Genomic DNA, 42,186 nt, shown 5'->3' on the forward strand with positions numbered 1-42,186 from the left:
ACGCCTGCCGGACCTGAAGCTGCAGATCCTGCCGGACCTGCCGGGCTGGCCCCGGGGATGGACGATCCAACTGCTGGATGCTTCGGACAAGCCGTTGTATGAATACGGCGCCGATCTGACCGAGCAACCCACGGCCTTCAAGGTCGCGGCCAGGGATGTCGAGGCGCGTGGACTGCAGGCAGTGATCGACGTGCTGGAGCCCACGCACAGGCAGGCGCTGCTTGGCAATGCGGTGAAGCCGGGCACTGAATTGTCCGGGCTCGAACGCGCGTTGCAGCAGCATGTGCGGGCGCACCGGCGTGCGCTGTTCGAGCGGGTCTGCAGGCTGCGCTGGTGGCCTGCCCCCGGAGTGTCGGCGAGTGTACGGCAACGCTTCCCCGAGCTACCCGGCGCGGTGCTGCGCGAGGTGATCGCGCAATCCGACGTCGTTGTGAAGGACCGGCTTCTGATGGATTCGCCCCTGCCTTTGCAACTGGTCGAGGACCTCACCGACATCGCCCGCGAGGTTCGTGTCAATCGGGCTCTGGAAGGTGGCTTCCTGTCGTCGGTCTCAAATCCCGACACCCTCAGGCTGCAGTTGCCCATCCTCGGGAAGATGGTGGGATGGCCGATCGACCTGCGTATCGAAATCCGCGATAACAGCGTCAGCGGCCCGTTGCTCGCGCAGTTGGGCAACGGCGACCTGCCCAGGCGGAAGGTTTTCGTCAGGACCGAAGACGGCTACCAGGCTTTCGACGCCGCTGGCGGAGCGCTGGGACCGCAGATGACTGGCGATGATGCCCTGAGTGCCGCCGTGCTGGACTCCCTGAGTGTCGGTGAGCGCATGGCGATGGGCATCAGGTTGGGGGAGGAGGCCCAACTACAGAAGCTGTTGACCGGCATGAGCCTGGTCCGTCCGCGCGAAGCGCTGGAGACCGCACTGGGCCTGCCGCCGAGAAAGCCGGGCTACGAACCGGCTTCGTGGCGTCGCATGGATCCGGCCGGCTGCACGCGTGTCAGGCGGGGTGGGGTGGAGACGACGGGGCGCGGAGTGCGTCGGCTGAGCCGGTTGTACCCTGATCTGTGCGAGGCCGAGGTCCGCTCGTTGCTGGTGCAACTGGGCGACGACTCGGTGCTGGTGCGCAACCGGATCCGCTCGCTGGAACTGGAGTTGGAGCTACTGCGTTCGATATTGAGCAGTTGGTATGGCCGCTCCTTCGAGCAACGGGGGCAGTCGATCTGGCTTGGGAGCATGCAGGAGGGGCGCATGCAGGCCTCGCAGATTCTCGAGCGTTGCTGGCGACGGCAAACCCCCAGGACCTATGACGACAGTGGCGTGGCGATCGGCCATGGTCTGAGTCTCGAGGGATTGCGGGTGGTCAGCCTGCCTCATCTGCCCGAGGCGATCGGGTTCGAGCATGTCACCGAACTGTCCCTCAAAAGCATGGACCTGACTCACATGCCCGCCGGTTTTCTCGGCCGCTTTCCCCGGCTGCGCAAACTGGATCTGGCCAACAACCGGCTGCGTGCCCTGCCGGAGGCGATTGCCGAGATGGACGAGCTGCGTGAGCTGCACCTGCAGGAAAACCGCATTGTGCTCAGCCAGGAGGCCGTCGCCCAGCTCTCCCGCCTGCACCAGTTGGAAGTGCTCAACCTCAATGGCAACTCCGATGTCGGCCTGCTGGATGTCGGGCGGATGCCGCACCTGCGCCGACTGTTTTTGCGCGGCACGGGTATCGACCATCTTCCGGAGGGGCTGTTGACCCGTACCAGTCTGTCCGCGGCGGACCTGCGTGGCAACCTGATCCAGACACTGCCCGATGAACTCTACGATGCGCCTTCGCCGATCACCCGGCGGATCGTTCTGCGTCACAACCCGCTGGGGCTCGCCAACCAGAGCCCGCTGGCGGCCTATCGCCTGCGTACCGGTATCACCTTCGGCATCCCCGAGGCGGAGTTGGCGCTGGACGAGTACAGTTCGCGTCGGCGTTGGCTGGCGGATATCGAGGGGGAGCGGCGCAACCAACTGCAATCACTCTGGCAGGGTCTGTGGCACGAGCCGGGCAGCCAGGAATTGTTCGATCTGCTGGGGCGCCTGGGGGGGAGCGCGGACTACCTGAAGACCCGCAGCGACCTGACTCGGCGGGTCTGGCAGGTGCTGGAGGCGGCGGGTGAAAACGGTGAGCTGCGTCGGGAACTGTTCGACCTGGCGGCCAACCCGCTGACCTGTGTCGACAGCGCGGCGCAGAGTTTCAGCCAATTGGAAGTCCGGGTCCTGCTGGCCAGGGCGCGGGCGCTGGCGATAGGGGGCGATGAGCCAGTGCAGTTGCTGAAATTGGCACGGGGCCTGTTTCGACTGGAGCAGATCGATGCCATCGCGCGCAATCATGTCCAGGCCCTGGCCGAAAACCCGGAAGTGCCTTCGGCCAGCGCGGTGGATGAAATCGAGGTGAACCTGGCCTACCGGGTTGGCCTGGGACGCCTGATGCATTTGCCCGGGCAGCCGAGGGAGATGTTCTTCAGGTCCATTGCCCATGTCACCGAGGAGCAGATCCAGGCGGCGCATGCCCGTATCCTGCAGGCTGAGCAGACGCCCAGATTGACCGCCTTCATTGCCGGGCGCGATTTCTGGATCGATTACCTGAAAAAGAAATACCCGCGGGACTTTTCCCGATTCAACCAGCCCTTCCACGAACAGGAGGAGCAGCTGCTCAGGGAGTCGCCCACCATGCACAGCGAGCGCTATTTCCGGCACCTGTCGACCTTGATGGACAGCCACCGGGCCGAGGAGCAGATGTTTCTGACCAGCCTGACCCGCCAGGAGATGTACGAGCATCCGGCTCCCGCGCCCGGCACCTGATTCAGTGGCCGGGCCGAGGCTTGCCGCGGGTCAGCTCGCGCCAGGCGAAGCGGTTCGGGTGACAGGCTTCGGCCACGGCCCGTGGCAGGGGCAGCGGTTCGTGCTCCAGCCAGGCGGCGAGCAGTTCGCCCGACAGCGGCGCGGTGATCAGCCCGCGTGAACCGTGGCCGCTGTTGACGTACAGGCCCTCCAGCCAGGGGCAGGTGTGGGGCGGTATCTGCCGGGCATCCCTGGCCAGTACGGCGTAGGTTTCGGCGAACAGCGCAGCGTCGGCCACGGGGCCGATGATCGGCAGGTAGTCCGGGCTGGTGCAGCGATAGGCGGCGCGGCCCTGTAGCCGTTCGGGATCCTGCGCGGTCACGTGCAGGCGGTCGGCCAGGTCGGGGGAGATCTCCCGCAGCAGCTCGAGGTTGCCCAAGTGTTCCGCCGTGGTCGGGATCAGGTCCTCGCTGTTGAAGGCGAAGCTGGCACCCAGGGTATGTTCGTCAAGGCGCGCGGGGGCGACATAGCCTTCAGCGCAAACCACGGTGCGCAGGGCGCTGCTGTCGGCGGTCCGCGCCAGGCGGGTGATCTGCCCGCGAATGCGCTTGAGCGGCAGTCTTGCCGTCTGCGCGAAACGCTGTAGCTCGGCGGCGGTGGCGAGGATCGCCACCGGGGCGCTGTCCAGCAGGGTGTCGGCGTCCCACGCCTGCCACTGGTCGCCGACCCGGCGCAGTTCCAGGGCCTCGCTGTGGGGGCGCACCTGGATGTTCGGGTGGCTGGCCTGCCAGCCGCACAGGGCCGGTGGATGCACCCAGCCACCCTCGGGGAAGAACAGGCCGCCGTGCTCAAGGGCGATACCGGCTTGTGCCTCGGCTTCCTCCCGATCGAGGATGTGCAGCAGGTCGGGGCTGAAAGCCGCGACCAGTTGTGCCTGGCGTGCGGCCTCCTTCTCGTCGAAGGCCAGTTGCAGGACACCACAGCCGTCCCAGTCGAGGCCCTTGTGCAGCCGCTCAAGCAGGCGCCGGGTATGCCCGAAGCCACTGAGGATCAGTTGCGACAAGGCGGTGCCGTGGGCCGACAGCTTGAGATACAGCACGCCCTGGGGGTTGCCCGAAGCCTCCTGTGCCAGGGTTTCGCGGCGCTCCAGCAGGGTCACCTGCCAGCCGCGGGCGGCCAGGCTGGCGGCGCTGGCGCAACCGGCCAGGCCGCCGCCGATCACCAGGGCCCGACGTTCCTCGACCCGTTGGCCGGGGTAGGCGAACCAGGGCCGTGCTGGCGCAGGCGCCGGGACCTCTTCCGGCCAGCCGAGGAACTCGCCGCGCAGGATCTCCCACTTGTGGCCGATACCCGGCGTGCGTTTCATCCTGAAGCCGGCGGCGTTCAGCGAGCGGCGGACCCAGCCGGTGCTGGTGAAGGTGCTGAGGGTCGAGCCGGGGGCCGCCAGGCGTGCCAGTTCGGCGAACAGTTCCGGCGTCCACATCTCAGGATTTTTCGACGGCGCGAAACCGTCGAGGAACCAGGCGTCGACCCGGGCGTCCAGTTGCGGCAACTGTTCCAGCGCATCACCGATCAGCAGGGTCAGGCTGACCCGGCCGTTGCCCAGCAGCAGGCGCTGGAAACCCGGGTGGATCGCCACGTATTGTTCGAGCAGGGCGTTGGCGAAGGTCGCCAGTTCCGGCCACAGCGCCAGGGCGCGTTGCAGGTCGGCGTGGCTCAGGGGATATTTTTCCACGCTGACGAAATGCAGTCGTGCGTCCGGCGGTGCGTGTTGTTCGAACAATTGCCAGGCACAGAGAAAATTCAGCCCGGTGCCGAAGCCGGTTTCGCCGATCACCAGCCGGCCGCCCGGCGCCAGGCCCTGGAAACGTTCCTTCAGGCGGTTCTGTTCGATGAAGACATAACGGGTTTCTTCCAGGCCCGAGTCGTCGGAAAAGTACACATCATCGAACACCCGGGAGCGGGGTCGTCCCTGGTCGTCCCAATCGAGCTGGGCGTGTGGCGATACGCGGTTCATGGAGCAACTCATCGGCAAACAGTTGGCCATTCTAGCCGATTGGTCCGGATCGGATTGATCCACGACAAATGCCAGGGATTTCGCCGCCCACCGCGCGGTCCGATCCGTTACTCTTGGGCAATTCTGGAGGGAGCCATCCATGTTCGAATCCGCTGAAATCGGTCACGCCATTGACAAGGAAACCTTCGAAGCCGAGGTGCCCGCCCTGCGCGAAGCCCTGCTCGAGGCCCAGTTCGAATTGCAGCAGCAGAAGCGTTTCCCGGTGATCGTGCTGATCAACGGCATCGAGGGTGCCGGCAAGGGCGAGACGGTCAAGCTGCTCAACGAATGGATGGACCCGCGCCTGATCGAGGTGCGAACCTTCGACCAGCAGAGCGACGAGGAACTGGCCCACCCACCGGCCTGGCGCTACTGGCGCATGCTGCCGGCCAAGGGGCGGATGGGGGTGTTCTTCGGCAACTGGTACAGCCAGATGCTGCAGGGCCGGGTGCACGGCCTGTTCAAGGACGCGGTGCTCGACCAGGCGATCGCCGGGGCCGAGCGCCTGGAGAAGATGCTCTGCGATGAAGGGGCGCTGATCTTCAAGTTCTGGTTCCACCTGTCCAAAAAGCAGATGAAGGCCCGGCTCAAGGCCCTCAAGGACGACCCGCTGCACAGTTGGCGGATCAGCCCGCTGGACTGGCAGCAGTCGCAGACCTACGACACCTTCGTGCATTTCGGCGAGCGGGTGCTGCGTCGCACCAGCCGCGACTACGCGCCCTGGCATGTGATCGAGGGCGCCGACCCGCATTACCGCAGCCTGACCGTGGGCAAGATCCTGCTCGAAGGCCTGCAGGCGGCGCTGAAGAGGTCCCGGGCCCCGTCCGTGCCGAACACCGCGCCACTGCCCTCGGGGGTCGACCAGATGAGCCTGCTCGACAGTCTGGACATGAGCCTGGCACTGGACAAGGCCGACTATGAGGAGCAACTGATCACCGAACAGGCGCGGCTGTCGGGCCTTATGCGCGACAAGCGCATGCGCCGGCATGCCCTGGTCGCGGTGTTCGAAGGCAACGACGCGGCAGGCAAGGGCGGGGCGATCCGCCGCCTGGCCGCGGCCCTCGATCCTCGCCAGTACAGCATCGTGCCGATCGCCGCGCCCAGCGAGGACGAGCGTGCCCAGCCGTACCTGTGGCGCTTCTGGCGGCAGATCCCGGCGCGCGGCAAGTTCACTGTGTTCGACCGTTCGTGGTACGGCCGGGTGCTGGTGGAGCGGGTCGAGGGCTTTTGCAGCACCGACGACTGGATGCGCGCCTATGGCGAGATCAACGACTTCGAAGAACAGTTGAGCGACGCCGGGATCATTGTGGTCAAGTTCTGGCTGGCCATCGACAAGCAGACCCAACTGGAGCGTTTCCAGCAGCGCGAGGATATTCCGTTCAAGCGCTTCAAGATCACCGAGGACGACTGGCGCAATCGCGACAAGTGGGACCTCTACCGCACCGCCGTGGGTGATATGGTCGACCGTACCAGCACCGAGATCTCGCCCTGGACCCTGGTGGAAGCCAACGACAAGCGCTGGGCGCGGGTCAAGGTGCTGCGCACGATCAATCAGGCCATCGAGGACGCCTTCGCCCGGCATGGCAAGAAGGGCAGGAAGGGCAGGAAAGCGAAGTAGGTCGATGACGACGCATACGCCGAATGAATGATTGTCGCGGTCCCGGATCAGCCGAGCCTATGCTCAGGCTTTCCTGGACCGACAATAACAATGAGGTGTCCCATGCGTGAAGTGGTGATCGTCGATAGCGTGCGTACCGGCCTGGCCAAGTCGTTTCGCGGCAAGTTCAACCAGACCCGGCCCGACGCCATGGCTGCCCATTGCGTCAATGCACTGCTGGCGCGCAACGGCATCGACCCGGCCAGCGTCGAGGATTGCATCGTCGGCGCCGGCTCCAACGAAGGTGCCCAGGGCTACAACATCGGCCGCAACGTGGCGGTGCTGTCGCAACTGGGCACCGGCACGGCCGGCATGACCCTCAACCGCTTCTGCTCCTCGGGTCTGCAGGCGATCGCCATCGCCGCCAACCAGATCGCCTCCGGCTGCAGCGATATCATCGTCGCCGGGGGCGTCGAGTCCATCAGCCTGACGCTGAAAAGCGTGAACACCGATAACCTGATCAATCCGTTGCTCAAGGAACAGGTGCCGGGCATCTACTTTCCCATGGGCCAGACCGCGGAAATCGTCGCCCGGCGTTACCAGGTCAGCCGCGAACAGCAGGACCTCTATGCCCTGCAGAGTCAGCAGCGTACCGCCGCGGCTCAGGCTGCCGGACTGTTCGTCGACGAGATCGTGCCGATGACGGTGACTTATGCTGTCGAGGACAAGGCCACAGGGCAGATCCAGCAAGTGCAGGGCGTGGTCGACCGGGACGACTGCAACCGGCCGGACACCACCCTGGAGAGCCTGGCCGGCCTGAAGCCGGTGTTCGCCGAGGACGGTTCGGTGACGGCGGGCAACTCGTCGCAACTGTCCGATGGCGCCTCGATGACCCTGGTCATGAGCCTGGAGCGGGCCCTGGCCCTTGGGCTCAAGCCCAAGGCGTTCTTTCGCGGCTTCACCGTGGCCGGCTGCGAGCCGGACGAGATGGGTATCGGCCCGGTGTTCTCGGTCCCCAGGTTGCTCAAGGCCAAGGGGTTGACCGTGGCGGATATCGACCTGTGGGAACTCAACGAAGCCTTTGCCTCGCAGTGCCTGTACAGCCGTGACCGGCTGGAGATCGATAATGCGAAGTACAACGTCAATGGCGGTTCGATTTCCATTGGCCACCCGTTCGGCATGACCGGTTCACGCCAGGTCGGGCACCTGGTGCGCGAGCTGCAGCGACGTAACCTGCGTTACGGCATCGTGACCATGTGCGTGGGCGGCGGGATGGGCGCGACGGGGCTGTTCGAGGCTGTACGCTGACGGTTCTGCGGGAAGTTCCAGGGTGGGAGCAAGGCTTGTCTTCCTGGCCCTGGAACCTCCCACAGGAGCCGCGAGCTCAGAGGAAGTCCTGGATATCCTGCGCCAGTTGCATGCGCTTGATGTAGAGCTGACTGCCGCGCTCTGCATCGGTCCGGCTGAAAAACGGCCCTTCCAGGGTGTTCTCCCGGGTGCTGAAAAAGTACAGGCCATTGATCGCACTGACGCGGTCGCTGCGAAAGTGCACGGCCTCGGTGCTGTCCTGGGCGCGTTTGCCGAACATGGAGAAAAACTCCGCTAGGGGTGGTGTCAGATAATCAGCATAAATCTTCTGCGGATAGGATGCTCGATCGAACGATCAACGGCGGAGGTCAACTTATTGGCGGCGTTCTGACGTTGCTCGATGTCGTTTTCAATTGGCGCGGATGGCTGTGGGAATGCGCCTGAGCCGCTTAGAATGGCGACACGAATCCATCGCACCACGGGACTGTCCATGCACATTTCATCCGGCCGTTGGGGCTACGGATTGTTTCTTGCCCTGCTCACCGCCGTGCTCTGGGGCATCCTGCCGATCAAGCTCAAGCAGGTGTTGCAGGTGATGGACCCGGTCAGTGTGACCTGGTGCCGGCTGATGGTTTCCGGCGGTTTCCTGTTCTTCTACCTGGCGGCCAGCAAACGGCTGCCGAACTGGCGCGCCCTGGGGCCACGGGGCGGCTGGCTGGTGCTGCTGGCAGTATTCGGGCTGGTGGGCAACTATGTCCTGTACCTGATGGGGCTCAGTCTGTTGAGCCCCGGCACCGCGCAACTGGTGGTGCAGATGGGGCCGATCTTCCTGCTGATCGCCAGCCTGTTCGTGTTCAAGGAGCGTTTCAGCCTGGGGCAGGGGATTGGCCTGGCGGTGCTGCTGATCGGCTTTGGGCTGTTCTTCAACCAGCGCCTGGAGGAATTGTTGACATCCCTGGGCAACTACACCGCCGGGGTGCTGCTGGTGTTGCTGGCGTCCACGGTCTGGACCTTCTATGCCCTGAGCCAGAAGCAACTGCTGACAGTGTGGAACTCCTTGCAGGTGATGATGGTGATCTACCTGTCCTGCGCCTTGCTGCTGACGCCCTGGGCGCATCCGGCGGAAATCCTGCAACTGAGCCCGCTGCAGGGCTGGCTGCTGTTGGGCTGCTGCTTGAATACGCTGATAGCCTATGGCGCCTTTGCCGAAGCGCTGGCGCATTGGGAGGCTTCACGGGTCAGCGCGACCCTGGCGATCACGCCGTTGATAACGTTCGGCTCGGTGGCCCTGGCCGCCTGGATCTGGCCGGATTACGTGCAGGCCGAAGACATCAATGGTCTGGGCTACGGCGGGGCGTTTCTGGTGGTGCTCGGTTCGGCGCTGGTGGCCCTGGGACCTTCGTTGATCGCCGGGCTCAAGGCGCGGCGGATGCGCCTGGCCTGATCGGGTCACTCTCTGTGTGGCGAGCAGGGTGTGGTGAGCGGGCTTGCCCGCGTTGGGCCGCCAGGGCGGCCCCAGAACCTGCCTGCCCGTTGTGCCAGGCATACCTTGCTTGCAGGTCTTGCGACTGCCTTGCAGTCGAACGCGGGCAAGCCCGCTCGCCACAATGCATGACTTACCACAGAGCTAGACCTTACATCAGCCGTTCCTGCCCGACTCCAGCATGTTTTCCGGGCGAACCCAGGCGTCGAACTCTTCGTCGGTGAGGTAGCCCAGCTCCAGTGCCGACTCGCGCAGGGTGAGGTTCTCGGCGTAGGCCTTCTTGGCGATTTCCGCCGCCTTGTCGTAGCCGATGTGCGGGTTCAGCGCGGTGACCAGCATCAGGCCGCGTTCAAGGTGCGCGGCCATCTGTTGCGGGTCGGGTTCCAGCCCGGCGATGCAGTGGGCCTGGAAGTTGCTGCAACCATCGGCCAGCAGTTGGATCGATTGCAGCAGGTTGTGAATGATCACCGGCTTGTACACGTTCAACTGCAAGTGGCCCTGGCTGGCGGCGAAACCGATGGTCACGTCATTGCCCAGGACCTGGCAGGCCAGCATCGACAGCGCCTCGCACTGGGTCGGGTTGACCTTGCCGGGCATGATCGAACTGCCCGGCTCGTTGGCCGGCAGCCGGACCTCGGCGAACCCGGCGCGGGGCCCGGAACCGAGCAGGCGCAGGTCGTTGGCGATTTTCATCAGGGCCACGGCCAGGGTCTTGAGGGCCCCGGACAGGCTGGTCAGCGGCTCATGCCCGGCCAGTGCGGCGAACTTGTTCGGCGCGCTGACGAACGGCAGGCCGGCGAGGGCGGCGATTTCCGCGGCGACCGCTTCGCAGAAGCCATGGGGGGCATTGAGCCCGGTGCCCACCGCCGTTCCGCCCTGGGCCAGCTCGCAGACCGCCGGCAGGGCTGCACGAATCGCCCGCTCGGCATAGTCGAGCTGGGCGATGTAGGCGGAGACCTCCTGGCCGAAGGTGATCGGCGTGGCATCCATCATGTGGGTACGCCCGGTCTTGACCAGCTTCATGTGCCGCGCCGCCAGCTCGGCCAGGCCGCCGGACAGTTCGGCGATCGCCGGCAGCAGTTGCTGGTGCACCGCCTGGACAGCGGCAATGTGCATGGCGGTGGGGAAGCAGTCGTTGGAGCTTTGCGAGCGGTTGACGTGGTCGTTCGGATGTACAGGCGACTTGCCGCCGCGGCCCTTGCCGGCCAGTTCGTTGGCGCGTCCGGCAATGACTTCGTTGACGTTCATGTTGCTCTGGGTACCGCTGCCGGTCTGCCAGACCGCCAGCGGGAACTGGTCGTCGTGCTTGCCGGCGAGCACTTCGTCGGCCGCCTGCTCGATCAGCCGGGCGATGTCGGCGGGCAGGTCGCCATTGCGGTCGTTGACCCGCGCCGCGGCCTTCTTGATCAGGGCCAGGGCGTGCATCACGGCCAGCGGCATCTTTTCGCTGCCAATGGCGAAGTTGATCAGCGAGCGCTGGGTCTGTGCGCCCCAGTAGGCTTCTTCCGGGACATTCACCTGGCCAAGACTGTCGGTTTCGATACGGCTCATCGGACACGTTCTTCCTTCAATGACTGAATTCGTAGAGTTTAGGCCGTGATCTGCCGGTCAGGTTCCCCATACAGGTTTTGCCGGAGCAGGGACATTTGAAACTGTCACAATCGGTGTCGGGGTTGAGTGACACACTTTGTTAGGCGCAGAATGGGCGTTCTTGGGGTTTTACCTCGCCAGCTAGAAAGGACACTCGATGACCCGTCTTCGTGCCATCTGTACCGCGGTTGCTCTGGTCTGTGCCAGCGGCCAGGTTTTCGCCGATACCGCCAGCCACAACGCCAGTGCCGAAGCGTTCCTGACGCTGGCCCATGCCGACAAGCTCGGAACCCCGGTCTATGCACAAGTGCAGCAGATGTTCGCCCAGCGCTTTGCCCAGACCCAGGCGCCGGACTCGAAAAAGCCGCTGCTCGACACCTACCAGGCCAAGGCCAACGCCGCCCTGGACCAGGCGATCGGCTGGGACAAGCTCAAGCCCGACATGGTCAAGCTGTACACCAGCAACTTCAGCGAATCGGAGCTCAAGGACCTGGTGGCGTTCTACCAGTCACCGCTGGGCAAGAAGGTCCTCGAGAAGATGCCGCAACTGACCCAGCAGTCGGCCCAGATGACCCAGGCCAAGCTGGAAAGCGCGGTGCCGGTGGTCAACAAGCTGCTGGAAGACATGACCAACGAGCTGGCGCCGGCCAAGCCTGCCGCACCGGCCAAGAAGAAGTAAGCGGGGCCCGTGATGAGCATGCAACAACGTATCGAGACCGCCCTTGGCGCCCTGCACCCCGAGCACCTGCAAGTGCTGGATGAAAGCCACATGCACAGCCGTGGGAGCGAAACCCACTTCAAGGCGGTGCTGGTCAGCGAGCAGTTCGTCGGGTTGAACAGCGTCAAGCGCCACCAGAAGGTCTACGCTACCCTGGGTGACCTGATGGGGCAGTTCCATGCGTTGGCCCTGCATACCTACACCCCCGAGGAGTGGGTGAAAATCGGCGTGGCACCGGCATCGCCGACCTGCGCCGGCGGAGGACACTAGGCTCGCCTTTTGTTAGAATCCGCAACGCGCCGCTCAGTCGGCGCGTTTTTTTTGCGTCCGGTTCGCCCTTTGCGAGGGCAGCCACCTGGAGAGAAACAACCATGACCCAACCTGTCGTCGTGGCGGCACTGTACAAGTTCGTCACCCTCGAAGATTACGTCGCCTTGCGCGAACCGCTGTTGCAGGCAATGCTCGCCAACGGCATCAAGGGCACCTTGCTGATCGCCGAAGAAGGTATCAACGGCACCGTTTCCGGTAGCCGCGAAGGTATCGATGGCCTGCTGGCCTGGTTGAAGAACGACCCGCGCATGATGGACCTGGATCACAAGGAGTCCTACTGCGACGAGCAGCCGTTCTATCGGACCAAGGTCAAGCTGAAGAAGGAAATCGTTACCCTCGGCGTCGAAGGCGTGGACCCGAACAAGCAGGTCGGTACCTATGTCGAGCCACAGGACTGGAACGCCCTGATCGCCGATCCGGAAGTGCTGCTGATCGATACCCGCAACGACTACGAAGTATCGATCGGCACCTTCGAAGGCGCCATCGACCCCAAGACCACCAGCTTCCGCGAGTTCCCCGACTACATCAGGGCCAACTTCGATCCGGCCAGGCACAAGAAAGTCGCGATGTTCTGCACCGGCGGCATTCGTTGCGAAAAGGCTTCGAGCTACATGTTGAGTGAGGGCTTCGAGGAGGTCTATCACCTCAAGGGCGGTATTCTCAAGTACCTTGAAGAGATACCCCAGGCAGAGAGCCGGTGGCGCGGTGACTGCTTCGTGTTCGACAACCGCGTGACCGTGCGCCATGACCTGAGCGAGGGCGATTATGACCAGTGCCATGCCTGCCGGACCCCGGTGAGCGTCGAGGATCGCGCCTCGGAGCACTACGTGCCGGGCATCAGTTGCCCGCATTGCTGGAACACTCTGAGCGAGAAGACCCGCCGCAGCGCCATCGACCGCCAGAAGCAGATAGAACTGGCCAAGGCGCGCAACCAGCCGCACCCGATCGGCTATAACTACCGTCAAGCTCCCGAGGCCTGAACCATGTCCGCGCGCCTGCTCTATGTGATGGATCCGATGTGCTCCTGGTGCTGGGGTTTCGCCCCGGTGGCCGAGGCGCTGGTCAGGCAGGCGCAGGCAGCCGGCGTCGAACTGCATCTGGTGATGGGCGGCTTGCGCACCGGCAGCGGTGCCGCGCTGGAACCCAATACCCGGCGCTATATTCTCGAGCACTGGCAGGCGGTCACCGAGAGCACCGGCCAGCCGTTCACGTTCGACGGGGCCTTGCCGGATGGCTTCGTCTACGACACCGAGCCGGCCTGTCGAGCGGTGATCACCGCTCGCAGCCTGGCACCGGATTGCGCATGGACGCTGGTGGGGCTGATTCAGCGGGCCTTTTATGTCGGCGGGCGCGATGTCACCCAGGCCTCGGTGCTGGTGGAACTGGCGGAGAAGGCCGGGCTGCCACGTATCGAGTTCGCCGGTGCCTTCGACACCGCGGAGCAGCATGCGGCGACTTCCGCCGATTTCACCTGGGTCCAGGACCTGGGCATTGCCGGTTTCCCGACGATGCTGGCCGAACGCAATGGCCAACTGGCCTTGCTGACCAATGGCTACCAGCCACTTTCCGAGTTGTCGCCGTTGCTCGGCCGCTGGTTGGAACGTGCGGCCTGTGCCTGAGGCCGCCCCCTCGCAGGACCGTCTGAGCTGGGCGGAAATTCGCCGTCTGGCACTGCAGCATCGCAAGGCCCTGTGGATCGCCAACTCGGTCGCCGTGTTGGCGACCCTGTGCAGCGTGCCCATCCCGTTGCTGTTGCCACTGCTGGTGGACGAAGTCCTGCTCAAGCACGGCGACGCGGCACTGCGGGTGATGAACCACCTGCTGCCCACTACCTGGCAGACCGCCGTCGGCTACATCGGCCTGATGTTGCTGGTGACCCTGTGCCTGCGTTGCACAGCGCTGCTGTTCAACGTCGTGCAGGCCCGTCTGTTCGCCGGGCTGGCCAAGGACATCGTTTATCGCATCCGCATCCGCCTGGTCGAGCGCCTCAAGCGCATCTCCCTCGGCGAGTATGAAAGCCTCGGCAGCGGCACGGTGACCACGCACCTGGTCACCGACCTGGATACCCTCGACAAGTTCGTCGGGGAAACCCTCAGCCGTTTCCTGGTGGCGATGCTGACGCTGCTCGGCACCTCCGCCATCCTGGTCTGGATGCACTGGAAGCTGGCGCTGCTGATACTGCTGTTCAACCCGCTGGTGATTTACTTCACGGTGCAGTTGGGCAAGCGCGTCAAGCACCTCAAGAAACTGGAGAACGACAGCACCTCGCGCTTCACCCAGGCGCTGACGGAAACCCTCGAGGCCATCCAGGAAGTCCGCGCCGGCAATCGCCAGGGCTTTTTCCTCGGCCGTCTCGGGCAGCGAGCCCGGGAAGTACGCGACTATGCCGTGGCCTCGCAGTGGAAGAGCGATGCTTCGGGCCGGGCCAGTGGCCTGCTGTTCCAGTTCGGCATCGACATCTTCCGGGCCGCGGCCATGCTCACCGTGCTGTTCTCGGACCTGTCGATCGGCCAGATGCTGGCGGTGTTCAGCTACCTGTGGTTCATGATCGGCCCGGTGGAGCAGTTGCTGAACCTGCAGTACGCCTACTACGCCGCCGGCGGTGCGCTGACACGGATCAACGAGCTGCTGGCGCGGGCCGATGAGCCGGCGTATCCGGGCGGTATCGACCCCTTCGTCGGGCGCGAAACGGTGGGTATCGAGGTGCGTGGCCTGAGTTTCGCCTATACCGAGGAGCCGGTACTCGATCAGCTCGATCTGTCCATTGCGCCGGGTGAAAAGGTCGCGATCGTTGGGGCCAGTGGTGGCGGCAAGAGCACTTTGGTGCAACTGCTCCTAGGGCTCTACTTGCCACAGTCCGGAACCATCCGTTTCGGCGGTTCGACCCAGGCCGAGATCGGCCTGGAAACCGTGCGCGAGCATGTCGCCGTGGTACTGCAGCATCCGGCCCTGTTCAATGACACGGTCCGCGCCAACCTGACCATGGGGCGCGAGCGCAGCGACGAGGCCTGCTGGCAGGCGCTGGCGATCGCTCAGCTGGAGAGCACCATTCGTGGCCTGCCCCAGGGCCTGGACAGTATCGTCGGGCGTTCCGGCGTGCGTCTGTCCGGCGGCCAGCGCCAGCGCCTGGCGATCGCGCGGATGGTCCTGGCCGAGCCCAAGGTGGTGATTCTCGACGAGGCCACCTCGGCACTGGACGCCGCGACCGAATACAACCTGCACCAGGCCTTGGGCCGCTTTCTCAACGGTCGTACGACGCTGATCATCGCTCATCGGTTGTCGGCGGTGAAGCAGGCGGACCGGGTGCTGGTCTTCGATGGCGGGCGAATCGCCGAGGATGGCGACCACCAGCAGCTGATTGCCGAGGGTGGTCTGTACGCCAAGCTCTACGGGCACCTGCAAAAAATTTGAGGCTCTTGAATTTGACTCGATGCGTTGTGCCGGGCAGTTGAATCCATTACAAGAAACGGGTTTTTCCCGGTAGGGTCGCGCATCTGGCCAAAAGCACGGCTGTCAAGCAGTTCAACAATCCATCCGAGGTTGTCGAAATTAGCCTAGGCTGTGTTTTCAGGGGCGAAAAACTCTCGGCTGTTCATCCGGCGGCACTGGTGCAAGGGTACCCATGAAGCGCAAGCAGACTTTCGGAGCGCCCCGGCTGTTGGGGATTGTCTGGCCTTTTATCGCCGTGGTCCTGTTTCAGGCACTGCTGGGCTGCCTCAGTCTCTATGTGCTTTCGGCGGTGCGCGGCTATGTGGCGGGCGAGAGCCTCTGGTCCAAGGGGCAGAAAGACGCGATATACTACCTCAATCTCTATGCCGACAGCCGCGATGAGGCGATTTTCCTCAAGTACCAGGAGGCGATTGCCGTGCCCCAGGGCGGGCATGAGTTGCGCATCGCTCTGGACGCGCCGACTCCGGACCTGGAAGCCGCACGTCAGGGCATCCTGCAGGGCGGCAACCATCCCGACGATGTCTCCAGCATCATCTGGCTGTACCTGAATTTCCGCCACTTCAGCTACCTCGAGCGGGCTATCGAGAAGTGGACCGTGGGTGACAGCTATCTGGTGCAACTGGATGAGGTCGCCCGGCAGATGCATCAGGCCATTTCCACCAACAGGGCCACGACTGCCGACATCAAGCGCTGGAAGAACCATATCTTTGCCATCAACGACGGAGTGACCCCGGCGGCGAAGGCGTTCAGCGATGCGCTGGGCGAGGGCTCGCGGGTGATTCTGCGCCTGCTGCTGGCCACCAACGTCACCACTGCCCTGGTACTGATCGTCCTGGCCCTGCTGCGCAGCCATAAGCTGCTGGCCCAGCGCCATGCCTTCGCCGATGCACTGCAGGTGGAAAAGGAGCGGGCGCAGATCACCCTGGAGTCGATCGGGGACGGGGTGATCACCACCGATGTCGACGGGGCTATCGTCTACATGAACCCGGCGGCGGAACAACTGACCCACTGGAAGGTCGGGCAGGCCTACGGCTTGCCGCTGGGGGCGCTGTTCAACCTGCTAGACGACAATGCCCAAAAGGAAGGTTTCACGCTGATCGAGCATATTCTCGGCGGTCAACTGGGCGGCGGCGGCGGGCATTCCAAGCTGATCCAGCGCCTCGATGGCAGCACGGTGTCGGTGACCCTGGTCGGCGCGCCGATACGTAATGCCGGCAGGGTCAGTGGGGCGGTGCTGGTACTGCATGACATGACTCAGGAGCGACAGTACATCGCCAACCTCTCCTGGCAGGCCACCCATGATGCCCTGACCGGTCTGGCCAATCGCCGCGAGTTCGAGTATCGGCTGGAACAGGCCCTGCACGACCTGGCGCGCCAGCCGGCGCGGCATGTGCTGATGTTTCTCGACCTGGACCAGTTCAAGCTGGTCAACGACACCTGCGGGCATGCGGCCGGTGACGAACTGTTGCGGCATATCTGCGCGCTGCTGCAGTCAGGCCTGCGCGAGGGCGATACCCTGGCGCGCCTGGGTGGGGATGAGTTCGGTATTTTGCTCGAGAATTGTCCTTCAGACATGGCTGAAAAAATTGCGGAAAACCTGCGTCAGACCGTGCAGAACCTGCACTTCGTCTGGAAGGGCAGGCCTTTCGTGACCACGGTCAGTATCGGCCTGGTGCACCTGCATCAGATGCCCGCAACCCTCGAGGCCTCGTTGCGGGCAGCGGATATGGCCTGCTACATGGCCAAGGAAAAAGGGCGCAACCGGATTCAGGTGTATCACGCCGACGATTCCGAACTGTCCCTGCGCTTCGGGGAAATGGCCTGGGTCCAGCGCCTGCACATGGCGCTGGAGGAAAATCGTTTTTGTCTGTATTCGCAGGAAATTTCTCCGCTGGGTCAGACCGATCACGCGGATGGTCATGTAGAGATCCTGCTGCGCCTGCATGATGAAGCCGGGCGCATGATCTTGCCCGACAGCTTTGTTCCGGCCGCTGAACGCTATGGCCTGATGAGCCAGCTGGATCGCTGGGTGGTGCAGAACGTGTTCAAGGTGGTTGCCGAGTGCCGCGCCCTGGGACGTGCGGAGCCGATGGCGATGTGTGCGATCAATCTGTCAGGCACGACCATCGGCGACGAGGGTTTCCTGGGCTTTCTTCATGAACAATTTACGTTGCACGGTATTTCGCCGCAGTTGATCTGTTTCGAGATCACCGAGACCAGCGCCATCTCCAATCTCGGCAGTGCGATTCGTTTTATCAATGAGCTCAAGGGCTTGGGTTGTCACTTCTCCCTGGATGACTTCTGTGCGGGTATGTCTTCATTCGCTTATCTCAAACATTTGCCTGTAGACTTCCTGAAGATCGATGGAAGTTTCGTAAAGGATATGCTGGACGACCCGATTAACCGCGCCATGGTCGAGGTGATCAACCACATCGGGCATGTGATGGGTAAGCGAACGATTGCAGAGTTTGTCGAAACGCCGCAGATCGAGCAGGCCTTGCTGGAGATCGGTGTCGATTATGCCCAGGGCTACGTGATCGAACGCCCGCAGTTGTTCACCTGCGACAGCCTGCTGCGTCGTCCGGCCCGAGTTCGCGCGCTGGTGTCCAAGGCGCCCGGCACCTTCCGCTGAAACCCTTCCCGATCCGCCTAATCACCACTCAAAAGGAAAGGAGCTCAACAGTGATCGACGCCTTCAGCAGAACCGGCCCGCTTATGGAAGCCACCAGCTATCCGGCCTGGGCACAACAGCTCATTCGGGACTGTAGCGAGAGCAAGCGCCGTGTTGTCGAACACGAACTTTACCAGCGGATGCGCGACAACAGGCTGAGCGCGAGAACCATGCGCCAGTACCTGATCGGTGGCTGGCCGGTGGTCGAGCAGTTTGCCTTGTACATGGCCCAGAACCTGACCAAGACCCGCTTTGGCCGCCATCCCGGCGAAGACATGGCGCGACGCTGGCTGATGCGCAACATCCGCGTGGAATTGAACCACGCCGACTACTGGGTGCACTGGAGCAGGGCCCATGGTGTCACCCTCGAAGACCTGCAGGCGCAGCAGGTGCCTCCCGAGCTGCATGCCCTGAGCCACTGGTGCTGGCATACCAGTTCGGCGGATTCGCTGGTGGTGGCGGTCGCCGCCACCAACTATGCGATCGAGGGTGCCACCGGCGAGTGGTCGGCGCTGGTCTGCTCGACCGGCGTCTATGCGGCGGCGTTCCCCGAGGAAGAACGCAAGCGTGCGATGAAGTGGCTGAAGATGCACGCCCAGTACGATGATGCCCATCCCTGGGAGGCGCTGGAGATCGTCTGCACCCTGGCGGGGACCCATCCGAGCCAGGCGTTGCAGACCGAGCTGCGCCAGGCGATCTGCAAGAGCTACGACTACATGTACCTGTTCCTGGAGCGGTGCATGCAGTTGGAAAAGACGCCGGTCGCCCGTGAGCGCGTGGCAGAACTCGCCGAAGGCTGAGTTGATGAAAGGGCGGGCTGTTCCGGGGTTGGGCATGCAAGCGCGACCCGCGGGCTAGCCCGCCATTGCCAGTCGGTTGCGACCTTCGCGCTTGGCCACATACAGCGCGCTGTCGGCGCGGCGAAGCAGGCTTTGCAGCGATTCCCCCGGGAGCAGGGTGGCACAACCCAGGCTCACCGTCAGGGCAATCGCCTGTTCATTGGCGGCATAGTCCCGGGACTGCGTGGCCTGGCGCAGGCGTTCGCCCACCAGGGCGGCTGCCTCCCGACCGGTATTGGACAGGACGACGAGAAACTCCTCGCCGCCGTAGCGGAAGATCATGTCGATATTGCGCAACTGCTCCTTGATCGAGGCGGCGACCGCCTTGAGCACCTGGTCGCCGGCAGCGTGGCCGTAGCTGTCGTTGATACGCTTGAAATGATCGATATCCAGCATCAGCAGCGACAGGGGCTGGCTGTGACGGCGCGCCAGGTCGATTTCCCGCTGCAGGGTCTGGTCCATGGCGATACGGTTGCCGGTTTCGGTCAGCGGGTCGCGCAGGGCGCTCTGGGTCGCGGCCCTATAGAGCAGGGCGTTGCGCATCGGGTAGAGCAGGCAGGACAGCAGCGATTCGAGGTTGCCCAGTTCCTGTTCGGTGAAACGCTGGCTGCGTCGAAACAGCAGTTCGCCCATGTGCTCGCCCTCATGGCTGAGGCTGTAGCTCGCCGAATGATGGCCGCGCTGGCCGAACTCCAGCCGCAAGTCGCTCGGCTGGTGCGTGTATACCAGGGATTGCAGTGGCACCAGGCGCTGGATCTCGCGGAAGAACAGGCCGAGGATGCGCTCCGGCTCCAGGCTGGTTTGCAACTGCAGCATCAGTTGCTGGCGCAATTGCGTCAGAGTGGTCGGGCGGTGGAACAAAGAGGGGGCTTGGCCGAAACCCAGGCGTTGCAGCTTGGCGCTATCGAAATCAATGGCGTTGGTCTGGATCGGTGTCTTCATGGTGGCGGGCCCCCTGGGCTCAGCATGCAGTCTTACAGGCTGGCGAATGCGGCTTGGGGCTGCGCATCGTACTGATCCATCAGTCCCGTAGGACCCTTGGCATCAGTCTAGTCGCTGGAGCCAGGCTTTGCGGGCCTGGCCGATGGAATGCCCCGTGGCGTTCGCATGGCGTGTCTGAGGCAAGTTAGAGCGAAAGTCGTGCCAATCCGTTCACTTGAATATAAGTCTTTGAAATTCAGTGACTTGGTTTTTTGACGCGGCAGAAAGTACGCTGCGGCGGCAAATCCTTGACTTGCCATAGTGGCTTTTTGGAATTTACGGCTTGCCGTGCCGGTATTCCGGCACGGAGCGGAAGGCGGGAATTTACTGGGCGTTGAAGGCCTGGCCGTTGATGCCGGTGCTGTCCGGGCCCATCAGGTAGAGATAGACCGGCATGATCTCTTCCGGGCTCGGATTGTCCAGCGGGTTTTCCCCGGGGTAGGCCTGGGCGCGCATGCTGGTACGGGTGGCGCCCGGATTGATGCTGTTGGCGCGAACCGGGGCGACGCCGTCCAGTTCGTCGGCGAGGGTCTGCATCAGGCCCTCGGTAGCGAACTTGGACACGCCATAGGCCCCCCAGTAGGCACGGCCCTTGCGGCCGACACTGCTGGAGGTGAAGATCACCGAAGCGTCCTGGGACAGTTTGAGCAGCGGCAGCAGGGTGCTGGTGAGCATGAACATCGCATTGACGTTGACCTGCATGACGCGCATGAAGTTGTCGCCCGAGAGCTGTTCCAGCGGCGTGCGCGGGCCGATGATCGAGGCGTTGTGCAGCAGGCCGTCGAGGTGGCCGAACTCGCTCTCGATCATCGCCGCCAGTTCGTCGTACTGATGCGGCAGCGCGGTTTCCAGGTTGAAGGGGATCACCACCGGTTGCGGGTGGCCGGCGGCCTCGATTTCGTCGTAGACCTGGGTCAGGTTGGCTTCGGTCTTGCCCAGCAGCAGCACCGTGGCGCCGTGGGCGGCGTAGCTTTTGGCGGCGGCCGCGCCGATGCCACGACCGGCACCGGTGACCAGGATCACCCGGTCCTTGAGCAGTTCGGGGCGGGCGGAATAATCAAACATGGCTAAACCTCAACGGAATATGGGAGGAACGCTGCCTGTAGGAGCCGGCTTGCTGGCGATCGATTGACGCGGCGTAGCTGCGCGATCGCGTCGCCTGGATCGCCAGCAAGCCGGCTCACACACAGTTCAGCAACTGCACAGGGCGTGGTCGAGCACTCGGCGCAGTTCCAGCGGATGATCGACGACCACATCGGCGCCCCAGTGATCGGGATTGTCGTCCGGATGGATGTAACCGTAGCGCACGGCGGCGGTGCGGGTGCCGGCATCCCGGCCCGATTCGATATCGCGCAGGTCGTCACCGACGAACAGGACGCTGGCCGGGTCGAGGTCGAGCATCTTGCAGGCAAGGATCAGTGGCTCGGGGTCCGGTTTGCTTTTGGTGACGTGATCCGGACAGATCAGCAATGCCGAGCGTTCGGCCAGGCCGAGTTGCTGCATGATCGGTTCGGCGAAACGCACCGGCTTGTTGGTGACCACGCCCCAGATCAGCCTTGCCTTCTCGATGTCCTCCAGCAGCTCGCCCATGCCGTCGAACAGCTTGCTGTGCACCGCGCAGGCCTTGAGGTAGCGCTCAAGGAACTCCTGGCGCAGTTCCTCGAAGCCCGGTGACTCGGGGTCCATCATGAAGGTCACCGCGACCATCGCCCGGGCGCCGCCGGAGATCTCGTCGCGGATCAGCTTGTCGGCAATCGGCGGCAGCCCGCGATCGGCCCGCATGGCCTGGCAGATGGCGATGAAGTCCGGCGCGGTATCGAGCAGGGTGCCATCCATGTCGAAGAGAACCGCTCTCAGGCGCATCGTTCACTCCTCGCGCAGGGTCTGGATCATGTAGTTCACGGCCACGTCCGCCGCCAGCTTGTAATGCTTGGTCAGCGGGTTGTAGGTCAGGCCGATGATGTCCTTTACCGCCAGGCCGGCTTCGCGGCTCCAGGCGCCCAGCTCGGAGGGACGGATGAACTTCTTGAAGTCGTGGGTGCCGCGCGGCAGCAGACCCATGATGTATTCCGCGCCGACGATGGCGAACAGGTAGGCCTTGGGATTGCGGTTGATGGTGGAAAAGAACACCTGGCCGCCGGGCTTGACCATGCGGAAGCAGGCACGGATTACCGACGACGGGTCGGGTACGTGTTCGAGCATCTCCAGGCAGGTGACGACGTCGAACTGTTCGGCCATTTCCTCGGCCAGGGCTTCGGCGGTGATCTGCCGGTATTCGACATCGACGCCCGATTCCAGCTGGTGCAGCCGGGCCACGGCCAGAGGCGCCTCGCCCATGTCGATCCCGGTGACGGTGGCGCCGCGCTGGGCCATGGCTTCGCTGAGAATGCCACCGCCGCAGCCGACGTCGAGGACCTTCTTGCCGGCCAGCTTGACCCGTTCGTCGATCCAGTTGACCCGCAGCGGGTTGATGTCGTGCAGCGGCTTGAACTCGCTCTCGCGGTCCCACCAGCGGTGGGCCAGGGCTTCGAACTTGGCGATTTCGGCGTGGTCGACGTTGCTCATGGGGCTATTCTCCAAAGCTTGAAAATCAGGGTGATCCCGGGTCGTGGCTGCCCGGGACGATCATTCAATGGGCGTGTCCGCCAATGCGCTGGCCCCAGTCCCGGGCCGTCGCGGTCAATTTCTGTTCATCCAGGCGGGTCAGGCGCCGGTCGTCGAGCAGTGGCTTGCCGCCGACCCACAGATGTCGCACGCAATCGCGTCCGCCGGCGTAGATCAGTGCGGACACCGGTTCGTAAATGGGTTGCTGGGCCAGGCCGCCGAGGTCAAAGGCGACGATATCCGCGGCCTTGCCGACCTCCAGGCTGCCGATTTCGCTGTCCAGGCCCAGGGCTCGGGCGCCGTTGAGGGTGGCCATGCGCAAGGCGCGATGGGCATCCAGGGCGCTGGCGGAGCCGGCGACGGCCTTGGCCAGCAGGGCGGCGGTACGGGTTTCCCCGAGCAGGTCGAGATCATTGTTGCTCGCCGCGCCATCGGTGCCGATGGCCACATTGACGCCGGCCTGCCACAGGCGTTCGACCGGGCAGAAGCCGCTGGCCAGTTTCAGGTTCGATTCCGGGCAGTGAATCACGCTGGTGTTGCTTTCTACCAGTAAAGCGAGGTCGTCATCGCTGATTTGGGTCATGTGCACGGCTTGCAGGCGCGGTCCCAGCAGGCCGAGTCGGGCCAGCCGGGCCAGGGGGCGTTCGCCGTGCTGTTCGAGCGCCTGCTGGACCTCGAAGGCGGTTTCGTGCACGTGCATCTGAATCGCCGCGTCGAGTTCCTCGGCGATCATGCGGATCTTTTCCAGGTTTTCGTCACCCACGGTATAAGGCGCATGCGGACCGAAGGCTATCCTGATGCGGGGGTGGTGCTTGAGGTCGCCGAACAGTTCGATGGCCTGACGCAGGGCCTCGTCGGCGCTGGCGGCCCCGGGAATCGGGAAGTCGAGGATCGGCATGGCGATCTGGGCGCGGATGCCGCTGTCATGCACGCATTCGCTGGCCACTTTCGGGTAGAAATACATGTCCGAAAAGCAACTGATCCCGCCCTTGATCTGTTCGGCGATGGCCAGGTCGGTACCGTCGCGGACGAAGTCCTCGCTGACCCATTTGCCCTCGGCCGGCCAGATGTGCTGCTCCAGCCAGGTCATCAGCGGCAGGTCGTCGGCGAGGCCGCGGAACAGGGTCATGGCGGCATGTCCATGGGCATTGACCAGGCCTGGAGCGAGCAGCGTGCCCGGCAGTTCGCGGACTTCCTCGGCCGCCAGCTTCAAGGCCTCGGCCCGTGGGCCGATAAACGCGATACGCCCGTCACGGATGCCCAGGCCATGCTCCTTGAGAACCACGCCAGCCGGTTCGACAGGTACCAGCCAGGTGGGCAGCAACAGCAGGTCGAGCGGGACGGCGATGTGTGGCATCGAGGGCGGCTTCCAGGCTTCATGCATATATTCGGAAAGCGAAGTATACCCGAGCGTCCAGGCGGGGTGATCGCTATAATCGATGGCTTTTGTTTCATCATTGCGGAGTGAGTCATGCGCGATCGGTTGTTGGCAGCGGAAAAGGTCAAGGCCATCGATTGGTGCCAGGGGACCTTGCGCCTGCTCGATCAGCGTATCCTGCCGTTCGAGCAGAACTGGCTGGACTGCGCCAGCGCCGTGGCGGTCGCCGAGGCGATTCGGGCGATGGCCGTGCGTGGCGCCCCGGCCATCGGTATCTGTGCGGCCTATGGCGTGGTGCTGGCGGCGCGGGCCCGGCTGGCCGAAGGTGGCGACTGGGCGGCGGCGCTGGAGGAGGATTTCGCCTTGCTGGCCGCTTCACGTCCGGCTGCGGACAGCCTGTCCTGGGCGCTCGGGCGCATGCGCGAGCGGCTGGGGCGGCTCCGTGAGGGCGCCGATCCGCTGGCGGCGCTGGAGGCCGAGGCCATCGCCATCCACGACAGTGATCGCGAAGCCAACCTGACCATGGCGCAATGGGGTGTCGAGCTGATTCGCAAGCACCAGGGCAACGCCCAGGCGATTCTCACCCATTGCAATACCGGGGCTTTGGCCACCGGTGGTTTTGGCACGGCGCTGGGGGTGATTCGCGGCGCCTTCGTCGAGGGCATGGTCGAGCGGGTCTATGTCGATGAGACCCGGCCCTGGCTCCAGGGCTCGCGCCTGACCGCCTGGGCGCTGGCCAGCGAAGGCATTCCGGTGACCGTGAGCGCCGACTCGGCCGCCGCCCATGTCATGAAGGCCAGGGGCGTCACCTGGGTCGTCATCGGTGCCGACCGCATCGCCGCCAATGGTGATGTGGCGAGCAAGATCGGCACTTATCAGTTGGCTGTCTGTGCCATGCACCATGGCGTGCGCTTCATGGTGGTGGCGGCGAGCTCGACCATCGACCTGGCGCTGGCCAGCGGAGAGGAAATCGTCCTGGAGGAGCATGAGGGTGACGAGTTGCTGGGGGCTGGCGGCAAGCGGCTCGATGTCCGGGTGGAGACCTTCAATCCGATCTTCGATGTGACTCCGGCGGATTTGATCGATGTCATCGTGACCGAAAAGGGGGTCGTCGAACGACCGGATACCGCCAGGATCGCTCAACTGATGTGCCGCAAGCGCCTGCACTGATCCGGTTTTTCCCGGCCAGCCGGCTTTTTCGGGCGAAAAATACCGGTGTTTTGCTTCTAAGCCCCTCCAGGTGCGCTCTCGAAGGATTTCATTGGTCGCCTGTCTGGTTCCTTGTGTATCCAGGGATAGGTGCGTGGCGGCGATTGTGATAACATCCGGCGGTTTCCAGGGTTGCCCGAACCGGCTGCCCTTACTGCGCAGATCCATGGCATAACTCGTTGATTTGTCGTAAGTCGCTGCCAGGCACCAGGTCGGCAGCGGCAAGCTTCGTTCGTCCCATATGGATGTGACGAAGTTTCACCAGAAAAAGGAATCAGGCTTCTCATGGGCGAACTGGCCAAAGAAATCCTCCCGGTCAATATCGAAGACGAGCTGAAACAGTCCTACCTCGACTACGCGATGAGCGTGATCGTCGGGCGGGCACTGCCCGATGCGCGTGATGGCTTGAAGCCCGTGCACCGGCGTGTCCTGTTCGCGATGAGCGAACTGGGTAACGACTGGAACAAGCCGTACAAGAAATCTGCCCGTGTGGTCGGTGACGTGATCGGTAAGTACCACCCGCACGGTGATACCGCTGTATACGACACCATCGTTCGGATGGCGCAGCCATTCTCCCTGCGCTATCTGCTGGTCGACGGTCAGGGCAACTTCGGTTCCGTCGACGGCGACAACGCCGCGGCCATGCGATACACCGAAGTGCGCATGACCAAGCTGGCGCACGAACTGCTGGCCGACCTGCACAAGGAAACCGTGGACTGGGTGCCGAACTATGACGGCACCGAGCAGATCCCGGCGGTCATGCCGACCCGTATCCCCAACCTGCTGGTCAACGGTTCCAGTGGTATCGCCGTGGGCATGGCGACCAACATCCCGCCGCACAACCTCGGCGAAGTGATCGACGGTTGCCTGGCGCTGATCGACAACCCCGACGTCACCGTCGACGAACTGATGCAGTACATCCCCGGTCCGGACTTTCCGACCGCGGGGATCATCAACGGCCGTGCCGGCATCATCGAGGCCTATCGCACCGGTCGCGGGCGCATCTACATGCGTGCCCGTTCGACCGTCGAGGATATCGACAAGGTCGGTGGCCGCCAGCAGATCGTCATCACCGAGCTGCCTTACCAGCTCAACAAGGCTCGCCTGATCGAGAAGATCGCCGAGCTGGTCAAGGAAAAGAAACTCGAAGGTATCACCGAGCTGCGCGACGAATCCGACAAGGAGGGTATGCGCGTGGTGATCGAGCTGCGTCGTGGCGAAGTGCCGGAGGTGGTGCTCAACAACCTCTACGCCCAGACCCAGCTGCAGAGCGTGTTCGGTATCAACATCGTCGCGCTGGTCGACGGTCGTCCACGGATCCTCAACCTCAAGGACCTGCTGGAAGCCTTCGTCCGCCACCGCCGCGAAGTGGTGACCCGTCGTACCGTGTTCGAACTGCGCAAGGCGCGTGAGCGTGGCCATATCCTTGAAGGCCAGGCTGTGGCGCTGTCGAACATCGACCCGGTGATCGCGTTGATCAAGGCTTCGCCGACACCGTCGGAAGCCAAGGAGGCGCTGGTCAGCACCCCGTGGGAATCCAGCGCGGTGATGACCATGGTCGAGCGCGCCGGCGCCGACTCCTGCCGTCCGGAGAACCTCGACCCGCAATATGGCCTGCGTGACGGCAAGTACTACCTGTCGCCGGAGCAGGCCCAGGCCATCCTGGAATTGCGTCTGCACCGCCTGACCGGCCTGGAGCACGAGAAGCTGCTGGCCGAGTACCAGGAGATTCTCAACCAGATCGGCGAGCTGATCCGCATCCTCAACAGTGCCGTGCGCCTGATGGAAGTGATCCGCGAAGAGCTGGAAGTGATCCGCGCCGAGTACGGCGACGCGCGCCGCACCGAAATCCTCGATGCGCGCCTCGACCTGACTCTGGGCGACATGATTCCGGAAGAAGAGCGCGTGGTGACCATTTCCCACAGCGGCTACGCCAAGACCCAGCCGCTGTCGGCCTACCAGGCCCAGCGCCGGGGCGGCAAGGGCAAGTCGGCGACCGGTGTCAAGGATGAGGACTACATCTCTCACCTGCTGGTTGCCAACAGCCATGCCACGCTCCTGCTGTTCTCCAGCAAGGGCAAGGTCTACTGGCTCAAGACCTACGAGATTCCCGAGGCGTCCCGTGCCGCACGCGGTCGTCCGCTGGTCAACCTGCTGCCGCTGGATGAAGGTGAGTACATCACCACCATGTTGCAGATCGACCTGGAAGCCCTGCAGCAGAGCGCCGGTGCCGATGACGAGCTGGACGATGCCGATGATTCGGTGATCGAGGGCGAAGTGATCGAGGCCGATGAAGCTGCCGATGCGGCTGAAGAGGTGGATGGCGATACCGCCGAGCTGGTGGCTGAGCCAACGGGTGCCTACATTTTCATGGCCACCGCTTTCGGTACGGTCAAAAAAACTCCGCTGGCCCAGTTCAGCCGTCCGCGTACCAGTGGCCTGATCGCCCTGAAGCTGAAGGAGGGCGACACCCTGATCGCCGCTGCAATCACCGACGGTGCCAAGGAAGTCATGCTGTTCTCCGATGCCGGCAAGGTGATTCGCTTCGCCGAAAGCGGCGTCCGCGAGATGGGTCGTGGTGCCCGTGGTATCCGCGGCATGCGGATTGGCAAGGGGCAGAAACTGATCTCCATGCTGATTCCGGAGTCGGGTGCGCAGATCCTCACCGCCTCCGAGCGTGGTTTCGGCAAGCGTACGCCGCTGAGCAAGTTCCCGCGTCGCGGCCGTGGCGGCCAGGGCGTGATCGCCATGGTCACCAAGGATCGCAATGGCCAGTTGATCGGCGCGATCCAGGTGCAGGAAGGCGAGGAAATCATGCTGATTTCCGACCAGGGCACCCTGGTTCGTACCCGTGTCGACGAAGTGTCCAGCCTGGGTCGTAACACCCAGGGCGTGACCCTGATCAAGCTGGCCAACGACGAAACGCTGGTCGGCCTGGAGCGCGTCCAGGAGCCGTCGGAAGTCGAGGGCGAGGAGTTGGAGATTGTGGCGGACGCCGAATTCGATAGCGAAATGCCAATCGACGGTGCGGTCGGTGATTCGTCCCCGGACGAGGCGGCCGATGAAGTTGAACAGCAGGATTAATTAAACGCCTGCGCCTGACGTTGTAGCTTGTAGGGCAACCCATCGTTGGACGGTGGGGCGTGATCGAACGCGGAGCGGTCGTTGTCGGACCGCTTTGTCGTGTCAGGAGTATCGAGATTGTTCCTGCAGGGTGCCGGGCAGGCCTGGCGGCATGTATATCTTCAAGCATAGCGAGAGTGGATGTGAGCAAACGAGCCTATAACTTCTGCGCAGGTCCTGCTGCGCTGCCTGAAGCTGTCCTGTTGCGTGCCCAGTCGGAGTTGCTGGACTGGCAAGGCAAGGGGCTGTCGGTCATGGAAATGAGCCATCGCAGCGATGAGTTCGTCTCCATCGCCGAGCGGGCCGAGCAGGATCTGCGCGATCTGCTGGATATCCCCTCGAACTACAAGGTGCTGTTCCTGCAGGGCGGCGCCAGCCAGCAGTTTGCCCAGGTCGCGTTGAACCTGCTGCCGGAAACCGGCAAGGCCGACTACATCGAGACCGGTATCTGGTCGAAGAAGGCCATCGAGGAAGCTTCGCGTTTCGGTAACGTCAACGTCGCCGCCAGCGCCAAGGCCTATGACTACTTCGCCATCCCGGGTCAGAACGAGTGGAAGCTGACGAAAGACGCGGCCTATGTTCACTACGTCTCGAACGAGACCATCGGTGGCCTGGAGTTCGACTGGATTCCAGAAACCGGCGACGTGCCACTGGTCACCGACATGTCTTCGAACATTCTCTCGCGCGCCGTGGACATTTCCCGCTTCGGCATGATCTATGCCGGTGCGCAGAAGAACATCGGCCCGAGCGGCATTGTCGTCAATATCGTTCGTGAAGACCTGCTGGGTCGTGCCCGCTCGATCTGTCCGACCATGCTCGACTACAAGGTCGCGGCCGACAACGGTTCGATGTATAACACCCCGCCGACCCTGGCCTGGTACCTGTCGGGCCTGGTGTTCCAGTGGCTCAAGGAGCAGGGGGGGGTCGAGGCCATCGGCAAGCTCAACGACCTCAAACAGCGCACGCTGTATGACTTCATCGACGCCAGCGGCCTCTACAGCAACCCGGTCAACAAGAGCAACCGCTCGTGGATGAACGTGCCGTTCCGTCTGGCTGACGATCGCCTGGATAAGCCGTTCCTGGCCGGTGCCGACGCTCGTGGTCTGCTGAACCTCAAGGGGCACCGCTCCGTGGGGGGCATGCGTGCCTCCATCTACAACGCCGTGGGTATCGATGCGGTCAACGCATTGGTCGCCTACATGGCGGAGTTCGAGAAGGAGCACGGCTGATGGCTGAACAGGAACTCAAGGCGCTGCGCCTGCGCATCGACAGTCTCGACGAGAAGATCCTCGAGCTGATCAGCGAGCGCGCCCGCTGCGCCCAGGAAGTCGCACGGGTCAAGATGGGCTCGCTGGCCGAGGGCGAAGTACCGGTGTTCTATCGCCCCGAGCGTGAGGCGCAGGTGCTCAAGCGCGTCATGGAGCGCAACCAGGGGCCGCTGGGCAACGAGGAGATGGCGCGGCTGTTCCGCGAAATCATGTCCTCCTGCCTGGCACTGGAGCAGCCACTGAAAGTGGCCTACCTGGGCCCCGAGGGGACCTTCACTCAGGCGGCGGCGATGAAGCACTTCGGCCATGCGGTGATCAGCAAGCCGATGGCGGCGATCGACGAGGTGTTCCGCGAGGTGGCCGCCGGCGCGGTGAACTTCGGCGTGGTGCCGGTGGAAAACTCCACCGAGGGTGCGGTCAACCACACCCTCGACAGTTTCCTCGAACACGACATGGTGATCTGCGGCGAAGTCGAGCTGCGCATCCACCACCACCTGCTGGTGGGCGAGAACACCAAGACCGACAGCATCAGCCGTATCTACTCCCACGCCCAGTCCCTGGCCCAGTGCCGCAAGTGGCTGGACGCCCACTATCCGAATGTCGAGCGCGTGGCGGTGTCGAGCAACGCCGAAGCGGCGAAGCGGGTCAAGGGTGAGTGGAATTCGGCGGCGATCGCCGGTGATATGGCGGCTGGCCTGTACGGCCTGACCCGCCTGGCCGAGAAGATCGAGGACCGTCCGGACAACTCCACGCGGTTCCTGATGATCGGCAACCAGGAAGTGCCACCGACCGGCGACGACAAGACTTCGATCATCGTCTCCATGAGCAACAAGCCGGGTGCGCTGCATGAGTTGCTGGTGCCGTTCCATGACAACGGTATCGACCTGACGCGCATCGAAACCCGGCCTTCGCGCAGCGGCAAGTGGACCTACGTCTTCTTCATCGACTTCGTCGGCCACCACCGCGACCCGCTGGTCAAGGGTGTGCTGGAGAAGATCAGCCAGGAGGCGGTAGCGCTCAAGGTGCTGGGCTCCTACCCGAAAGCGGTTCTCTAAGGGCGTGAACATGAGTGGCGACTTCCTCGCCCTGGCGCAGCCGGGCGTGCAAAAACTTTCGCCTTACGTTCCGGGCAAGCCCGTGGACGAATTAGCGCGCGAGCTGGATATCGATCCGGCGAACATCGTCAAGCTGGCGAGTAACGAAAACCCGTTGGGCGCCAGTCCCAAGGCGCTTTCGGCGATTGCCGATGCGCTGACCGAACTGACCCGCTACCCGGATGGCAACGGCTTCGAGCTGAAGCAGCGTCTGTCCGAGCTGTGCGGGGTGCAGGCCAGCCAGGTGACTTTGGGCAACGGTTCCAACGATATTCTCGAACTGGTTGCCCGGGCCTACCTGGCGCCGGGGCTGAACGCGGTGTTCAGCGAGCATGCTTTCGCGATCTACCCGATCGTGACCCAGGCCGTTTCCGCTGATGCCCGTGTGGCGCCAGCCAGGGACTTCGGCCATGACCTGCCGGCGATGCTGGCGGCGATCGACGAGAATACCCGGGTGGTGTTCATCGCCAACCCGAACAACCCGACCGGGACCTGGTTCGGCCCGCAGGCGCTGGAAGCTTTCCTGGCCGCGGTGCCCGAGCAGGTGCTGGTGGTGCTGGACGAGGCGTACATCGAGTACGCCGAGGGTGATGATCTGCCGAATGGCCTGAATTACCTGGCGAGCTACCCGAACCTGCTGGTCTCGCGCACCTTCTCCAAGGCCTATGGCCTGGCGGCGCTGCGGGTCGGCTACGGGCTGTCGTCGCCGGCGGTGGCGGATATCCTCAACCGGGTGCGCCAGCCGTTCAACGTCAACAGTCTGGCCCTGGTGGCCGCCTGTGCCGCGCTGGATGATGTCGAGTACGTGGCGCGCAGTCGCGAGTTGAACGAGGCGGGCATGCAGCAACTGGAAGCCGGCTTCCGCCAGTTGGGGTTGGAGTGGATTCCTTCGCGGGCCAACTTCATCGCCGTCGATGTCGGTCGCGATGCCGCTCCGGTCTACCAGGGGTTGCTGCGCGAGGGTGTGATCGTGCGTCCGATCGGCGGCTACGGACTGCCGCGGCACCTGCGGGTCAGTATCGGCCTGGCCAGTGAAAACAGCCGTCTGCTCGAGGCGCTGGGCAAGGTTCTGGCCCGTGGTTGATGTCATGCCGATGCAATCTGCGACGCCTATGATCGGCCGCCTGGTGGTGGTCGGTCTTGGGCTTATTGGGGGCTCCTTCGCCAAGGGGCTGCGTGAAAGTGGCCTGTGTCGGGAAGTGGTAGGGGTCGATCTCAATCCGCAGTCGCGCCGCTTGGCGGTTGAGCTGGGCGTGGTCGATCGCTGCGAGGAAGACCTGGTGGCGGCGTGCCAGGGGGCTGATGTCATCCAACTGGCGGTGCCGATCCTGGCGATGGAAAAGATGCTCGGCCTGTTGGCGGGCATGGACCTCGGCCAGGCGATCCTGACGGACGTCGGCAGCGCCAAGGGCAACGTGGTGCGGGCCGCCGTTGAAGCGTTCGGTGCCATGCCGGTGCGGTTCGTGCCCGGCCATCCGATTGCCGGGTCCGAGCAGAGTGGGGTGGAGGCTTCCAACGCCAGGCTGTTCCGGCGGCACAAGGTGATCCTCACGCCGCTGGCCGGGACCGATGCGGATGCGGTGGCGACGGTCGACGCGCTCTGGCGTGCGCTGGGCGCGGATGTCGAGCAGATGGACGTCGGGCGGCACGATGAGGTGCTGGCGGCGACCAGTCACCTGCCGCACCTGCTGGCCTTCGGCCTGGTCGATTCGCTGGCCAAGCGCAACGAGAACCTGGAGATCTTCCGTTACGCCGCAGGCGGCTTCCGTGACTTCACGCGAATCGCCGGCAGCGACCCGGTCATGTGGCACGATATCTTCCTGGCCAACCGCGATGCGGTCCTGCGTGCGCTGGACACCTTCCGCGGCGACCTGGACGTCCTGCGCGATGCCGTCGACGCGGGTGACGGGCATCAACTGCTGGATGTGTTCAAGCGGGCCCAGGCGGCTCGCGAACATTTCGGCAGGATCTTGGCCCGCCGGGCCCGCAAGGACACAATGAACGTCAACGATGATCAGAAAGAGGCTCAGTCGTGAATATTCAAGCTCCAGTCATCGCCATCGACGGACCTAGCGGCTCGGGCAAGGGCACCATCGCCGGCCTGCTGGCCAAGCGCCTGGGTTGGTGTCTGCTGGACTCCGGCGCGCTTTACCGGTTGCTGGCCTTCGCCGCGCGCAATCATGGCGTCGACCTGACCAACGAGGAATCCCTCAAGTTGCTGGCCGCGCATCTCGATGTGCAGTTCATCGGTGCGACCGACGGTCAGCCGGAGCGCATCATCCTGGAAGGGGATGACGTCACCCAGGACATCCGCAACGAGTCGATCGGTGCCGGTGCGTCCCAGGTCGCTTCCCTGCCGGCGGTGCGCGATGCGCTGCTGCAACGCCAGCGGGCATTTCGCGAGGCGCCCGGGCTGGTGGCCGACGGTCGCGACATGGGCACCGTGGTGTTTCCCGATGCGCCGTTGAAGATCTTCCTCACCGCCAGCTCCGAGGAGCGTGCCCGTCGTCGCTACTTGCAGTTGAAGGCCAAGGGCGATGATGTTAGTCTGTCGAGTCTGCTGGATGAGATCCGTGCGCGCGATGAGCGCGATACCCAGCGAGCGGTGGCCCCGCTCAAGCCGGCGGCCGACGCCATACAGCTGGATTCCACGGAGTTGTCCATCGAGCAGGTGCTGGAACGCATCATGAGCGAGATCGCCATTCGCGATATCGCCGGGTGACCAAGAGGGGTGCAGGGGACCAGTCATAGTCCTGCATGGCCTCTTTATATGAACGTAACCCACATCGTCTGGGGTGTGGCAGATGGGCGTATTCTTCGCCCTCATCAACAGGAATTAAAATGAGCGAAAGCTTTGCGGAACTCTTTGAAGAGAGCTTGAAGACCCTGAATCTTCAGGCTGGTTCGATCATCACCGGTGTTATCGTTGATATCGATTACCAAGCTCGTTGGGTAACTGTCCACGCTGGTCTGAAGTCTGAAGCTCTGATCCCGCTGGAACAGTTCTACACCGATGCTGGCGAACTGAACATCAACGTCGGTGACGAAGTTCACGTGGCGCTGGATTCGGTTGAAGATGGCTTTGGTGAAACCAAGCTGTCCCGTGAAAAAGCCAAGCGCGCTGAATGCTGGATCGTTCTGGAAGCAGCCTTCGCAGCCGAGGAAGTGGTCAAGGGCGTTATCAACGGTAAGGTTAAGGGCGGCTTCACTGTCGACGTTAACGGCATCCGTGCGTTCCTGCCAGGTTCCCTGGTTGACGTCCGTCCAGTGCGCGACACCACGCACCTGGAAGGCAAAGAGCTCGAGTTCAAGGTCATCAAGCTCGACCAGAAACGCAACAACGTTGTCGTTTCCCGCCGCAGCGTCCTGGAAGCCGAGAACTCCGCCGAGCGTGAAGCTCTGCTGGAATCCCTGCAGGAAGGCCAGCAGGTCAAGGGTATCGTCAAGAACCTCACCGACTACGGTGCATTCGTTGATCTGGGCGGCGTCGATGGCCTGCTGCACATCACCGACATGGCCTGGAAGCGCATCAAGCATCCATCGGAAATCGTCAACGTTGGCGACGAGATCGATGTCAAGGTTCTGAAGTACGATCGCGAGCGCAATCGTGTTTCCCTGGGCCTGAAGCAACTGGGCGAAGACCCATGGGTTGCCATCAAGGCTCGCTACCCGGAAAGCACCCGCGTGACCGCGCGTGTCACCAACCTGACCGACTACGGCTGCTTCGCTGAGCTGGAAGAAGGCGTTGAAGGCCTGGTGCACGTTTCGGAAATGGACTGGACCAACAAGAACATCCATCCTTCGAAAGTCGTACAAGTCGGCGACGAAGTGGAAGTCATGGTTCTGGACATCGACGAAGAGCGTCGTCGTATCTCCCTGGGTATCAAGCAGTGCAAGTCGAACCCATGGGAAGACTTCTCTGGCCAGTTCAACAAGGGCGACAAGATCTCCGGTACCATCAAGTCGATCACCGATTTCGGTATCTTCATCGGTCTGGACGGCGGCATCGACGGCCTGGTTCACCTGTCGGACATCTCCTGGAACGAAGTCGGCGAAGAAGCCGTACGTCGCTTCAAGAAGGGCGACGAGCTGGACACCGTCATCCTGTCGGTTGACCCAGAGCGTGAGCGCATCTCCCTGGGCATCAAGCAGCTGGAAAGCGATCCGTTCTCCGAGTACGTCTCGGTCAACGACAAAGGCGCTGTTGTCAAAGGCACTGTGAAAGAAGTTGACGCCAAAGGCGCCATCGTCGTTCTGGCCGACGATATCGAAGCGACTCTGAAAGCCTCCGAAATCAGCCGTGACCGCGTTGAAGACGCGCGTAACGTCCTGAAAGAAGGCGAAGAAGTAGAAGCCAAGATCATCAGCGTTGATCGTAAGAGCCGCGTCATCCAGCTCTCGATCAAGTCGAAAGACGTTGAAGACGAGAAAGAAGCCATCCAGAGCCTGAAAGCCGCTCCGGAAGGTGAAGCAGCTGACACCACCATGGCTGCTCTGCTGCGTCAAGCAATGGCCAAGCAGAACTGAGTTCTGTCTGACTGTTGAAAGAAAGGGCGACTTCGGTCGCCCTTTTTTGTGCGCGTGTTTTGCGCGTATCGCATGCGAAACAAAATCGGACTTGTGGCTGTCACATTCATAGGTGTAAAGATATGGCTGTCTGAGCTGGTCATGCACGCATGGTCAGGGTTTTCTCAGGGCGTCGCCTTGGTAAGGATGTGAATGAGCAAGCTCTTAGCGGTAATTGCCCTGGCGCTGGTCGTTGCCGGGTGTACCACCAGTGCCAAGACCCACGTCAGGCATGGCGTGAGCGGAATCGAGATCGACTGCTCGGGGTTGGGATCTGGCTGGGACAAGTGCTACAAGCGTGCGGCCCGCGAGTGCAAGGCTCAGGGCTACAAGGTCGTTACCAAATCCAGCGATGCCAGGGATGAGGAGGGCGACTATCTGTTCGGCTGGAACCCTGCGGGCTCGGTTACGCGAACCATGCTGGTCATCTGTAATTAGTCGCTGCCGGCCCCCTCGATCCTCGACGCACCTTGTATGCAGATAAGTCAATGGGTGGGCTGTTCAAAACCATCCAGCCGTGCTACAACCTTCGAAATGCTTTTCCTAGTTGCTTGAAAAAGAAGGGAAAAATATGACGAAGTCGGAGTTGATCGAACGAATTGTCACCCATCAGGGCCTGCTCTCGTCCAAGGATGTCGAGCTGGCTATCAAGACCATGCTCGAGCAGATGTCCCAATGCCTGGCGACCGGAGATCGGATCGAGATCCGTGGATTCGGTAGCTTTTCCCTGCATTACCGCGCACCGAGGGTGGGGCGTAACCCGAAGACCGGGCAGTCAGTGAGCCTGGATGGTAAATTTGTGCCGCATTTCAAGCCGGGGAAGGAGTTGCGGGATCGGGTGAATGAGGAGGATGAATAGCCGTTACGGTTATTCATGGGGCCGGTACTTCCAGAACATCCCTGCACACACCGCCATCCCCAGTGGACTTGCCCTCTTTGGTCTGGGGCGTGTGTTGTTTGAGATGGTTGAAATTATTCCTTTGTACCCGCTTTGAACTTAAAGGCCAGGATGATGAGCGGTATATAGGCCAGAAGTAACCCTGCAAAGCCGTCCAGCCTGTCTGTTCCTATCAGTAGCCCAATTGGAAGCAGCCAGAGGAGATTGATTGCTGCGACTGTCAGCGTAACCGGTAGATGCTTGCCGAACTGGCGTGACGCAAATTGATAGGCATGGCTACGGTGTGCTTCGTAGACTTTCTCTCCTCGCAATAGGCGTCTAAGCAACGTCCAGGTCGCATCGACGATAAACACACCGAGTAGGACCAGCCAGCCCCAGAAAAGTTGTGGGGCTGTCCAGGCGGCTTGTAAAGACAATATCCCCAGTGTGATTCCCAGGAAACCACTACCGGCATCCCCCATGAAGATCCGGGCTGTCGGGAAGTTCCAGTACATAAATCCTGCTACCGAGAAAGCCAGCAGCAACGGTAACAGAGCGAGTGCGATGTTTCCGTTCAAGCCATATAGCAGCGCACCTCCAAGGCACACGCAGATAGCCTCGATGCTGGCAATACCGTTAATGCCGTCCATGAAATTGTAAAGGTTCAGCAGCCATACCAGGTAAACTGCCGCCAGCCCATGACCGAGCCAGCCAAGGTCGAGTGGAAATCCCAGCAGGCTCAGTGGCGGTAACCCGCTGAGCCAGAATAGTGACCAGGTCGCAGCGATAAAGTGACCCAGCAAGCGCCAGCGGGCACTGATATGGCCATGGTCATCAAGGAACCCCAATACTGCGATCCCGGCCCCGGCGCCCAGCAAAGCGAAGCCAAGGGGCCAGGAGACAAAGCCCATGCTTGCCGCCACCGGCAAGGTCAGCAGGAAACTGATCACAATGGCGACACCACCACCACGTGGTGTGGGTATCGTGTGCGAACTCCTAGCGTTGGGTATATCGATCAGGCTCCGCGACAGTGCATATCTACGCAGCCCCCCAGTGAGAAAAAGTGCAATGATAGTTACTATCGGTAATAACAACCATGTATTCATTTTGTCTGCCATTTCAAAAAGTATTCGGCGGTTTTGCGCAAGGCGTCGTCGACACTGAATGGCGGAGTCCAATTCAGGAGTTCATGAGTCTTCTTGATATCGACTTGTAGTGAGCCGCACAATCGTTGAGCCAGCGCTTGCTTGCCTAATAGATAGGTGCCTTTCTCAAGCACCCAACTGGGCACTGGTAATAGCCTGGCTGGTCTACCCAGGGCGTTGCTCATTCTGCGCAGCAGGTCGCTGGTGGAGAGATCTTCTCCATCGCTGACCAGAAACACCTGATTGGCCGCGGCAGGATGGTCGCAGCAAGTGCTGATCAGATCAGTGAGATTTTCCAGTGCGACCAGGCTGCGTCGGTTGTGAATGGCGCCAAAAGGCATTGGTACGCCTTTGTACAGCCAGTTCATCATGCTCAGAAAGTTGGCCTGTACGCCTGGTCCATAAACAAGCACAGGGCGAATGATCACCACTTCCATGCCGGTTTTTTGAGCCAGGGCTCGCAGAGCTTGCTCTGCTTCCATTTTCGATACCCCATAGGGGTCGATGGGCGCCGCTAAACCGTCAGCGGTATAGGGGCTTCCTGCAGAAGTACCTTCTCCGTTCACCTTGATCGAGCTGACAAAGATAAAACGCTTGATTCCGGCTTCAACTGCTTGTCGGGCCAGATTCAGCGTGCCATCGACGTTGACCTTGCGATACTCGGCGAGAGGGTCGGTAGACTGATCACGCATGACATGTACGCGGGCAGCCAAATGTATGACCACGTCTTGTCCTTGCAGTAAAGGCGTCCAGTCCTGTTGTGCCGAGAGTCCATCAATCCGTTGTTGCCGCACCTTGGCGTCCAGGTCTGGCTGTTGCTGGCGCATCGCTGCAGTGATCTGATGGCCACGTTCGAGCAGTGGCGCTATCAGGCCTCGGCCAACAAAGCCGCTGGCACCTGTTAACGTGATACGCATAATCAATGTCCCTCGATGAGTGAGAGAACGTCTTTTGACATACTGTTCATGATATTGCCCCTGGAGAAATGCTCAACGAAGGAGTTGCGGGGGGCGGTTACCATTTTAAGTATATCAAAGGTCGTAACGGCTGCCTCTACATCGCAGGGGGAGAAGACTGCGGCGTTGTCGATGTTTTGAGAGATAAAGTCTGCCGCATAACCAGATACGCCTGCCCAGATCGGTTTACCCAGGGCTGCATACTCGAATAGTTTGGATGGAAGGACTTTTCGAAACGCATCATAATCGTTCAGATGTAAAAACAATACGTCAGCGGACTGATAAACCTTGATCAGCTCGTTACGTTTCACCGGACTCAATAGCGTTACGTTGGTGCAGCCTGCGGTTTGCAGACTTTCCTTTAATACATCGAGCCTTCCGCCATCACCGATAAGCTTGAAGTTCAGCTTCCCTTCGAAGCGTTTGGCCAGCTGCGGAATGATATTGTGTAGACCCTGCCCCTCTCCTATGTTGCCGGCATAGACGACTTCCCAGATACGCTGTGGACTGTTTTTTTCGCTATCGGGCTGAGCCTTGAGAAACTCGTCGTCAATTCCGTTGGTAAAGGTCGAATAATGTTGCTCCGGGTAAGCCGATTTGAAATAGGGAAGAAACCCGGCAGAAACCAAATTCACTTTCTTGGCGGCACGGATTGTCATCCCTTCAACCAGGGAAAACATGGGTTTGAGCAGCCAGGCCTTTTTCTTTGGTAATACATCCTTGATGGTATCAACGAAAATGTCTCGTATATCCAGGTAGAGTGGCGTTTTGTGCTTGCGAGAGATGAAAGCCCCTAAAAAAGCCGTCATCAGGCGGGATGAGGTCGCATAGACAAGATCGTAATGTGCTGTGCGAGTGAGGCGCTGAACCTGCCTGGCGTACACCAGAAATGCCTTGGCCTGATCCAGCATGCCACTCTTGTGAGAGGGTAATGCGATACGACGTATTGTCAGCCGTGGATGCTCTTCCAGTTCTGGCGCTTCACTGCTAAAAGAACTGTATCGATTGGGCAATGTCGTGATGAGTTCTACATGAGCATACGATGGCAAGTCTTTCATCAGTGAGTTCAGCAGAGCCGTCGTGCGGAAAGAGCCTGCCGAGAGGTCGGGTTGATAATAAAAACTCAAGATCAAAATTTTCAAAGGAACCTCACCATGATACGGTTGTGGTCAGCATCTCTTTGGAGAGCTCGATGACGATGCACTGATTTGGAATGGACTTGCCGAACTTTGGATGCCAGGTCGAAGGAATGACTTTAATATCGATGGCGCCCTGGATGTGAACTCGGACAATCTGGTCGTTGGTGAGTGTAATGGTCAGCCATTCTTGATCTTGAGTAACCACGGCATGTGGATGTACGAAAAGTCGTGAAAGTGCCCGATCGAAGGAGCCTGTGACCCGATCGACTATCTGCAGGGTTCTGCTCGACGCAATCCACTCGCGTTGGTGGAGGTTACGTCCTTTCAAGCGCAAGTAGCCATCGTGGCTACAGCGTACCTTTATTGAATCGTGGGTTTGCTCGAGTACCTCCAAGGTGGCTCGTGCGCGCCTCGCAACTCGGAATCCGGCCCACACTTCGGAAGAGTTTTCGCCATCTACTTCGACAGTGCTGTGAGCGGCTGTGCTGCGTTGACGGTGGCGCTCGGCGTCTTCCCCATATTGAGATGTTCCGGAATTGACGAAAACACGCTGCCCAAAGAGACTCAGCTCGAAGCTCAAGGTGTCGGCATGAGTATGTCCGGGTTGGTAAGCGGGCGCTACCTGTGCGAAGTTCAGCAGAGCTTTGCAATCTTCATCAAAATCGATGACGACATAGCCGCTGTCAGCATGGTGTTTTGCCGACAGTTGCATCGAGCGGCTATCATCGATAGGTGGCAGACATCCCAGGGTATGCGCGTAGGCCTCGATATCCTGCAACAGCGGCGCGATACCAAACGCGGCGTCGTTGAAAAAAGGTATATCGCCGTCGGGGTGACGCATGCTGCGTAGCCAGATAATACCGCGTCTTACGACATTCATCCATTCGGCCTGCCTGTTTCGCAGTTCTGCAAGCGGAGTGTGGGTAGCCAGATTGACTAGATCGCACATATCCCACATTAGGGAGGCGTGATACATGGGGGACAGCTCGAAGTGCGCGCCGTCCGCCAGGAACTGCTCGGTGATTTCCTTGTCCAGTATTTTAAGTCCCAAGGCACGCCAGCGTTCGGCCTGATCGCCTTCCAGGAAGCTGCCCGCGAACAACAACGCCTTGCCATTGACGAACAGATGGTTGGCCAGTATATGGTATTCCACCTGTTTGGAGAGTGCATGAGTTTGCAGCGTCAGGCTTTCCAGCCAGTTTTCAAGTGGCCGGGATTGCTGGTGAAACCACTTGACCAGATTCACGATTCGCAGCGAAAGCGGGTAAGGTTCCCAGCCACAACCCAGGTAGGGCGGATTATCTTGAATCCAACGCTCAACCAGCTCGACATTAAACGCTGCCGAAATACTGCTGTTTGATGTCAGATGGTCAAGGTAATGCAAATTGTAAAGCCAAATCTTCGGGCGTTCTTCGCTGTTCCATTCAATCGGACCGGAAAGGTCCATGAAATCGAATTGATGATCGGCCGTAAAATGCGACGGGTTCCAGCGTGGCATATCTTCCAGTTGAAATGACGGGTTCTTCTTGAGTGCTGTTCCCTGGAATGGCTTTACTTTGGAAAATCGATAGTAGATTCGATAAATTACCTGTTTGGCTCGCAGCGTCTTGATTGTATGGAGGAGAGTAAGGGTGCGGGACATCAATGTTATGCTCTTGAAAGACAAGTATACTTGAAGTTTTATTGCCTGCTGCAGGTTCAAGCAGCCTGTACGCTATTTAGCTTCAGCCAGCGTTCAAAGTAGAGTAGTTGCCAGAGCTTATAGGTGTTATTAACTGCGCCAGAGAAATGCCTCCTGATGATATTTTCCACTTCTTCGCGTGCGATGTACTGATGAACCCTGTCAAGCTCGGCGAGCAATCTATCGGCGCCTAGTTTGCGGATGATGCCGTCCAGCGGGGGGTTGAAGCCGGTTTTCGGGCGATCCACCAGTTCTGCGGAAAGCAGCTTCTTCAGTAGGCTCTTCAGAGGAGCCTTCGGCTCTCCACCAGCGAGTAGGGCCGAGCTTTCTGTCGCGCAACCCTGAGCCAGAATCTTCTCGTCCAGGAGCGGTACGCGTAACTCGATACTGGCCAGCATGCTTGCCTTGTCGGAGACGCTGAGGTTATGACTCAAGAAACCTCTAAGGTCCAGGTGTTGTGCACACTTTACCTTGTCGTTCGGGTTCCCTTCATAATTGATGAATAACGAACGAAGTCGATCCTTGTAGTTCTGCTCCAGGACGGAGTAGTTCGGGAAAAAGCTATTCAGCTCGCGCCTGGAGAAATACCCCAGCATTCGAGAATATGCAAGTGGCCAGTATTTTTCCTGGGCATAGGAGACAAGACGCTCGAATTTTTTGTCGAGCTTCTTAGGGAAAAGCCTAAGCTTGAGTGCAAGTCTCAAGGCCGGAGATAGCAAACTGATCAGGGTGTGATGCTTGAGAACCTTGTAGCGTGGATAACCGGCAAATGCCTCGTCTCCCCCCATGCCACTGAGCATCACCTTATAACCGCTTTCCCGAGCGGCAACCGAAAGCCTGTAGGTTGACCAGAATGTATAATCTGAAATCAATTCTTCTGTATTGCCTGCGACAAAGTCAATCGATTCAAATATGTCGTTGGTAGAGTCTAACAGTTCTGTTGTTACCAATTTCTTATTCAGGAAATTAGCAATGTTAGTTGAAAACTTCATGTCCACGACCGAGTCTTCTGTTGCCTCATACTTTGCAAAAAAAAGATCGGCCTCTCCGGAAAAGCTGGCAAGAATACTGGAGTCGACCCCGCCACTAAAAAATACTCCGACAGGAACATCAGCCATCAACTGCCGATTGGTAGCTGCGCGGACGTTTTCGAGAAGATTGTTCTCTGATTTGAAATCAGAAAGCTTCTGATACTGCTTGAGTTTGCTGAGCCCTGTTGCAAGATTTAATTCAATATAGTTTCCCGGGGGGATTTTTTTGATGGCCTTATAGCCTGTGTTGGGTTCATAGAGGAAACCGTTATTG

At 61.4% G+C, this 42,186-nt stretch carries 34 protein-coding genes and 1 pseudogene; 21 read left to right on the forward strand and 14 right to left on the reverse strand.

Annotation, left to right across the window (positions count from 1 at the left end):
- A partial coding sequence (locus tag K675_RS0125970) for an NEL-type E3 ubiquitin ligase domain-containing protein (protein ID WP_017906385.1) occupies positions 1-2,839 on the forward strand: 2,839 nt, incomplete at its 5' end.
- Between the two features lies 1 nt (position 2,840).
- On the opposite strand, the gene mnmC is transcribed toward K675_RS0125970, so the two are convergent.
- Positions 2,841-4,835: a bifunctional tRNA (5-methylaminomethyl-2-thiouridine)(34)-methyltransferase MnmD/FAD-dependent 5-carboxymethylaminomethyl-2-thiouridine(34) oxidoreductase MnmC gene (gene mnmC, locus K675_RS0125975; protein ID WP_017906386.1), complete on the reverse strand. Its 1,995-nt coding sequence runs from the start codon at positions 4,833-4,835 to the stop codon at positions 2,841-2,843.
- A gap of 139 nt (positions 4,836-4,974) precedes the next feature.
- Here mnmC and pap point away from each other — a divergent pair, with 139 nt between their 5' ends.
- Complete coding sequence (gene pap / locus K675_RS0125980; protein WP_017906387.1) at positions 4,975-6,492, forward strand: polyphosphate:AMP phosphotransferase; 1,518 nt, start codon at positions 4,975-4,977, stop codon at positions 6,490-6,492.
- 102 nt (positions 6,493-6,594) lie between these two features.
- Positions 6,595-7,779, forward strand: coding sequence for a thiolase family protein (locus K675_RS0125985; protein ID WP_017906388.1), 1,185 nt, complete (start codon positions 6,595-6,597; stop codon positions 7,777-7,779).
- 76 nt (positions 7,780-7,855) lie between these two features.
- On the opposite strand, the gene K675_RS0125990 is transcribed toward K675_RS0125985, so the two are convergent.
- Together K675_RS0125990 and K675_RS0125995 are read right to left on the reverse strand one after the other, a co-directional pair.
- Positions 7,856-8,059: a DUF6316 family protein gene (locus K675_RS0125990; RefSeq protein WP_017906389.1), complete on the reverse strand. Its 204-nt coding sequence runs from the start codon at positions 8,057-8,059 to the stop codon at positions 7,856-7,858.
- 26 nt (positions 8,060-8,085) lie between these two features.
- Positions 8,086-8,271, reverse strand: a complete 186-nt coding sequence (locus K675_RS0125995; protein ID WP_017906390.1) for a hypothetical protein — start codon at positions 8,269-8,271, stop codon at positions 8,086-8,088.
- On the opposite strand from K675_RS0125995, the gene K675_RS0126000 reads away from it, so the two are divergent.
- The gene (locus tag K675_RS0126000) at positions 8,270-9,223 is read left to right on the forward strand and encodes a DMT family transporter (RefSeq protein ID WP_017906391.1); all 954 of its coding nucleotides are present in this window, start codon (positions 8,270-8,272) and stop codon (positions 9,221-9,223) included. The genes K675_RS0125995 and K675_RS0126000 overlap by 2 nt on opposite strands.
- Before the next feature lie 195 nt (positions 9,224-9,418).
- On the opposite strand, the gene K675_RS0126005 is transcribed toward K675_RS0126000, so the two are convergent.
- Entirely contained in the window at positions 9,419-10,813 is a 1,395-nt protein-coding gene (locus tag K675_RS0126005; protein ID WP_017906392.1) for a class II fumarate hydratase, read from the reverse strand.
- Positions 10,814-11,009: 196 nt separating this feature from the next.
- On the opposite strand from K675_RS0126005, the gene K675_RS0126010 reads away from it, so the two are divergent.
- The 7 genes from K675_RS0126010 to K675_RS0126040 all read left to right on the forward strand — a co-directional run bounded on the left by K675_RS0126010 (position 11,010) and on the right by K675_RS0126040 (position 18,821).
- Entirely contained in the window at positions 11,010-11,531 is a 522-nt protein-coding gene (locus K675_RS0126010) for a DUF2059 domain-containing protein (RefSeq protein ID WP_017906393.1), read from the forward strand.
- Between the two features lie 12 nt (positions 11,532-11,543).
- Positions 11,544-11,840, forward strand: coding sequence for a BolA family protein (locus tag K675_RS0126015; RefSeq protein WP_017906394.1), 297 nt, complete (start codon positions 11,544-11,546; stop codon positions 11,838-11,840).
- A gap of 101 nt (positions 11,841-11,941) precedes the next feature.
- Positions 11,942-12,880 (forward strand): rhodanese-related sulfurtransferase, encoded by a 939-nt coding sequence (locus K675_RS0126020; RefSeq protein WP_017906395.1) that lies wholly within the window; start codon positions 11,942-11,944, stop codon positions 12,878-12,880.
- Positions 12,881-12,916: 36 nt separating this feature from the next.
- Positions 12,917-13,519: a DsbA family protein gene (locus K675_RS0126025; protein WP_198291686.1), complete on the forward strand. Its 603-nt coding sequence runs from the start codon at positions 12,917-12,919 to the stop codon at positions 13,517-13,519.
- Positions 13,512-15,311, forward strand: coding sequence for an ABC transporter ATP-binding protein (locus K675_RS0126030; RefSeq protein ID WP_017906397.1), 1,800 nt, complete (start codon positions 13,512-13,514; stop codon positions 15,309-15,311). Before K675_RS0126025 ends, K675_RS0126030 begins: the two co-directional genes overlap by 8 nt.
- A 211-nt stretch (positions 15,312-15,522) precedes the next feature.
- Positions 15,523-17,982 carry an EAL domain-containing protein gene (locus K675_RS0126035; RefSeq protein WP_017906398.1) on the forward strand — a complete coding sequence of 820 codons (2,460 nt, stop codon included), beginning with the start codon at positions 15,523-15,525 and terminating at the stop codon, positions 17,980-17,982.
- Positions 17,983-18,065: 83 nt separating this feature from the next.
- On the forward strand, positions 18,066-18,821 hold the full coding sequence (locus K675_RS0126040; RefSeq protein WP_420066349.1) for a TenA family transcriptional regulator: 756 nt from the start codon (positions 18,066-18,068) through the stop codon (positions 18,819-18,821).
- 54 nt (positions 18,822-18,875) lie between these two features.
- Here the strand turns inward: K675_RS0126040 and K675_RS0126045 are convergent, their stop codons facing one another.
- From K675_RS0126045 to K675_RS0126065, 5 genes are all read right to left on the reverse strand, one after another.
- Entirely contained in the window at positions 18,876-19,802 is a 927-nt protein-coding gene (locus K675_RS0126045; protein WP_017906400.1) for a GGDEF domain-containing protein, read from the reverse strand.
- 363 nt (positions 19,803-20,165) lie between these two features.
- Positions 20,166-20,906 carry a YciK family oxidoreductase gene (locus K675_RS0126050; RefSeq protein WP_017906401.1) on the reverse strand — a complete coding sequence of 247 codons (741 nt, stop codon included), beginning with the start codon at positions 20,904-20,906 and terminating at the stop codon, positions 20,166-20,168.
- Positions 20,907-21,032: 126 nt separating this feature from the next.
- The gene (mupP, locus tag K675_RS0126055; protein WP_017906402.1) at positions 21,033-21,704 is read right to left on the reverse strand and encodes an N-acetylmuramic acid 6-phosphate phosphatase MupP; all 672 of its coding nucleotides are present in this window, start codon (positions 21,702-21,704) and stop codon (positions 21,033-21,035) included.
- Between the two features lie 3 nt (positions 21,705-21,707).
- Positions 21,708-22,406 (reverse strand): bifunctional 2-polyprenyl-6-hydroxyphenol methylase/3-demethylubiquinol 3-O-methyltransferase UbiG, encoded by a 699-nt coding sequence (gene ubiG / locus K675_RS0126060; RefSeq protein ID WP_017906403.1) that lies wholly within the window; start codon positions 22,404-22,406, stop codon positions 21,708-21,710.
- 64 nt (positions 22,407-22,470) lie between these two features.
- Entirely contained in the window at positions 22,471-23,802 is a 1,332-nt protein-coding gene (locus K675_RS0126065; RefSeq protein WP_017906404.1) for a TRZ/ATZ family hydrolase, read from the reverse strand.
- 114 nt (positions 23,803-23,916) lie between these two features.
- Between K675_RS0126065 and mtnA the strand changes: the two genes are divergently transcribed.
- From mtnA to ihfB, 10 genes and pseudogenes are all read left to right on the forward strand, one after another.
- Positions 23,917-24,993: an S-methyl-5-thioribose-1-phosphate isomerase gene (gene mtnA / locus K675_RS0126070; protein WP_017906405.1), complete on the forward strand. Its 1,077-nt coding sequence runs from the start codon at positions 23,917-23,919 to the stop codon at positions 24,991-24,993.
- A gap of 324 nt (positions 24,994-25,317) precedes the next feature.
- The gene (gyrA, locus tag K675_RS0126075) at positions 25,318-28,116 is read left to right on the forward strand and encodes a DNA gyrase subunit A (RefSeq protein ID WP_017906406.1); all 2,799 of its coding nucleotides are present in this window, start codon (positions 25,318-25,320) and stop codon (positions 28,114-28,116) included.
- A gap of 182 nt (positions 28,117-28,298) precedes the next feature.
- Positions 28,299-29,384: a 3-phosphoserine/phosphohydroxythreonine transaminase gene (serC, locus tag K675_RS0126080; RefSeq protein ID WP_026145548.1), complete on the forward strand. Its 1,086-nt coding sequence runs from the start codon at positions 28,299-28,301 to the stop codon at positions 29,382-29,384.
- Positions 29,384-30,478, forward strand: a complete 1,095-nt coding sequence (gene pheA / locus K675_RS0126085; RefSeq protein ID WP_017906408.1) for a prephenate dehydratase — start codon at positions 29,384-29,386, stop codon at positions 30,476-30,478. The genes serC and pheA overlap by 1 nt, the downstream gene beginning before the upstream one ends.
- 10 nt (positions 30,479-30,488) lie before the next feature.
- Positions 30,489-31,601 carry a histidinol-phosphate transaminase gene (gene hisC / locus K675_RS0126090; RefSeq protein ID WP_017906409.1) on the forward strand — a complete coding sequence of 371 codons (1,113 nt, stop codon included), beginning with the start codon at positions 30,489-30,491 and terminating at the stop codon, positions 31,599-31,601.
- Between the two features lie 28 nt (positions 31,602-31,629).
- A pseudogene (locus tag K675_RS0126095) lies at positions 31,630-32,529 on the forward strand (prephenate dehydrogenase/arogenate dehydrogenase family protein); the annotation flags it as partial.
- A gap of 20 nt (positions 32,530-32,549) precedes the next feature.
- Positions 32,550-33,239, forward strand: a complete 690-nt coding sequence (gene cmk / locus K675_RS0126100; RefSeq protein WP_017906411.1) for a (d)CMP kinase — start codon at positions 32,550-32,552, stop codon at positions 33,237-33,239.
- A gap of 119 nt (positions 33,240-33,358) precedes the next feature.
- A complete protein-coding gene (gene rpsA / locus K675_RS0126105; protein ID WP_017906412.1) occupies positions 33,359-35,044 on the forward strand; it encodes a 30S ribosomal protein S1 in 1,686 nt (561 codons plus the stop codon).
- 192 nt (positions 35,045-35,236) lie between these two features.
- Positions 35,237-35,521, forward strand: coding sequence for a hypothetical protein (locus K675_RS0126110; RefSeq protein ID WP_017906413.1), 285 nt, complete (start codon positions 35,237-35,239; stop codon positions 35,519-35,521).
- A gap of 133 nt (positions 35,522-35,654) precedes the next feature.
- Positions 35,655-35,942, forward strand: a complete 288-nt coding sequence (gene ihfB / locus K675_RS0126115; RefSeq protein ID WP_017906414.1) for an integration host factor subunit beta — start codon at positions 35,655-35,657, stop codon at positions 35,940-35,942.
- Between the two features lie 113 nt (positions 35,943-36,055).
- Here ihfB and K675_RS0126120 read toward each other — a convergent pair whose 3' ends face one another.
- The 5 genes from K675_RS0126120 to K675_RS0126140 all read right to left on the reverse strand — a co-directional run.
- A complete protein-coding gene (locus K675_RS0126120; RefSeq protein ID WP_026145550.1) occupies positions 36,056-37,066 on the reverse strand; it encodes an MraY family glycosyltransferase in 1,011 nt (336 codons plus the stop codon).
- Positions 37,063-38,022 carry a UDP-glucose 4-epimerase family protein gene (locus K675_RS0126125; RefSeq protein WP_026145551.1) on the reverse strand — a complete coding sequence of 320 codons (960 nt, stop codon included), beginning with the start codon at positions 38,020-38,022 and terminating at the stop codon, positions 37,063-37,065. Before K675_RS0126125 ends, K675_RS0126120 begins: the two co-directional genes overlap by 4 nt.
- 2 nt (positions 38,023-38,024) lie before the next feature.
- Positions 38,025-39,203, reverse strand: coding sequence for a glycosyltransferase family 4 protein (locus tag K675_RS0126130; RefSeq protein WP_037007213.1), 1,179 nt, complete (start codon positions 39,201-39,203; stop codon positions 38,025-38,027).
- A gap of 7 nt (positions 39,204-39,210) precedes the next feature.
- Positions 39,211-40,842, reverse strand: a complete 1,632-nt coding sequence (locus K675_RS0126135) for a heparinase II/III family protein (RefSeq protein ID WP_017906419.1) — start codon at positions 40,840-40,842, stop codon at positions 39,211-39,213.
- Between the two features lie 56 nt (positions 40,843-40,898).
- On the reverse strand, positions 40,899-42,186 hold a 1,288-nt coding region (locus K675_RS0126140; RefSeq protein WP_017906420.1), incomplete at its 5' end, for an asparagine synthase C-terminal domain-containing protein.

It is taken from the genome of Pseudomonas fuscovaginae SE-1, assembly GCF_000364705.1.
GTDB lineage: Bacteria > Pseudomonadota > Gammaproteobacteria > Pseudomonadales > Pseudomonadaceae > Aquipseudomonas > Aquipseudomonas fuscovaginae_A.

Bases quoted from the DNA above. Each gene is read 5' to 3' on its own strand.
- mnmC (WP_017906386.1), bottom strand. From the start codon at position 4,835: ATGAACCGCGTATCGCCACACGCCCAGCTCGATTGGGACGACCAGGGA.
- pap (WP_017906387.1), top strand. From the start codon at position 4,975: ATGTTCGAATCCGCTGAAATCGGTCACGCCATTGACAAGGAAACCTTC.
- K675_RS0125985 (WP_017906388.1), top strand. From the start codon at position 6,595: ATGCGTGAAGTGGTGATCGTCGATAGCGTGCGTACCGGCCTGGCCAAG.
- K675_RS0125990 (WP_017906389.1), bottom strand. From the start codon at position 8,059: ATGTTCGGCAAACGCGCCCAGGACAGCACCGAGGCCGTGCACTTTCGC.
- K675_RS0126000 (WP_017906391.1), top strand. From the start codon at position 8,270: ATGCACATTTCATCCGGCCGTTGGGGCTACGGATTGTTTCTTGCCCTG.
- K675_RS0125995 (WP_017906390.1), bottom strand. From the start codon at position 8,271: ATGGACAGTCCCGTGGTGCGATGGATTCGTGTCGCCATTCTAAGCGGC.
- K675_RS0126005 (WP_017906392.1), bottom strand. From the start codon at position 10,813: ATGAGCCGTATCGAAACCGACAGTCTTGGCCAGGTGAATGTCCCGGAA.
- K675_RS0126010 (WP_017906393.1), top strand. From the start codon at position 11,010: ATGACCCGTCTTCGTGCCATCTGTACCGCGGTTGCTCTGGTCTGTGCC.
- K675_RS0126015 (WP_017906394.1), top strand. From the start codon at position 11,544: ATGAGCATGCAACAACGTATCGAGACCGCCCTTGGCGCCCTGCACCCC.
- K675_RS0126020 (WP_017906395.1), top strand. From the start codon at position 11,942: ATGACCCAACCTGTCGTCGTGGCGGCACTGTACAAGTTCGTCACCCTC.
- K675_RS0126025 (WP_198291686.1), top strand. From the start codon at position 12,917: ATGTGCTCCTGGTGCTGGGGTTTCGCCCCGGTGGCCGAGGCGCTGGTC.
- K675_RS0126035 (WP_017906398.1), top strand. From the start codon at position 15,523: ATGAAGCGCAAGCAGACTTTCGGAGCGCCCCGGCTGTTGGGGATTGTC.
- K675_RS0126040 (WP_420066349.1), top strand. From the start codon at position 18,066: ATGGAAGCCACCAGCTATCCGGCCTGGGCACAACAGCTCATTCGGGAC.
- K675_RS0126045 (WP_017906400.1), bottom strand. From the start codon at position 19,802: ATGAAGACACCGATCCAGACCAACGCCATTGATTTCGATAGCGCCAAG.
- K675_RS0126050 (WP_017906401.1), bottom strand. From the start codon at position 20,906: ATGTTTGATTATTCCGCCCGCCCCGAACTGCTCAAGGACCGGGTGATC.
- mupP (WP_017906402.1), bottom strand. From the start codon at position 21,704: ATGCGCCTGAGAGCGGTTCTCTTCGACATGGATGGCACCCTGCTCGAT.
- ubiG (WP_017906403.1), bottom strand. From the start codon at position 22,406: ATGAGCAACGTCGACCACGCCGAAATCGCCAAGTTCGAAGCCCTGGCC.
- K675_RS0126065 (WP_017906404.1), bottom strand. From the start codon at position 23,802: ATGCCACACATCGCCGTCCCGCTCGACCTGCTGTTGCTGCCCACCTGG.
- mtnA (WP_017906405.1), top strand. From the start codon at position 23,917: ATGCGCGATCGGTTGTTGGCAGCGGAAAAGGTCAAGGCCATCGATTGG.
- gyrA (WP_017906406.1), top strand. From the start codon at position 25,318: ATGGGCGAACTGGCCAAAGAAATCCTCCCGGTCAATATCGAAGACGAG.
- pheA (WP_017906408.1), top strand. From the start codon at position 29,384: ATGGCTGAACAGGAACTCAAGGCGCTGCGCCTGCGCATCGACAGTCTC.
- hisC (WP_017906409.1), top strand. From the start codon at position 30,489: ATGAGTGGCGACTTCCTCGCCCTGGCGCAGCCGGGCGTGCAAAAACTT.
- rpsA (WP_017906412.1), top strand. From the start codon at position 33,359: ATGAGCGAAAGCTTTGCGGAACTCTTTGAAGAGAGCTTGAAGACCCTG.
- K675_RS0126110 (WP_017906413.1), top strand. From the start codon at position 35,237: ATGAGCAAGCTCTTAGCGGTAATTGCCCTGGCGCTGGTCGTTGCCGGG.
- ihfB (WP_017906414.1), top strand. From the start codon at position 35,655: ATGACGAAGTCGGAGTTGATCGAACGAATTGTCACCCATCAGGGCCTG.
- K675_RS0126120 (WP_026145550.1), bottom strand. From the start codon at position 37,066: ATGAATACATGGTTGTTATTACCGATAGTAACTATCATTGCACTTTTT.
- K675_RS0126125 (WP_026145551.1), bottom strand. From the start codon at position 38,022: ATGCGTATCACGTTAACAGGTGCCAGCGGCTTTGTTGGCCGAGGCCTG.
- K675_RS0126135 (WP_017906419.1), bottom strand. From the start codon at position 40,842: ATGTCCCGCACCCTTACTCTCCTCCATACAATCAAGACGCTGCGAGCC.